At 58.8% G+C, this 57,671-nt stretch carries 47 protein-coding genes and 5 tRNA genes (2 of these 52 only partly in view); 35 read left to right on the top strand and 17 right to left on the bottom strand.

The window, feature by feature from the left end; translation table 11 throughout:
• Positions 1-344, bottom strand: the 5' portion of a protein-coding gene (gene rnd / locus JJ917_06485; GenBank protein ID MBO6698455.1) for a ribonuclease D. The gene continues 817 nt to the left of window position 1, outside the view; only the first 344 of its 1,161 coding nucleotides appear in the window; its start codon is at positions 342-344; its stop codon lies beyond the left edge, outside the window.
• A 160-nt stretch (positions 345-504) separates the two neighbouring features.
• On the opposite strand from rnd, the gene aspS reads away from it, so the two are divergent.
• A complete protein-coding gene (gene aspS, locus JJ917_06480; GenBank protein MBO6698454.1) occupies positions 505-2,310 on the top strand; it encodes an aspartate--tRNA ligase in 1,806 nt (601 codons plus the stop codon).
• 10 nt (positions 2,311-2,320) lie between these two features.
• Here the strand turns inward: aspS and JJ917_06475 are convergent, their stop codons facing one another.
• Complete coding sequence (locus JJ917_06475) at positions 2,321-3,217, bottom strand: sugar kinase (protein ID MBO6698453.1); 897 nt, start codon at positions 3,215-3,217, stop codon at positions 2,321-2,323.
• Positions 3,218-3,526: 309 nt separating this feature from the next.
• On the opposite strand from JJ917_06475, the gene JJ917_06470 reads away from it, so the two are divergent.
• From JJ917_06470 to JJ917_06460, 3 genes are all read left to right on the top strand, one after another.
• A complete protein-coding gene (locus JJ917_06470) occupies positions 3,527-5,131 on the top strand; it encodes an EAL domain-containing protein (GenBank protein ID MBO6698452.1) in 1,605 nt (534 codons plus the stop codon).
• A gap of 78 nt (positions 5,132-5,209) precedes the next feature.
• The gene (locus JJ917_06465; protein MBO6698451.1) at positions 5,210-5,578 is read left to right on the top strand and encodes a CidA/LrgA family protein; all 369 of its coding nucleotides are present in this window, start codon (positions 5,210-5,212) and stop codon (positions 5,576-5,578) included.
• Positions 5,579-6,307 carry an LrgB family protein gene (locus JJ917_06460; GenBank protein MBO6698450.1) on the top strand — a complete coding sequence of 243 codons (729 nt, stop codon included), beginning with the start codon at positions 5,579-5,581 and terminating at the stop codon, positions 6,305-6,307.
• Here JJ917_06460 and JJ917_06455 read toward each other — a convergent pair.
• On the bottom strand, positions 6,304-8,628 hold the full coding sequence (locus JJ917_06455) for an NADP-dependent malic enzyme (protein MBO6698449.1): 2,325 nt from the start codon (positions 8,626-8,628) through the stop codon (positions 6,304-6,306). The genes JJ917_06460 and JJ917_06455 overlap by 4 nt on opposite strands.
• A gap of 253 nt (positions 8,629-8,881) precedes the next feature.
• Here JJ917_06455 and JJ917_06450 point away from each other — a divergent pair, with 253 nt between their 5' ends.
• The 3 genes from JJ917_06450 to JJ917_06440 all read left to right on the top strand — a co-directional run bounded on the left by JJ917_06450 (position 8,882) and on the right by JJ917_06440 (position 11,191).
• Complete coding sequence (locus JJ917_06450) at positions 8,882-9,187, top strand: PepSY domain-containing protein (GenBank protein ID MBO6698448.1); 306 nt, start codon at positions 8,882-8,884, stop codon at positions 9,185-9,187.
• Between the two features lie 64 nt (positions 9,188-9,251).
• Positions 9,252-9,806, top strand: coding sequence for a hypothetical protein (locus tag JJ917_06445; protein MBO6698447.1), 555 nt, complete (start codon positions 9,252-9,254; stop codon positions 9,804-9,806).
• Between the two features lie 41 nt (positions 9,807-9,847).
• Positions 9,848-11,191, top strand: a complete 1,344-nt coding sequence (locus JJ917_06440) for a ferredoxin reductase family protein (GenBank protein MBO6698446.1) — start codon at positions 9,848-9,850, stop codon at positions 11,189-11,191.
• On the opposite strand, the gene JJ917_06435 is transcribed toward JJ917_06440, so the two are convergent.
• Positions 11,160-11,822, bottom strand: coding sequence for a ceramidase domain-containing protein (locus JJ917_06435; protein ID MBO6698445.1), 663 nt, complete (start codon positions 11,820-11,822; stop codon positions 11,160-11,162). The genes JJ917_06440 and JJ917_06435 overlap by 32 nt on opposite strands.
• Before the next feature lie 105 nt (positions 11,823-11,927).
• On the opposite strand from JJ917_06435, the gene JJ917_06430 reads away from it, so the two are divergent.
• The 4 genes from JJ917_06430 to JJ917_06415 all read left to right on the top strand — a co-directional run bounded on the left by JJ917_06430 (position 11,928) and on the right by JJ917_06415 (position 19,047).
• Positions 11,928-13,349: a threonine synthase gene (locus JJ917_06430; protein ID MBO6698444.1), complete on the top strand. Its 1,422-nt coding sequence runs from the start codon at positions 11,928-11,930 to the stop codon at positions 13,347-13,349.
• A complete protein-coding gene (locus tag JJ917_06425) occupies positions 13,346-14,614 on the top strand; it encodes an insulinase family protein (protein MBO6698443.1) in 1,269 nt (422 codons plus the stop codon). The genes JJ917_06430 and JJ917_06425 overlap by 4 nt, the downstream gene beginning before the upstream one ends.
• Positions 14,615-14,665: 51 nt before the next feature.
• Positions 14,666-15,241, top strand: a complete 576-nt coding sequence (locus tag JJ917_06420; GenBank protein ID MBO6698442.1) for a GNAT family N-acetyltransferase — start codon at positions 14,666-14,668, stop codon at positions 15,239-15,241.
• Positions 15,242-15,447: 206 nt separating this feature from the next.
• On the top strand, positions 15,448-19,047 hold the full coding sequence (locus JJ917_06415) for an EAL domain-containing protein (GenBank protein ID MBO6698441.1): 3,600 nt from the start codon (positions 15,448-15,450) through the stop codon (positions 19,045-19,047).
• A 60-nt stretch (positions 19,048-19,107) separates the two neighbouring features.
• On the opposite strand, the gene phaC is transcribed toward JJ917_06415, so the two are convergent.
• Positions 19,108-21,468, bottom strand: coding sequence for a class I poly(R)-hydroxyalkanoic acid synthase (phaC, locus tag JJ917_06410; protein ID MBO6698440.1), 2,361 nt, complete (start codon positions 21,466-21,468; stop codon positions 19,108-19,110).
• Between the two features lie 344 nt (positions 21,469-21,812).
• Between phaC and JJ917_06405 the strand changes: the two genes are divergently transcribed.
• From JJ917_06405 to JJ917_06380, 6 genes are all read left to right on the top strand, one after another.
• A complete protein-coding gene (locus tag JJ917_06405; protein MBO6698439.1) occupies positions 21,813-23,030 on the top strand; it encodes an LL-diaminopimelate aminotransferase in 1,218 nt (405 codons plus the stop codon).
• 71 nt (positions 23,031-23,101) lie between these two features.
• Complete coding sequence (locus JJ917_06400; protein ID MBO6698438.1) at positions 23,102-24,418, top strand: homoserine dehydrogenase; 1,317 nt, start codon at positions 23,102-23,104, stop codon at positions 24,416-24,418.
• 27 nt (positions 24,419-24,445) lie between these two features.
• Positions 24,446-25,444, top strand: coding sequence for a class II fructose-bisphosphatase (gene glpX / locus JJ917_06395; protein ID MBO6698437.1), 999 nt, complete (start codon positions 24,446-24,448; stop codon positions 25,442-25,444).
• The gene (gene recJ / locus JJ917_06390; protein MBO6698436.1) at positions 25,434-27,215 is read left to right on the top strand and encodes a single-stranded-DNA-specific exonuclease RecJ; all 1,782 of its coding nucleotides are present in this window, start codon (positions 25,434-25,436) and stop codon (positions 27,213-27,215) included. Before glpX ends, recJ begins: the two co-directional genes overlap by 11 nt.
• 32 nt (positions 27,216-27,247) lie before the next feature.
• Entirely contained in the window at positions 27,248-27,850 is a 603-nt protein-coding gene (locus JJ917_06385) for a pyridoxamine 5'-phosphate oxidase family protein (GenBank protein MBO6698435.1), read from the top strand.
• A gap of 63 nt (positions 27,851-27,913) precedes the next feature.
• Positions 27,914-28,336 carry an Rrf2 family transcriptional regulator gene (locus tag JJ917_06380; GenBank protein MBO6698434.1) on the top strand — a complete coding sequence of 141 codons (423 nt, stop codon included), beginning with the start codon at positions 27,914-27,916 and terminating at the stop codon, positions 28,334-28,336.
• A gap of 74 nt (positions 28,337-28,410) precedes the next feature.
• Here the strand turns inward: JJ917_06380 and JJ917_06375 are convergent.
• Positions 28,411-28,486: transfer RNA gene (locus JJ917_06375), tRNA-Glu, on the bottom strand.
• Between the two features lie 376 nt (positions 28,487-28,862).
• On the opposite strand from JJ917_06375, the gene JJ917_06370 reads away from it, so the two are divergent.
• The 8 genes from JJ917_06370 (at position 28,863) to JJ917_06335 (ending at position 34,028) form a co-directional block, all read left to right on the top strand.
• Positions 28,863-29,441 (top strand): CspA family cold shock protein, encoded by a 579-nt coding sequence (locus JJ917_06370; GenBank protein MBO6698433.1) that lies wholly within the window; start codon positions 28,863-28,865, stop codon positions 29,439-29,441.
• A gap of 11 nt (positions 29,442-29,452) precedes the next feature.
• On the top strand, positions 29,453-29,920 hold the full coding sequence (locus JJ917_06365; protein MBO6698432.1) for a DUF192 domain-containing protein: 468 nt from the start codon (positions 29,453-29,455) through the stop codon (positions 29,918-29,920).
• A 120-nt stretch (positions 29,921-30,040) separates the two neighbouring features.
• A tRNA-Pro gene (locus JJ917_06360) sits at positions 30,041-30,117 on the top strand.
• 59 nt (positions 30,118-30,176) lie between these two features.
• Positions 30,177-30,482 (top strand): ETC complex I subunit, encoded by a 306-nt coding sequence (locus JJ917_06355; GenBank protein ID MBO6698431.1) that lies wholly within the window; start codon positions 30,177-30,179, stop codon positions 30,480-30,482.
• 71 nt (positions 30,483-30,553) lie between these two features.
• Positions 30,554-30,630, top strand: a tRNA-Arg gene (locus JJ917_06350).
• A gap of 242 nt (positions 30,631-30,872) precedes the next feature.
• Entirely contained in the window at positions 30,873-32,795 is a 1,923-nt protein-coding gene (locus tag JJ917_06345) for a glycosyltransferase family 39 protein (protein ID MBO6698430.1), read from the top strand.
• Positions 32,796-32,907: 112 nt separating this feature from the next.
• A complete protein-coding gene (locus tag JJ917_06340; GenBank protein ID MBO6698429.1) occupies positions 32,908-33,696 on the top strand; it encodes a glycosyltransferase family 2 protein in 789 nt (262 codons plus the stop codon).
• Positions 33,693-34,028 carry a lipid-A-disaccharide synthase N-terminal domain-containing protein gene (locus tag JJ917_06335; GenBank protein MBO6698428.1) on the top strand — a complete coding sequence of 112 codons (336 nt, stop codon included), beginning with the start codon at positions 33,693-33,695 and terminating at the stop codon, positions 34,026-34,028. Before JJ917_06340 ends, JJ917_06335 begins: the two co-directional genes overlap by 4 nt.
• Before the next feature lie 9 nt (positions 34,029-34,037).
• Here JJ917_06335 and metC read toward each other — a convergent pair whose 3' ends face one another.
• A complete protein-coding gene (gene metC / locus JJ917_06330) occupies positions 34,038-35,453 on the bottom strand; it encodes a cystathionine beta-lyase (GenBank protein ID MBO6698427.1) in 1,416 nt (471 codons plus the stop codon).
• Here metC and JJ917_06325 point away from each other — a divergent pair.
• A complete protein-coding gene (locus JJ917_06325; protein ID MBO6698426.1) occupies positions 35,421-36,464 on the top strand; it encodes an amino acid ABC transporter substrate-binding protein in 1,044 nt (347 codons plus the stop codon). The genes metC and JJ917_06325 overlap by 33 nt on opposite strands.
• Here the strand turns inward: JJ917_06325 and sseA are convergent.
• The gene (gene sseA, locus JJ917_06320; GenBank protein MBO6698425.1) at positions 36,461-37,333 is read right to left on the bottom strand and encodes a 3-mercaptopyruvate sulfurtransferase; all 873 of its coding nucleotides are present in this window, start codon (positions 37,331-37,333) and stop codon (positions 36,461-36,463) included. The two genes, JJ917_06325 and sseA, sit on opposite strands and share 4 nt — an antisense overlap.
• A 17-nt stretch (positions 37,334-37,350) precedes the next feature.
• A complete protein-coding gene (locus JJ917_06315; GenBank protein MBO6698424.1) occupies positions 37,351-38,094 on the bottom strand; it encodes an alanyl-tRNA editing protein in 744 nt (247 codons plus the stop codon).
• A 517-nt stretch (positions 38,095-38,611) separates the two neighbouring features.
• Between JJ917_06315 and JJ917_06310 the strand changes: the two genes are divergently transcribed.
• On the top strand, positions 38,612-39,292 hold the full coding sequence (locus JJ917_06310; GenBank protein ID MBO6698423.1) for a cupin domain-containing protein: 681 nt from the start codon (positions 38,612-38,614) through the stop codon (positions 39,290-39,292).
• Between the two features lie 115 nt (positions 39,293-39,407).
• Positions 39,408-40,202: an SDR family NAD(P)-dependent oxidoreductase gene (locus tag JJ917_06305; GenBank protein ID MBO6698422.1), complete on the top strand. Its 795-nt coding sequence runs from the start codon at positions 39,408-39,410 to the stop codon at positions 40,200-40,202.
• Here the strand turns inward: JJ917_06305 and JJ917_06300 are convergent.
• The 6 genes from JJ917_06300 to JJ917_06275 all read right to left on the bottom strand — a co-directional run bounded on the left by JJ917_06300 (position 40,199) and on the right by JJ917_06275 (position 45,659).
• Complete coding sequence (locus JJ917_06300; protein MBO6698421.1) at positions 40,199-41,467, bottom strand: class I SAM-dependent methyltransferase; 1,269 nt, start codon at positions 41,465-41,467, stop codon at positions 40,199-40,201. The genes JJ917_06305 and JJ917_06300 overlap by 4 nt on opposite strands.
• Positions 41,468-41,525: 58 nt before the next feature.
• The gene (locus tag JJ917_06295) at positions 41,526-42,428 is read right to left on the bottom strand and encodes a DUF1365 domain-containing protein (protein ID MBO6698420.1); all 903 of its coding nucleotides are present in this window, start codon (positions 42,426-42,428) and stop codon (positions 41,526-41,528) included.
• 53 nt (positions 42,429-42,481) lie between these two features.
• Positions 42,482-43,810: an FAD-dependent oxidoreductase gene (locus tag JJ917_06290; protein MBO6698419.1), complete on the bottom strand. Its 1,329-nt coding sequence runs from the start codon at positions 43,808-43,810 to the stop codon at positions 42,482-42,484.
• Between the two features lie 33 nt (positions 43,811-43,843).
• Positions 43,844-45,322: a deoxyribodipyrimidine photo-lyase gene (locus JJ917_06285; protein MBO6698418.1), complete on the bottom strand. Its 1,479-nt coding sequence runs from the start codon at positions 45,320-45,322 to the stop codon at positions 43,844-43,846.
• A 108-nt stretch (positions 45,323-45,430) separates the two neighbouring features.
• Positions 45,431-45,506, bottom strand: a tRNA-Asn gene (locus JJ917_06280).
• A gap of 79 nt (positions 45,507-45,585) precedes the next feature.
• Positions 45,586-45,659, bottom strand: a tRNA-Cys gene (locus JJ917_06275).
• 248 nt (positions 45,660-45,907) lie between these two features.
• Here JJ917_06275 and JJ917_06270 point away from each other — a divergent pair.
• From JJ917_06270 to JJ917_06255, 4 genes are all read left to right on the top strand, one after another.
• Positions 45,908-46,582, top strand: a complete 675-nt coding sequence (locus tag JJ917_06270) for a protein-L-isoaspartate O-methyltransferase (GenBank protein ID MBO6698417.1) — start codon at positions 45,908-45,910, stop codon at positions 46,580-46,582.
• A gap of 246 nt (positions 46,583-46,828) precedes the next feature.
• On the top strand, positions 46,829-48,217 hold the full coding sequence (locus JJ917_06265) for a TolC family outer membrane protein (GenBank protein ID MBO6698416.1): 1,389 nt from the start codon (positions 46,829-46,831) through the stop codon (positions 48,215-48,217).
• Between the two features lie 252 nt (positions 48,218-48,469).
• A complete protein-coding gene (locus JJ917_06260) occupies positions 48,470-49,201 on the top strand; it encodes a DUF2497 domain-containing protein (GenBank protein MBO6698415.1) in 732 nt (243 codons plus the stop codon).
• A gap of 174 nt (positions 49,202-49,375) precedes the next feature.
• Positions 49,376-52,255: a valine--tRNA ligase gene (locus JJ917_06255; GenBank protein ID MBO6698414.1), complete on the top strand. Its 2,880-nt coding sequence runs from the start codon at positions 49,376-49,378 to the stop codon at positions 52,253-52,255.
• Positions 52,256-52,321: 66 nt separating this feature from the next.
• Here the strand turns inward: JJ917_06255 and ppk2 are convergent, their stop codons facing one another.
• A complete protein-coding gene (gene ppk2 / locus JJ917_06250; protein MBO6698413.1) occupies positions 52,322-53,293 on the bottom strand; it encodes a polyphosphate kinase 2 in 972 nt (323 codons plus the stop codon).
• A gap of 338 nt (positions 53,294-53,631) precedes the next feature.
• Here ppk2 and ilvD point away from each other — a divergent pair, with 338 nt between their 5' ends.
• The 3 genes from ilvD to JJ917_06235 all read left to right on the top strand — a co-directional run bounded on the left by ilvD (position 53,632) and on the right by JJ917_06235 (position 57,496).
• Positions 53,632-55,356, top strand: coding sequence for a dihydroxy-acid dehydratase (gene ilvD, locus JJ917_06245; protein MBO6698412.1), 1,725 nt, complete (start codon positions 53,632-53,634; stop codon positions 55,354-55,356).
• An 88-nt stretch (positions 55,357-55,444) separates the two neighbouring features.
• A complete protein-coding gene (locus tag JJ917_06240; GenBank protein MBO6698411.1) occupies positions 55,445-56,257 on the top strand; it encodes a sel1 repeat family protein in 813 nt (270 codons plus the stop codon).
• Positions 56,258-56,413: 156 nt separating this feature from the next.
• Positions 56,414-57,496, top strand: coding sequence for an HD domain-containing protein (locus JJ917_06235; GenBank protein MBO6698410.1), 1,083 nt, complete (start codon positions 56,414-56,416; stop codon positions 57,494-57,496).
• On the opposite strand, the gene xth is transcribed toward JJ917_06235, so the two are convergent.
• On the bottom strand, positions 57,493-57,671 hold the final stretch of the coding sequence (gene xth, locus JJ917_06230; GenBank protein MBO6698409.1) for an exodeoxyribonuclease III. It continues 613 nt past the right edge of the window; the window shows 179 of its 792 coding nt (coding positions 614-792); its start codon lies off the right edge, out of view — the gene reads right to left on this strand; its stop codon occupies positions 57,493-57,495. The two genes, JJ917_06235 and xth, sit on opposite strands and share 4 nt — an antisense overlap.

The raw sequence follows: 57,671 nt of genomic DNA, 5'->3' as shown, positions 1-57,671 counted from the left end.
ACCTGATCGCCATACCCGCAGACCATCGCCGCGATCTGCGTGTCGAACACGTTCTGCGGGATCGATCCGGTCAAATAATGAAAAATTTCAATATCCTGACGGCCGGCGTGGAAGACCTTCAAGACCGAGTCATCGGCCAGCAGGTCGAACAGCGGCGCAAGGTCGAGCCCATCGGCCAGCGGATCGATCAGCGCATACTCTTCGGCGCCCGCCACTTGGACCAAGCACAGCTGCGGCCAGAAGGTCGTTTCGCGAAGAAACTCCGTGTCGATGGTGATGTAGGGCTCGTTCGCAAGGCGGGCGCAAAGCTGCGCCAGGGAATCGGTATCGTTTAACAGTTTCATGGTGGCCGTCATAAACGCTTTGCCGGCGGTTGGCGATCCACCAGCGCAGCCATGGTTGACGTGCCCGCGCGAAGGGCGTTAAGCCGCTGCGCAACCGCGCAAACGGCTCGTTTGCGCTTTTCTTTTTGCCTTGAGGAACCCTTTCATGTCGGACACCGGTCTGCATCGCTATCGCTCGCACACTTGTGGCGCCCTGCGCCGCGAAGATGTGGGCAACACCGCTCGACTTTCCGGCTGGGTGCATCGCGTGCGTGACCATGGTGGCGTGCTGTTTATCGATTTGCGCGACCATTACGGCATGACCCAGATCGTCATAGATCCGGACTCACCGGCGTTTTCGCTGGCCGAAACGGTGCGCTCCGAATGGTGCCTGCGTATCGATGGCAAGGTGAAAGAGCGCACGGCCGAAACCGTCAACGACGCCTTACCGACCGGCGGGATCGAAGTGTTTGCCACGGAGATCGAGGTGCTCGGCGCGTCGGCCGAACTGCCTTTGCAGGTTTTTGGCGAGCCCGAATTTCCGGAAGATACGCGCCTGCGCTACCGCTTTCTCGATCTGCGCCGTGAAACACTGCACGCCAACATCATGACCCGCACCAAGGTCATCCGGGACATGCGACGCCGCATGGAGGATGCCGGGTTCAGTGAGTTCCAGACGCCGATCCTGACCGCGTCATCTCCGGAAGGCGCACGCGATTTTCTTGTGCCCAGCCGCATTCATCACGGTCAGTTCTATGCGTTGCCCCAGGCGCCGCAGCAGTACAAACAGCTGCTGATGGTGGCGGGTTTTGACCGCTACTTCCAGATCGCACCCTGCTTTCGTGACGAGGACCCGCGCGCCGACCGCTTGCCCGGCGAGTTCTACCAGCTCGATTTGGAGATGAGCTTCGTTACCCAGGAAGAAGTCTGGGACACGATGGAGCCCATTCTGCGCTATGTGTTTGAAGCGTTTGCGGACGGCAAACCGGTCTCGCAAACCTTCCGGCGTATCCCTTACGCCGATGCGATCCGCCTTTACGGAACGGACAAGCCTGATCTGCGCAACCCGATTGAAATGCAGGATGCGTCTGAGCATTTCCGTGGCTCAGGCTTCAAGGTTTTTGCCCGCATGCTGGAGGATGATACCAACGCGGTGTGGGCCATCCCGGCCAAGACCGGTGGCAGCCGTGCTTTCTGCGATCGCATGAACAGCTGGGCGCAGGGCGAGGGCCAGCCTGGGTTGGGCTACATTTTCTGGCGCGAGGAAGAGGGCGTGGTTGCTGGCGCTGGCCCGCTTGCCAAGAACATTGGGCCCGAGCGCACCGAAGCAATCCGTCTGCAGCTTGGCCTTGAGGCGGGCGATGCTGCATTTTTCGTTGCTGGCAACCCGAAAGCCTTCGCGACCTTTGCCGGCAATGCCCGCACGCAGGTCGGCACTGAGCTCGACCTGGTGGATGAGGATCGGTTTGAACTGTGCTGGATCGTCGATTTCCCGTTCTACGAATGGGACGAAGAGAACAAGCGTGTCGACTTCTCCCACAACCCCTTCTCCATGCCGCAGGGTGGACTGGAAGCATTGGAAGCTGCCCAAGCCGCTGGCGATGAAGCGCTTATCAACCTCAAAGCCTACCAATATGATTTGGTGTGCAACGGCTATGAGATCGCGTCCGGGTCCATCCGGAACCAGCTGCCTGATTTGATGGTCAAGGCGTTCGAAGTGACCGGCAAAACGCGCGAGGAAGTCGAAGAGCAGTTTGGCGGGCTCTATCGAGCTTTTCAGTATGGCGCCCCACCGCATGGGGGCATGGCTGCTGGTGTCGACCGTATTGTCATGCTGCTTTGCGGTGCGAAATCGGTGCGCGAGGTTGCTCTGTTCCCGATGAACCAGCAGGCGGTCGATTTGATGATGGGCTCACCTTCGGCGCCGTCGGCTTCACAGCTGCGGGAGCTCAACATTCGCGTCAACCCGCCACCGTCAACAAGCTAAGCATTTCAGTTTAAACGGAAATCCGTTCGAACTCTTTGCGCGTGACTTCGATGTTTTCGTGCGTCGGTACGCTTTCTTCATTGCCGAGATGCTGGATCGCATAGGCCGACGCGGCACGCGCAAAGCGGAAATGCTCCGTCCAGGTTCGGCTTGGGAATTGCAGCATCGAGACGATGTAGGCGCCGTGGAAAATGTCGCCGGCGCCGTTGGTGTCGACAATCCGATTCATCGGCACAGGAAGCGCTTTCACATGCTGATGCTCGCCGTTCTGCGCGTAGAAAATCACGCCATCTGAGCCCATCGTCACGGCGCCGACGCGGCAGCCATAGGTTTTCAGTTTTTCCAGCGCATCTTTCGGCTCAAGACCCCAGGTCTCGCAAAAAAGCTCCGAAACCACCGCGACATCGATGTATTTCAACAGCTCATCGGTGTTCTCGCGCACCGCGCCACCATCGAGCGACGTCGCGATGCCACGTTCACGGCACGCCTTGGCGTAGTGCAGGGCCGCGTCGCCCTGATGCCCATCGACATGCAGAACTTTGCAGCCATCAAGGTTGAGGTTCGGAAATGGATGCAGATAGTCGTCGTCACGACAACGCACGATGGCGCGCTTGCCATCCTTCGGCATAATGAAGGAGAGGGAAGCTTCGGAAACTTTGCGCTCATGGATGCGCACACCAGCTGAGCGCGCCATCTCGCGGAACATCAAGGAAAGCCAATCATCGCCGGACGTGCAAAGCAAATCAGGGCGCACGCCAAGCTTGGCGGCTGCGAACGCTGCGGTTACCGCGTTGCCGCCATAGGAGACCGCATAATCATCGGCAATTGTCTTGTCATCGCCCGTCGGAAGCGTATCCGTAATGAAGGTAACGTCGATATAGGCGTGGCCGATGAACAGCGCTTCCATGAACGGCTCCAAAGCTAGGATTTTTATCGACGCGTTGCATGGCACTTAAAAAGGCCCAGAGCAACTGGGTTTAGGGGCTTCGGTGGTCGGCTCTCATCGCTTCAAATGCGACAAGCGGCACGCGCATCGCAATCTCGGCGGATTGTTTACCAGATAGCAAGTGCCGCGATGCGACTTTAGGTTGGCCCGCGCCGCGCAGGCACTACTTTCTTCAAAACCGCGTGATAGAGCGAAAAAGGCCCAAGGTTCCCCGTGAAATTAAACGTTCGGCAGCTTTGGTTCTTTGCGTTCGGGTGCGTCCTTGCGCTCATGCCTGTTTTCGGAGCGCATTGGCTCATCGGGCACTATGCCGCCACCAAGGCTGATGAACATCTTGAACATCAAGCGATCCTGGCGAGCGAAGGAGTGGATACCCAGCTTCGTAACTTGACTGAGGAACTGGCAAGGCTTGCCGATGCAGCCGGGGTTGGGTGCGGTTCGACCGATATCGAACGGATGCGGACACTGGCGCTCCAATCACCCGATATTTCCATTCTTGCGATGCAGTCTCTCGACGGCGAGCTGATCTGCATGGAACCGGATTTGGGGGAAGGCGCGTTCCAATTGTTTCGCGAGCCCACGCCCATTTTCGATGGCGATTTCCGCCTCGCGCAGGCACGGATTTTTGAAACGCGGATCACTGGTCTGATCCTGGATTTTGCATCGGACCATGGGATCCATTCCGCCTTCCTACCTCGCCAGACGCTGCCGCATTTCTTCGACATGGTCGATTTGACCACGGGCGTTGCGCTGTCCCTGGGCGATGCAGTGCTGTTCGCCCGTGATCCAGAAACCTATGGCGGTCAGGAGCGTGCCCACATCGAGGTAAAATCGTTGCCTTTGGTCGATGGTGCAATGCGAGTCCAAGTATCCGTCGATCGCAACCTCATAGAAGCCAATTTCAACGCCATCCGCTTATGGGCGATGGTTGGCTCAATCGTGATCGGCGCGCTGATCGTGCTCTTGACCACGCGTCTCATCCACTACACGCCAGCGCAGGTCAATGAGATCGAGCGCGCCATCAATCACGATGAGTTTGTGCCGTTCTATCAGCCAGTCATTGATGTCGAGACCGGCAAGCTGGTGGGCTGTGAAGTGCTTGTGCGATGGATCAAGCCGGACGGAAGTACAGTCTCACCTGGCGCATTTATCGGCCTGGCCGAACAGACCGGTCTGGCCATTCCGATGACCCGCAGACTGATGCAAGCCGTCGTCCGCGACTTGCAGCGCGACTACAAAAGCCGCCCCGGGCTGAAGGTTGCCATCAACCTCTTCAACCAGCATTTCACCAATCTTGACATCATCGAGGACGTGGAGTCGATCTTCGGTCCATCCAACATCGCCTACGGTCAAGTGGTCTTGGAAATCACAGAGCGCGCACCGCTTGAAAGCTTGTCGCAGGCCAAAGTGATTATGCGCAAACTTCAGCGGCTTGGCTGTCGCTTGGCTCTTGATGATGCGGGCACCGGCCATGGTGGCCTTGCCTACCTGCAAGAGCTTGGCCTCGACATAGTGAAGATCGACAAAATGTTCATCGACCAGTTGGGTGTGAGCCGGATCGGCGAATCGATCACCCATACGCTGACGGATCTGGCCGAACAGCTCGACATGGATGTGGTTGCCGAAGGTGTGGAACGTATCGAGCAAGTGGCGCATTTGAAGCGCTACGGCATCCGACAAGCTCAGGGTTATCTGTTTGCGCCGGCGCTTCCCGCCAAGCAGTATCTTGCGCTGGTCAAAAAGCTCGGTGTTGCCGATACGCAGAAACGCAAAAGCGACCGCTCAGTCGAAGCGAAACGCAAAGCAGCGACGATCCGCGCAGCCGCCCGCCAGATTGAAGAGGCCAAGGCCGACATAGATGCCGATGCTGCGTAACGACGTGTCTTGGTGTCTGCGTACCCGGCAAGAGCGCCCGGCTGATCAGCCCGCCTGCATTTCCCCTGGCAAACGCTCATGATTCAAGCGATCGCTCTTGTTCTGAGCATGCAATTGGCGGGCGAGGGGGTGGCGCGCCTCGCTGGCTTCGGCATCCCGGGGCCTGTGATCGGCCTTATTCTGCTGGCGGCATTGCTAGCGCTCGTTCCGAGCCTGCGGGCCATCGTTGAGCCGCTCGCCAACACGTTGTTGGGGCATCTATCCTTATTGTTCGTGCCCGCTGCGGTCGGCTTGATCCAGCATCTCGGCGTGTTTGCCAACGATTTTTGGCCGCTCATTCTCGCGCTCAGCCTGTCCACGCTTTTGACCCTGATCGTCACCGCAACCGTGTTCGTCCTTGTCGATCGCTGGATTGGCACGCAGACGCCGCCGGACGAGGCATCCTAGATGGACGGGTTCCCGGTCGAAGAGTTTTTGGATCTCTGGGTCTTTCTTGAGGCCACGCCCTTGTTGTGGCTCACGGTGACCGTGGTCGCCTACGCCATTGGTGATGGCCTGTCGAAGCATGCCAACCGCCACCCGTTGGCCAATCCGGTTGTGGTTTCAGCCGGTCTCGTCGCTGCCGTTTTGCTGCTCACCTCGACAAGCTACACGACGTATTTCTCCGGCGCCCAATTTGTGCATTTTCTGCTTGGGCCGGCGACGGTTTCCTTGGCTGTGCCACTGGTTGCCAACTGGCCAGAAGTGAAACGCCATGTCGCCGCGATCATAGCTGCCTTGCTGGCCGGTGCGGTGACGGCAGTTGCCAGTGTTTATGGATTGGCCGTCCTGTTTGGCATTGAAGGTGCGGTCCTTTGGTCACTTGTCCCCAAATCGGTGACCACACCAATCGCCATGGGCATCTCGGTCGAGTTTGGCGGGATCGCGTCTTTGACAGCGGTTTTTGTCATTATGACCGGCATACTCGGCGCGATCATGGTCACGCCCGTGATGAACGCGCTGCGTATCAAGGATCCTGCCGCCCGAGGTTTTGCAGCCGGCGTTGCCGCCCACGGCATTGGGGCCGCGCGCGCCTTTCAGGTCAATCCTGTGGCCGGATTGTTCGCCGGAATCGCCATGGCGTTTAACGGCTTGGCGACGGCCATGCTTGTGCCAGTGATTGCCCGCTTTCTTTAAACAGGTACGACGCTTCCGGCCTGCGCATCGACGCTGGCAAGCGCGGTCATATTCACCACACCACGGCTGGTGACTGATGGGGTCAAGACGTGAGCGGGCTTGGACGGTCCGATCAGGATCGGCCCGACATGGAGCGCTTCGCCGAGCACCTTGGTCATGTTGAGGGCAATGTTGGCGGCATCAAGATTGGGAAGAACCAAAAGGTTCGCTTCGCCGGTCAGATGGCTCTCCGGCATGACACGGTCGCGCAAGACTTGTGACAAAGCCACATCGGCGTGCATTTCGCCGTCGCACTCAAAGTCGATGCCCTGATCCTGCAGAATCTGAAACGCTTTGCGCATCTTCAACGCAGATGGCGTCGGGCGTGATCCGAAGTTGGAATGCGAAACCAAGGCTGCTTTCGGCTCGATCCCGAACCGGCGAATATGGTGGGCGGCACGGATCGTCGTCTCGGCGATTTCCCGAGCCGGTGGATCGTAGCTGACATAGGTGTCGGTCATGAAGTACCCACCCTTGTCCATGATCAGTAGCGACAAGGTCGAATAGTCGGCGACATCCGAACTGGTTCCAAGAATATCGCGCACATGGCCAACATGACCGGAAAACCCGCCTTGTAGACCACAGAGCAGTGCATCGGCATCGCCGAGTTTGACCGCGATTGCGCCGATCACCGTCGTATTGGTTCGCACCACAGTGCGCGCGGCATCGGGCGTTACGCCGGATCGGCCAACGCTCTCGAAATAGGCGTCCACATAGTCGCGGTAGCGCGGATCATCCTCCGGATTGATGATCTCGCAATCTTCGCCGGGTCGCAGTTTAAGGCCAAAGCGTTTGGCCCGATCGAGCATGACGGTCGGGCGCCCGATAAGGATCGGAACGGCGATGCCGTCCTCCATGGCGATCTGCGCTGCACGCAGGCAGCGCTCATCTTCACCTTCGGCATAGATGACCCGTTTGGGGTTGGCCTTCGCCTGCGCGATCACCGGCTTCATGATCAACCCGGAGCGGAACACGAACCGGTTGAGCCGGTCCATATAGGCGTCCAAATCTTCGATCGGCTGGTTGGCGACACCTGAGTCCATGGCTGCTTTGGCGACGGCTGGTGCGATCCGCAGGATAAGCCGATTGTCGAACGGGGAGGGGATCAGGAAATCCGGCCCAAAAGTGGAGGATTGTCCACCATAGGCTCGCGCCGCAACTTCGGACGGTTCTTCCCGGGCAAGCGCCGCAATCGCTTCCACGGCGGCCAGCTTCATTTCGCTGTTGATCGTGCGTGCGCCAACATCGAGCGCGCCACGGAAGATGTAGGGAAAACACAGAACATTATTGACTTGATTGGGATAGTCCGAACGCCCGGTGCAGATGATGGCATCCGGGCGGACGTCCCGCGCGGTCGCTGGATCGATTTCCGGGTTCGGGTTGGCGAGCGCCATGATTAGCGGCGAGCTGGCCATCTTTTCCAGCATCTGCGGTTTCAAAACGCCGCCTGCCGACAGGCCGAGGAAAACATCGGCGCCTTCGATGACCTCACCGAGCGTGCGCAGATCGGTCGCTTGCGCATAACGGTCCTTGTAGGGGTCCATCAGTTCCTTGCGGCCCTCATAGACACAGCCTTCAAGATCAGTGATCCAGATGTTTTCGCGCGGCAGGCCGGCCTCTTCAAGCAAGCCAAGACAGGCAAGCGCCGCGGCACCCGCGCCGGCTGTCACCAGCTTAATTTGCTTGATGTCCTTGCCGGTCAACTCCAGCGCGTTGCGCACGGCCGCTGAGACGATAATCGCGGTGCCGTGCTGATCGTCATGGAACACCGGAATGTCCATACGCTCTTTCAGTGCTTCTTCGATAATGAAGCATTCCGGAGCCTTGATGTCCTCAAGGTTGATGCCGCCAAAGGTTGGCTCCAGCGCGGCGACGGTATCGATGAACTTTTGTGGATTAAGTTCGTCCACTTCGATGTCGAAGACGTCGATGCCGGCGAATTTTTTGAACAGGACCGCCTTACCTTCCATGACCGGCTTGGAGGCAAGCGCGCCGATCGCGCCAAGACCGAGGACGGCTGTTCCGTTGGAAATCACGCCCACAAGGTTCGAGCGAGCTGTATACTTCGCCGCCGTCAGGGGGTCTTTTTCGATTTCCAAGCACGGCGCAGCGACGCCCGGCGAATAGGCCAGCGCCAAGTCACGCTGGTTGCCAAGCGGTTTGGTGGCCGTAATCTGCAGCTTACCGGGGCGCGGATACTCATGGTAAAACAGGGCCGCTTGACTGAGCTGGTCTTTATCGCTCGCGTTGCTGTCAGCCTTTACCGGCGTATCTTCGTCCATCACGTGCTCCCCAAAGCCAAATCATTTTGAAACGAGGCGTATCACACTCTTAAGCTGCGTCACGGGGCAGGCACGGAAAAACAGCCTTGCCGCAGCACCTTCCGCGCCAAAAGTCAGGTAATCCCGCGCATAAACCCTAGTTTATTGCGCCGCAGATCAACCTCAGCGCAATGGGATCAACGCTCGCCATCTCCCACCTCATCGACAGCGACGGGCACCCCCGCCCGGCGTGTTGATGAAAGGATCCCCTGAAATGACCATGCTGAAGAAAGCACTGCTTGCCGGTTCTGCCGGCCTTCTTGTCGCTCCCGCCGTCGCCCTCGCCGCCCCAACGGTTGGCGACACGGTCGGCACCAATTTGGAAGAGGTGATGAATACTCTCACCAGCGCTGGCTATGAGGTGCGCGATATCGAAGCCGAAGACGATGAATTGGAAGCAGTTGTCCTAACCGATGGCCAGCTGCTCGAGTTGGAGATTTCGCCCGAAACCGGCATGATTGTCTCGGTCGAACTCGAAGAGGAGGACGATGACGATGATGACGACGATATGGGGAACTAACCCCTGACGAACCGGCTGTGCATCGCTGCGCAGCCGGTTCTCTCGCTTTGACGGACAAAATAAGATGACCAGCCCCACCAGGCCCAACACGCTCGCAACCAGCCTGCCGACGCTCATTCGCCTCAATCCGGCGCTTTCGACGGTGTTCTTCCTCCAGGCGTTCTGCGCGCTTTTTTTTGCGCTGGATGCTCTTGGTGACCTGACCGGCAATCAGAGTCTGGCGCATTGGGGCGAGTCCGACTTGATGGAATATGTCATCACGGGCGTTTTGATCGTCAGTCTCCTCTTCACCGGTCGTCAGCTGTGGGCGTTGCTCGATCGGCAAAAACGATTGGAACAGCAAATGCAGATCGCATCTGGCGCATTTGCCGAACTTCTGGACGCGCATTTCGACGATTGGGGCCTGACGCCCTCCGAACGCGATGTCGCGTTGATGGCTATCAAGGGCCTTTCGATCGCCGACATGGCAAGGCTGCGCGAAACCAAGGACGGCACCATCAAGGCACAGTGCAACGCGGTTTATCGCAAGGCTGGCGTCACCGGTCGCCCGCAATTGCTCAGCGTATTCATCGAAGAGCTCATGGCTGACGGACTGAACACACAACCCGCCGCTAGCTAGCCGGTTCACCCAAGCAACAGACCAAATGAAGGATCAAGTCCATGCGCCCTCTTGGCCTGGTGATCATCGCTCTTGCACTGCTTTCGCCGCTGATCGGCTACGTCCCGCTGGCTGCGCGTTACGACATTATCCCGCTCATCAGCCAGTATATTGGCATCGTTGCGTTGGTCGCGATGGCGCTTGCGCAAATCCTCGCGACCAGGCTGGCCGGGCTAGAAACGCTGTTTGGCGGGCTCGACAGGATCTATGTGCTGCACAAATGGCTCGGCATTGGTGGGCTGGCCGCGGTGTTGGTGCATGATACAATCGACGCCGACCTGCCTGCATTGGGCCGGGAGACCAGATTGCACGATTTCGCCGAAACCCTTGGCGAGATCAGCCTTTACGGTTTGGTTGCGCTCGTCATCATCACCATCGTTACTTTCATCCCCTACAATCTGTGGCGTTGGACGCACAAACTGATGGGTGGTTTCTTCGTTGCGTCGGTGGCCCACTTTGCCCTGATCATGAAGCCGATTGCCAACACTGACCCCCTCGGTGTCAGCATCTTGATCCTCTGCCTGCTTGGTGTTCTCTCGTGGATCTACACCTTGCTGCCCTATGGGCTGTTCCAGGGCCGGCAGAGCTACACAATTGCTGACATCGACAAAGAGGGGTCCACACTTGCGATCAGTCTTGAGCCAAAAGGCAAAGGTATTGCCCACCAAGCGGGCCAGTTCGCGTTTGTTCGGTTTGGTCATGAAGGTGTTGCAGAGACCCATCCGTTCACGATCTCCAAGGCGCCGTCAGAGGATCGCGCGCTGCGTTTCACAGTGAAAGCGCTTGGTGACGACACGCGCAACTTTGCCCGGCGGCTTGCGGTTGGGCAGAGCGCGAAGGTTTCCCACGCCTATGGCCACTTCCGTGCCTACAAAGGCGACAGGCCGTCTGTCTGGATTGCGGCTGGCGTCGGGATTACGCCGTTTGCCGCTTTTGCCGGTGAGTTGGAAAAGCACAAAGGACCAGTGCACTTGGCTTATGGCGTGCGCGAGGCCTCTGATGCGGCACACCTTGAGGAATTGCGCGAGGCTGAAGCGCGCCATCCAAACTTCACGCTGCACCTGTTTGAAAGCGGCAAAGGGGAGCGATTGACGGCCGATAGCCTTGCCGAACGTGTCAACGTTGATTGGCGCCAAACCCGCGTTGCCTATTGCGGACCGGAAGGCTTGCGGGAGGTGCTGCGCAAAGGGTTGATCGCCAAAGGACTGAAACGGCGCTATTTTGCCTTTGAGGCTTTTGAAATCCGATCAGGCATTGGCGTGCGCAAATTTGTCGGCTGGTTGCTGAGGCGTTTTGGCGTGTCCAGCGGCCCGCTTACGAGCGCTCTTCAGTTCGCGCGTCGATAGTGCCGTGGCGTACCAACCCCCAGGTCACCAGATAGAGTGTGACAGCATTGAGAACGTGCCAGGCGAAATGCGTGCCCGAGGGAACGAGGTCACACAGTGGCGCGTCCAGAGTGCGCAGGAACAGCGAGAGCGCAAAGACCGGTGTCGCGAGGATAAAGAAGACGGCGAACTCGCTGCTCTTCAGTGAGAGCGAAATGGCAAACAGCGCTAAAACGATGAGCGCCGGCAGGTAGGCAACCGAACCGCTTGGCAGGAAAGCCATGAACGGGCTGAACATGATCAAGGCTGTGCCAAACACAAAAATGACAGCGCCGAGAGCCGCAGCCTGGGTCGGTAAGCCAAAACGCCTTTTCAGCCCAATGCCGATGGCGGTCATCATATAGGCGACGATTGGCAAGACATCGGCCAGTGATGCCCAGACCGTGGCGTAGGTGTGAAACAGGAACGATCCGATGCCGATCAAGGCGATCAGCAGTGTCAGTGCCAAGGCGGGTATGTCGCCGCTTCCACGCAAACGCTGGTAGAGCAGATAGGCCGCCACCAGGAACGCCAAGTTGGTCAGCGCGTTGGTTGGCTCTGCCCAGAACCCAGCGCCGAGCCGTTCGCAATAGGCGTCGATGAAATCGTTCATGAACGGCCACTCCTCGGCTTGCCGCTGGACGATGGGTTGCCACTGGCGTAACAGATGCGCGCACCTTCACGAAGCCCTTCTGTTTGAGCCTGATAGAGCAACGCTTTGCTGTACTATTCCACGCGCGGCGGTTCGCAGCGCCTTTCCTTTGCCGATGCCTTGCTGGCCGGTCTTGCGCCCGATGCCGGCCTATATGTGCCCGAAAGCTTTCCAACGCTTTCGGCGGACCAAATCCGCGCCATGCGCGGCAAGCCCTATGCAACGGTCGCGTTTGAGGTCATCCAGCCCTTTGTCGGCGGAACAATCGATGATGATACGCTGAAAACCATCATCGACGGTGCCTACGGGACGTTCCGGCATTCGGCGGTTACGCCATTGGTGCAGCTCAATGAGCGGCACATGGTCTTGGAGCTTTTCCGCGGTCGTACACTCGCCTTCAAAGACGTTGCGATGCAGTTTCTTGCCCGCGCCATGGACCATGTGCTGGCCGAGCGCGATCAACGCGCCACGATCGTCGGTGCGACGTCAGGCGATACAGGCGGCGCGGCCATCGATGCCTTTTTGGGCCGCGAGCGAACCGACATGTTTATCCTGTTCCCCGATGGGCGTGTGTCGGATGTCCAGCGTCGGCAGATGACGACAAGCGCCGATGGAAACGTGCATGCACTGGCCATCGATGGCACGTTCGATGATTGCCAGCGCATTGTGAAAACCATGTTCACCCATGAGGCGTTTCGTGAGCAGGTCGCGCTGTCGGGCGTGAACTCGATCAATTGGGCGCGCATTGTTGCGCAGATCGTCTACTATTTCACGTCTGCGGTCGCGCTCGGCGCACCTGATCGCAAAGTATCCTTCTGCGTACCGACCGGTAACTTCGGCGACATCCTTGCTGGCTGGGTGGCCAAGCAGATAGGGCTACCAATCGATCGGTTGATCATCGCCACCAACACCAACGACATTCTGGCGCGCACGTTGGAAACCGGACGCTATGAAGCCGACGGCGTCGTTCAAACGACATCGCCGTCCATGGACATCCAGGTGTCGTCCAACTTCGAGCGCCTGCTTTTCGCCGCGATGGGCAAGGACAGCGAAGCTGTGAACAGCTTGATGAACAGCCTGAAGCAGTCCGGCTCCTTCACCATCCCTGAGGACGCCCTAGCCGCCATTCGGGCTGATTTTTCTGCCGCCCGCGCAGGCGAAGACGCAGTTGCAACGACCATGAAGCGGGTTCTCGGCGAGCAGGACTATCTGCTCGACCCGCATACGGCGGTCGGCGTCGCCGTTGCGCATCATGTCGCCGATGAGGAACATTTGGATCCAGCTGTTCCTATCGTCACGCTTGCGACCGCCCATCCTGCCAAGTTTCCAGCCGCCGTTGAAACGGCCACTGGTGTGACACCATCCCTGCCGCCGCATTTGGCCGATTTGATGGGCCGCGATGAGCACATGGACAAATTGCCGAACGACCAAGAGGCCGTTGAGGCATTCGTTGTTTCCAAAGCCCGGATTGCCGCGGAGGCCGTTTGACCGAGATTTCGCGGTTGCCGTCCGAACTGACGGTCGTCACCGAGACGCGTACGGACGTTGAGACCGTGGCGCTCGGCGTATTCGTCAACGCCGGAACGCGCGATGAACAGCCACATGAGCATGGCTTGGCGCACTTTTTGGAGCATATGGCTTTCAAAGGAACGAAGCGTCGCTCGGCTTACCAGACGGTGGCTGACATTGAAGCGCTTGGCGGCGATATCAATGCCGAAACCAGCCCCGAGGCGACGAGCTACACGGTCCGCATGCTGGCAGAGGATTGGCGCGCCGGGCTTGATGTCCTTCTCGACATCGTCTGCGCCCCGAATTTTCGCGATGCCGACATTGCACTGGAAAAAGATGTCGTTGTCCAGGAGATTGCCGGCGCGATGGATGTTCCCGACGATCGCCTGGTCGATGGCATTGGGTTGGCGGCTTTCGACGCCCATCCCATCGGCCAACCTATTCTCGGAACGGATTCCACCGTTCGCTCTCTCGGTGCGGACGCATTACGAGCTTTTCGTGCACGGACCTACGCCCCGCAGAGTATCGTCGTGTCAGCCGCCGGCGCGATCACACACGATGATCTGGTTCGAGCCTTGGAGGATACTGAGCCACCTCTTCCCTCATCTGCACCTGCAATCCGTTCTGCCCCAGAGTTTGGCGCCGGGCGTTTTTTCGAGACACGCCAAACTTTCGACACCCATCTTGCGCTGGCCTGGGAAGCACCGGCGTTTGGTAGGCCCGGTGCCATGCCGCATGCCTTCGCCGTGCATATGCTTGGCGGAGGGATGACCTCTCGGCTCTTCCAGGCGATCCGCGAAGAGGCGGGTCTCGCCTATGCTGCCGATGCCTACCAGATGATCTACAGCGACACGGGCCTGGGCGTCATTCAAACGGCAACCTCCGCCGATACGGTCGCTCCCATGATCGAGCGTCTGGAAAACGAGCTGTTGCGGTTCGCCGACACCATGCGTGCCGATGAGCTGTTGGCAGCGAAGCGCCAATTTCGTGCCTCTCTGGCGATGGCGACGGAAAACCTGCCTGCCATCGCCGGCCGGAACGCTCGGCAGGTCGCCATATTGGGTGACGTTCGAACCCGCGCGCGGCTCGAAAGCGAAATTGAGGCCACAAGTTTGGAGGATGTTCAGACCTGTTGGCATGACATTTTACAGCACGGCGCCTTCGCCAAAGCCGCTGTCGGCGATGCCAAAGCTCTTGACCTTTGGTCCGATTGGTCGATGGTAAGAGCCACGTCGCACATCTAAGATGTTGCCCCACATGCCTACGTTTGTTTGAACCCAACGCCCCCAGCGCCTGTGACTTTTTTCCGGTCCCTTTCTCATCCTGCGCCGCCGATCTTTGAGAGCGAACGCTGCCTCGTCCGTGCGCCCGAAGATGCTGATTTTTCGCGCTGGGCAGCGCTGCGGTCGGATAGCCAGGCCTTCCTGCAACCTTTTGAACCGCGCTGGCCGGTGGGTGAACTCACCCGCCCGGCCTTTCGCCGACGACTGCGCCGCTACGCGCAAGATGCGCGCGACAAACAGGGCTATGCGTTTTTCATTTTCGATCGCGCGGGCGAGGAGCTGCTGGGTGGATTGACGATCTCCAATATCCGCTATGGTGTCAGCCAGTCTTGCAGTCTTGGCTACTGGATGGGCGAGCCGCACGCCGGCAAGGGCTATATGGGCGAGGTTTTGCCCGCCATGTTCCCATTTTTGTTCGGTGAACTTGGCATGCATCGCATTGAGGCGGCCTGCCTGCCTGACAATCAGGCGTCCATTCGTTTGCTCAAAAGCGTTGGCTTTCATGAGGAGGGCCTGGCCAAAGCCTATTTGAAGATCGATGGTCGCTGGCAGGATCATCGTCTGTTTGCCAAAATCTCTCCGCTTTGAGCGTTCACCCTGCGGCGAAAGGCCAGTTCCTGGGCGGCACACACAACTTGTGCACAAAGCCTTGAAACGATAGGGAACCAAGCCTTGGTGCGGACGCCTTTTCGCGCCATGATGACTCGCGCCGGTCCGCGCCCACCAATGGCAAGCCGACCGCCACCTGGAGACGTCGCTCTTTGCGCCTGCTGCACGCCTTCTTATTGAGCTTGATGTGTCTGGTTACGGCCCCTGCCGCCGCCTTGGACGCCATCAATGTGCCATTGGATGTCGAAGCACTAGATTTGACCCGCGCCGTCGACCGCTTTGTCGAAGTTGGCGATCGCATCCAAGTGTCCACGGCGCCTGGACTGGACGGCATCGTTCGGCGCATCGAGGTGCGCGCGCGCGAGGCCGACGGCACGGGCAGTTGGGTGGTTTTCGCGCTCACCAACACCTCGAACGAGCAAATCGACCGACTGCTGGTTGCCCCGCACTTTCGTCTCGCCAACAGCCAGATCATTTGGCCCGACCTTGGCGCCTCGCGCCTTGTCGCGATTTCACCCAGCCAAGGCTTGGCGCCGGAGCGCCTGGAAAGCCAGGAAGCCGACGTGTTTCGGATCACGCTCGATCCTGGCGCCGTGGTTACCTACGTCGTTGAACTGCGCACCCCAGGCCTGCCTCAGCTCGTTTTGTGGGACGATGACGCCTATCGCGACAGCGTCAATGCAACCACGCTCTATAAGGGCATCGTGCTCGGTATATCCGGGCTTCTGGCCCTCTTTCTGACGATCCTGTTCATCGTCAAACGGTCGGCCATGTTTCCTGCCGTGGCGGGTGTCGCCTGGGCTGTGCTTGCCTATTTGGCGATCGAGTTCGGTTTCTGGAACCAGATTTTCGATCTGCAACCGGGCGAGGAACAGGTCAGTCGGGCGATCGCCGAGGTGGTGCTCGCCGCCTCGCTAGTCTTGCTGCTTTACGCCTATTTGAGCCTTGGTGCGGTCCATAGCGCCTTTTTCCGCATCGGCCTTATCTGGGCGGCGTTCTTCTCCTCGCTCATTGGCCTTGCGGTTTTCGATCCGCAGATCGCTGCCGGTATCGCCCGTATGGGCCTGGGCGTCATTGGCATTGGCGGCCTGTTGGTCATAGTTCCGATGTCGCTCCAAGGCTATGATCGCGCGGTCCATTTGATCCCCAGTTGGACTGTTTTCATGGCCTGGTTGCTTGCGGCGTGGCTGGCAGTGTCCGGAAACATCGTCAACGATCTGGTTTCACCCGCGCTGGCCGGCGGCTTGGTCCTGCTCGTCTTGCTTTTGGGCTTTACGGTCATGCAGCACGCCTTTGCTGGCGGCACGCTTGCCGAAGGCTTGGTGTCAGATTCTGAACGCAAAGTGCTGGCGCTGAGCGGTTCTGGCGACCTGGTCTGGGATTGGGACCTCGCTAAAGACCGTGTCTATTCCTCCCCAGCAACCGAGGACATTCTTGGCCTGAAACGTGGCTCGCTTGCAGGACCGTTCCAGGATTGGATCAGCGCCATCCATCCAGGCGAGCGTGATCACTTTCGTCACGTGGTTGAAATGGTCGTCGAAACTGGCCGGGGACGCATCGATCAAACGCTGCGCATGCGCGCCGAAGACGGGCATTTTAAATGGTTTCGCTTGCGCGCGCGTCCTGTTGTTGCCGATGAAGGCGTCTTCCGCCTGATTGGTACGATGCTCGATGTCACCGAGATGAAGACGACGCAGGAACGTCTGCTGCGTGATGCCATCCATGACAGCTTGACCGGCCTACCCAATCGCGAACTCTTTCTTGACCGCACCCAGACGGCGCTAGAACGCGCGCGCGCCGAGGATGTCGCTCGTCCGACCCTCGTCGTGGTCAATATCGACCATTTTTCGCAGCACAATGAAGCGGTCGGCACCAGCGCAGCCGATTCGCTGCTCACGATGGTCGCCCGGCGCATCGACCGTTTGCTGAAGCCCAACGACACGCTTGCTCGCTTCAGCGGCGACCAGTTCGGCATTCTGTTGCTGTCGGAACAGAAGCCTGCATCTGTTGCGCGGCTCACCGAGCAAATCCGCCGCGCGCTGAAGACACCCGTCGTGTTTGGCGAAGACGAAGTCAATCTGACCGTCTCGATTGGCGTTGCGACCTACGACCCGAATTCCGATGGCGCTGAGGACTGTTTGCGCGATGCTGAGATCGCCATGGCCCACGCCAAGCGTCTCGGCGGCGACCGCTGCGAAGCCTTCCGCCCGTCCCTGCGCGAGCATGGGCGCTCGATTGCTGCCGTCGAAGCTGATTTGCGCAAGGCACTCGACAATGACGAGCTGACGGTCTTCTACCAGCCCATCATTCGCCTGGAAGATCGCCGATTGGCGGGTTTCGAAGCCTTGCTGCGTTGGGACCATCCACGCCACGGGCGCATGGCGCCGGCGGAGTTTGTGCCAATTGCCGAACGGTCCGGCCTCATAATTCCAGTTGGCTTGTTTGTGTTGGAACGCGCGGCACGCGACCTTAATCGCTGGATGCGCAACGATCCCAACGCGGCTGGTCTGTTCACCAGCGTCAACATTTCGTCGCGCCAGTTGCTGCGCCATGACCTTCTGAATGATCTGCGCGCTATCCTCGCGCGTGCGGACCTGCCAGGCTCGGCGCTCAAGCTTGAGCTCACCGAATCCTTGGTCATGGAGAACCCGGAATACGCTTCTCAGGTTCTGGCGCGCTGCCGTGAACTGGGCATTGGCCTGTCGCTGGACGATTTCGGTACCGGCTATTCTTCGCTCGCCTATCTGCAACGGTTCCCGTTCGACACGATCAAGATCGATCAATCGTTCGTGGCGGAGATGGAGCCAGGCGAGCCCGCCGTGGTTCTCGCGGCCATTGTCGCCCTTGGTCACGACTTGGAAATGGATATTGTTGCTGAGGGAATCGAGAGCGAGGAGGTGGCTGTCGAACTTGCCAAGCTCGGTTGCGAGTACGGCCAGGGTTTCCAGTTCGGCCACCCAATCCCAGCCTCTGGCGTGCCGACTTTCCTTCGCTCATTTGGCCAGGAAATCGCGCTTCAGAAACAGGCAGAAAGCCAGCCAACGCCCAAAGCCATTGCACAGACTGCGCCGCAACCCTCCCAGCCTGCCGTGACGCCCTCTTCCACAGATCGCCCCGCACGTGTTGCCAATGCTACGCCAGCACCGAGCCGGTCGGAGCATAGACAGGCGCAACAGCGGCCGGAACCAAGGCGAACGGCGGCGCCGAAAGATCAAACTACCTCGCCAGCAGCCACACGCGTCGAAAAGCCGGAAATCAAGCCAGCCGAGCCGTTGCGATCCAAGAAATCTTCCAAGGACTTGGATGAAGCAGACGCCATTGTCATTGAGCATGATGCCAATGAGCCTGCTGCCGAACAGCCTATCCGGTCATCGAAGGCATCAAAAGACAAGGCCGCGACTAAGATCCAAGAACCTGCAGACCCCAAGACGGACGAGCAGGACGCCAAGCATAAAGGGTCTAATGGCGTCGGGAGCCACCAGAATCCTGAGCTTGCTGATGACGATCTTTTGGTGGCTTCCTCGGACTCCGGGCCTGCCAAAGTCAGCAAGCCCAAACCACCGACACGCCCCCGTTCCAGCGAGCTTGATCGCTATCGCGAAAGCAGCGTGCGCAGCGGCACCAATGGTACGCCCAAGCCGCTACTGCCGGTTTGGAACCCCACCGGCACAAACGGCGCTGCCACAGCTGATGAAGGTGCCGATGACGGGAAGAACGACGACACGTCGCCTGCCGAGGCATCGGCTGGCAAGACTGCCGTCGAGCGCCAGGCCGGTGTCAAGTAGCGGCCACGTTGCAAGGGCCGAACTCAGCTGACCCTGTCTGACAACCTGACGATTTAAAGGCTATGCTTTTATCAGAACGTACGATCCTGGCGCATCCATGATCGGCTTATTGGCTCGAGACCCCATCTTGGGCGGCTTTACGCGCTCGCCTTCCAGGTTTTCAGTCCAGGCCTGCCAATCCGGCCACCATGAACCTGGCGTCTCATTGGCCTTTTCCACCCAGTCCTCATAGCGACCGCGAGGCTCATCGCCCGTCCAATACTGATACTTGTTTTTGTCCGGTGGATTGATCACGCCGGCAATATGGCCCGAACCGGAGAGCACAAACCGCACATCGCCGCCAAAGAACTGCGAGCCCAAAAAGACCGATTGTGGCGGGGCGATGTGGTCCTCGCGCGTCGCCAAATTGTAGACTGGCACTTTGACATCCGCCAGATCGAGTTTGACGCCATCAAGCACCATCTTGCCGCGCGAAAGCGTATTTTCCAGGTAGCAATTTCGCAGATAAAACAGATGGTTGGCAGCCGGCATGCGGGTGGAATCGGAGTTCCAGTAGAGCAGGTCGAAGGGCAGGGGGTCCTTGCCCTTCAGATAATTGTTGATGACATAGGGCCAGATCAAATCGTTGGCGCGCAGCATGTTGAAGGCCGACGACATCTTCTTGCCGTCCAGATAGCCTTTGCGGGCCATTTGCTCTTCCATGACCTTCAACTGCTCTTCATCCACGAAGACTTTCAAGTCGCCCGCATGGGTGAAATCCACTTGCGTGGTGAAAAGCGTGGCAGAGGCAATACGATCATCATCGGTCGCAGCCATATAGGCGAGCGTGACCGAAAGCAGTGTCCCACCGACGCAATATCCGGCGGCATTGACCTGACGTTCGCCGGTGATGTCCTCGATGGCAGTGAGGGATTCCATGATTCCCTCGCGCATATAGTGCTCAAAACCTTTTTGCGCCTGCTTCTCATTGGGATTGATCCAAGAGATCACGAACACGCTGTGACCTTGGGCGACAGCCCATTTGATGAAGCTTTTCTGCGGATTGAGGTCGAGAATGTAGAACTTGTTGATCCAGGGCGGGACCATCAAAAGCGGGCGCTTCAGCACGGTGTCAGTCGTGGGCGAGTATTGAATCAGCTCGCAAACGTCGTTGCGCATGACGACCTTGCCGGGTGTCATGGCCATGTTCTCGCCAACCTTGAACTTGCGCGTGTCGGTCATGCGCACTTTCAGATCGCCCTGACCCTCTTGGAGATCCTCGGCCAGCATCGACAGGCCGCGCACTAAATTTTCGCCGTTGCTCGACAGCGTCTCTTTGATCAACTCTGGGTTGGTTCCGACGAAGTTCGTCGGCGCCAGCGCGCTGGCGATCTGTTTGACGTAAAACTGAGCCTTGTGGCGTGTATGAGGATCAAGATCGCTGGCTTCATCGACAAGCTCGTCGGCCCAACTGGAAAGAAGCAGATAGGCCTGCTTCAGCGTGTCGAAGAACTGATTGCGCGACCATTCAGGGTCCTTGAAACGACGGTCGCGCGCATCGGGTTCGATCACAGGCTTGGGATTTTCCCCCGAAACCCGCGCCATCGAGCCGGTCCAAAGATCGAAAAACCCCGTCCAAAGCCGCGTTTGTGCTTCCAAAAGTCGTTTTGGATCAGAAAGCCAATATTCTGAAACCTGACTCAAGGTTTTTACGACCTCGCCCATCTCGTCAGCCTGGACGGCGCGAGCTTCGCCCTCTTCGCGTGGCTTCAGATAGGCGGCCCATACGCGACCGGATTGTTCGACGAACTTGCCTAGATTTTCCGCAAACGCCTCAGGATCATTGATTGTGTAGTCTTCCAGCGGGCGCGAATCCGGCTCGGCCGGCGCGCGTTTCACATGCTCTGCCGGTTTTGGTGTCGGCGGCGTGGCCGGCTTGTCCGGCGTCACAACGGCCTGCATCGGTTTGGAGGAAGCAGACGCTGCGCCTTTGACGGACTGCGTGGCGGCCTTGGTGGCCGTCTTCGCCCTGCTGGAAGCTCTCGCAGCTGCCGAGGAGCGCGTGGGCGTCTTGGCCGCGCTTGTCTTGCGGGCAGTGGTGGTTTTTGCAGGCGCTTTCGCCGAGCTTTTGGCAGGTGATTTGGCGGTCGTCTTGGTTGCAGACTTTGCCGTTGCCGCCTTGGCGCCGGCAGTTTTGGCCGTTGCGGCTTTGGCGGCGCCTGTTTTGGCTGCACCGGTTGTCGCCTTGCTCTTGGTTGCGCCACTCGCGCTTGCAGGCGTACTGGCGGTTTTGCGGGTAGCCTTGGCCGTGGTCTGGCGCGCTCGAGGCTTTGCCGCCGGTTTGGCGTCAGATTTGGTCGCCGAGGCGCCTGCGCTGCGCTTGCTGCGCGACGTTTTTGCCCGTGTTCCTTTGGAAGGTGTGCTGTCGCCAGTCTGAGCCATCGCCAGATCGTTTCCTCATTATCCCAGCAATCAAGGAGGCGACTGCCGCCAATCGGGGTTATTCCCTTGTGCCCTTAACGCTTCGTTCACCATGCTCCACCAGCCTGTCTTATGACAAGATCGCATCTTGCATAGGTGATGCGCCTTGGTGGCAAAGCCTTGATAAGGCCGCGTTGGACGTTCCAATCAATTGCCGCCGCCGCCCCTTTGTGAGACACAACGCCCGCTTGGCAATTGATGCGCCGCAAAGCGGCCACGCTTTTGACTGCAGATCGCTTTAATGGTCGCCCATGACGGGCACCTTGTTTAACCGCACCCTAAGGGTGCCCAACCCAGAGGTCGAGATGAACGAATTTCACCATGTTCGCCGCCTGCCGCCCTATGTATTTGAGCAGGTCAATCAGCTCAAGGCGAAGGCGCGCGCGAACGGTGCGGACATCGTCGATCTTGGCATGGGCAACCCCGACCTGCCAACGCCAGAGCATATCAACGAAAAACTGATCGAGACGGTCGGCAAGCCGCGCACCAATCGGTATTCGGCCTCGCGCGGGATCAATGGACTGCGCCGCGCCCAAGCTGGTTACTACGAGCGTCGGTTCGGCGTAAAACTGAACCCGGATACCGAAGTGGTCGCCACTCTCGGCTCCAAGGAAGGTTTTGCCAACATGGCGCAGGCCATCACCGCTCCAGGTGACGTGATTCTGGTACCCAACCCTAGCTATCCTATCCACGCTTTCGGGTTCCTTATGGCCGGCGCCGCCGTCCGCTCGGTTCCTTGTGAGCCTGGCCCGGAGTTCTTTCATGCTTTGGAACGTGCCGTTCAGCATTCCATTCCCAAGCCATTGGCTTTGGTGCTGTGCTACCCGTCCAATCCGACCGCGCATGTGGCTGATCTCGAGTTTTACCGCGACGTTGTCTCGTTTGCGCGCAAGAACGATCTGATTGTCTTGTCCGACCTTGCCTATTCGGAAGTTTACTTCGACGGCAATCCACCACCATCAATCCTTCAGGTTCGCGGCGCAAAAGATGTGGCGGTCGAGTTCAACTCCATGTCGAAGACTTACTCCATGGCCGGATGGCGGATGGGATTTGCCGTCGGCAATGAGCGTCTGATCGCGGCGCTGGCTCGGGTGAAGTCTTATCTAGACTACGGCGCGTTCACACCGATCCAGGTGGCGGCGACGGCGGCGCTCAATGGGCCCCAGGATTGCGTGGATGAAATGCGCGCCACCTATCAAGGTCGCCGCGATGTGTTGGTCGACAGCTTTGCGCGAGCCGGCTGGGATATTCCCACACCAGCAGCGTCGATGTTTGCTTGGGCGCCGATCCCCGACAAATTCAAGCATCTTGGCAGCCTGGAATTCTCCAAACTGCTCATCGAGAAGGCCGACTTTGCGGTCGCTCCCGGCGTTGGCTTTGGCGAACATGGCGATGATTACGTTCGCATCGCGCTTGTGGAGAACAAGGACCGCATCCGCCAGGCGGCCCGCAATTTGCGCCGGTTCCTTGAAACAGCCGACGAGACTTTGCATAACGTGGTCGCCCTCAGCGCTCGCGGCTAGTCCAACCGGCAGTCTCATGCGCTGAACACCCCTTTGTAGGCGGATTGACCGCCAGCTTGGACGTACCGCGCATGACTTCACCCTCCAGCGACAGCCCACTGCGTGTGGGCGTTGCCGGGCTCGGCACCGTTGGTGCCGCGCTCGCCCGTCTTCTGTTGACCCGCGCTCAGGAACTCAGCGCCGAGGGCGCGCGGCCTTTGCGGCTCACTGCAGTGTCTGCGCGTGATAAGTCCAAGGATCGCGGGTTTGATGCATCCGGCCTTACGTTTCACGCCAATGCCGCCGACTTGGCGCACGATCCCGAGGTCGATTTGGTCGTGGAGTTGATCGGCGGTGAAGATGGTGCCGCCAAATCCGTGGTTGAAGCGGCACTGGAAGCCGGCAAGCCGGTGATCACGGCCAACAAAGCGCTGCTCGCCGCGCACGGCCTTCAACTGGCCGCTTTGGCGGAAAAATCGTCGGTGCCGTTGTTGTTCGAAGCTGCCGTTGCTGGCGGTATTCCGGCCATCCGTGCGTTGCGCGACGCTGTGCCCGGCCAGAACGTCACCCGCGTTTCGGGCATCTTGAATGGCACGTGCAATTACATCCTGACCCGCATGGAACGCGAAGGCATCGCCTTCGACGACGTACTCGCGGATGCCCAACGGCTGGGCTATGCCGAAGCCGATCCGACCTTTGATGTCGACGGCTTCGATACGGCACACAAGCTGGCGATCCTCACCTCGCTTGCCTTCGGCACCGAGATCGAAGCCGCCGACATGTACGTGGAAGGCATCCGCGCCATCACACCAGACGACATGGCCGCAGCTGCTGAACTTGGTTACCGCATCAAGCTACTTGGCGTTGCGCAAATGACCGACAGCGGGATCGAGCAGCGCGTTCATCCCACCATGCTGCCACTGGATTCAACGTTGGCGCAGATCAACGGTGTCTTGAACGCGGTTGCCATCGATACCGACTTGCTTGGTGAGATCGTGCTGTCTGGTCCGGGGGCGGGGGGCGATGCCACCGCCGCGTCGGTTCTGGCGGACCTGCAGGACCTGGCGCGCGGCTTGGAGCCCAAGCCGCTGCGGTTGCCGCGTGGGACGCTGCGTCCATACCAAAGGGCCCGCATGCGGGCCCATGAAGGCGGCTACTATGTGCGCTTGTCGGTCGTTGACAAGCCCGGCGCCTTTGCCGCCATTGCCCAGCGTATGGCCGAGCATGGCATCTCGTTGCAATCCATCGTCCAGCGCCGCAAACCAACTGACACAGGGCCACATTCGCACCAGCCGGTGATCATCATCACCCATGAGACGATGGAACTATCGGTGCGTGAAGCCATGGACGCCATCGTTGCAGACGGGCATGTGAATGCTGCACCGCAAATTATTCGAATCGAGCGGTAACTGATTGCCGCAAGGGGGCCGACTTCCATGACCAATTCCATTCTGACGCCGGGCGAACTCGTCCTTGAGCGCATTTTGACGCTGGAATTGGTGCGGGTAACCGAGCGCGCCGCTGTATCCGCGGCGCGTTGGCGGGGCCGCGGCAATGAAACTGAGGCCGACCAAGCGGCCGTTGATGCCATGCGTCGCGAACTCAACAAACTCCCCATCACCGGCGAAGTGGTGATCGGTGAGGGCGAGCGCGACGAAGCACCCATGCTCTATATCGGCGAAAAGGTTGGCACCGGTGATGGGCCGGAGGTCGACATCGCTCTCGACCCGCTAGAATGCACGACAGTGTGCGCCAAAAACCTGCCGAATTCGCTGGCTGTGGTCGCGTTGGCGGAGAAGGGCAGCTTGCTCAACGCCCCCGATGTCTACATGGACAAGGTTGCGATCGGACCGGGATTTCCCGACGAGTTGGTGAGCCTCGACAAGTCGCCGACCGACAACATTAAGGCTGTTGCTGACGCCAAGGGCGTTCCGGTTGAACAGGTGTCGGCCTGCGTGCTCGATCGACCGCGTCACGCCGCACTGATCGCCGAAATCCGCCAGCTCGGCGCCTCGCTGCGTCTCATACCAGACGGTGACATTGCTGGCATCATCCATTGCACCACGCCTGAAGAGACGGGCATCGACATTTATCTCGGCATTGGCGGCGCGCCCGAAGGCGTGTTGGCGGCTGCGGCGCTGCGCTGTGTTGGCGGCCAGATGCAGGGTCGGCTCATTCTCGACACCAAAGACAAGCGGGACCGAGCGCTGCGCATGGGCGTGACAGATCCCAATAAGGTCTACCGAGTTGAGGAGTTAGCCGGCGGTGATGTGATCTTGTCGGCGACGGGCGTCACCGAAGGCAATTTGCTCAACGGCGTGCATTTCGGCCCGCACGTGATCACCACAGATACTGTGGTGATGCGTTCCGCGTCAAAAACCGTGCGGTGGATCAGAGGCAAGCACACACTGCTTGAAAAGTTCCATCTCGACTGAGGGCGCTGCACTGGTCCTAAAGGTTGCGCGTTCGCTGAACGGGCAATGCTGGCTGCGCCGACTGGAAGCCGACGACCCACGCCCATTTGCTATTCAAGAGGCGACAGACGTCAACGCAACGCTCGCTAAGGTGCTGGCTGGTCGTGGTGCCGATGCCGGCACGGTATCAGATATCTTGCACCCAGCATTGCGAACCCTGATGCCTGATCCGTCCTGCCTCAAAGCGATGGACGAGGCGGCCTCCCTCCTTGCTGACGCCGTCGAAGCAAGTGCAACGGTTGGTCTGTTTGGCGATTATGACGTGGATGGTGCAGCCTCTTCGGCACTCATGGCGCGCTGGCTCAAGGCCATCGACGCCAACCCGGTCATCCACATTCCTGACCGCATCACCGAAGGCTATGGCCCCAACATCCAGGCCATCGACTCACTGGTTGACCAGGGCATCGATCTCCTCATTACGCTGGATTGCGGCGCCACAAGCCAGGACGCGCTTGCTCATGCCAAGGCGCGCGGCCTTTCGGTGTTGGTGCTTGACCACCACCAGATGCACGATTTGGGGCCGGCGGTGGATGCATTGGTCAATCCCAATCGCCCCGACGATACCTCTGGCCTTGGGCATCTCTGCGCCGCCGGGGTAACCTTCATGGCGCTTGTCGCAGCCAATCGAGAGCTGCGCACGCGTGGCATGAGCCCAGAATCGCTGCCAGACCTCCTCAAGCTGCTTGACCTGGTCGCCTTGGCAACGGTGGCCGACGTCGTGCCGCTTACCGGGTTGAACCGGGCGTTCGTCGTTAAAGGGCTGCAGGTTGCGCAGGCGCGTAGCAATCCAGGGCTGGCGGCCCTTGTTGAGGTGTCCAGGCTCTCTGGGCCGCTGCGCCCCTACCATTTCGGTTTTGTGCTTGGGCCACGCATCAATGCGGGCGGTCGGATTGGTGATGCCGGCATGGGCGCGCGCCTGCTTTCAAGCGATGATGCCGATGAGGCGCGCCATCTGGCGGCAGAACTCGATACGCTGAATGCGCAACGCCAGGCGATTGAGGCCGAAGCGGTGGAAAGCGCGATCGCCATAGTCGAACGAGATGGCGAAATCCCGCCTGTAATCGTGGTGCGCGACGATAGCTGGCATCAGGGCATTGTCGGATTGATAGCCGGTAGGCTGAAGGAACGCTTTCATCGACCGGCCCTGGCTTTCACGCTAACGCCCGAGGGCGTTTGGACCGGCTCGGCGCGGTCCGTTCCTGGTCTCGACATTGGCGAGGCTGTCCACCGCCTGGTTGCGGCTGGGCATGCCACCAAGGGCGGCGGTCACGCCATGGCCGCCGGCCTCACTGTTGACGAAGAGGCTTGGGTGAGCATGCGCGACGCGCTTCTGGCCGATCTCACCGAGGCCTCGGTCTCATCGACCTCATCGCAGAGTCTAAAAATTGATTCTGTTCTGACTGCCAGCGGCGCCTCGTTGGATCTTGCCCATGCGATCGAAAAAGTTGCGCCCTATGGCACCGGGTTTCCTGAGCCGGTGTTTGCGTTTGCCAGCCACCGCATCACCTTTGCCGGCCCGGTCGGCACCAATCACATCAAAGCAACTCTCTCGGACGGGCAGGGGCCAAGACTACCAGCGATTGCCTTTCGCGCCGCAGGATCGCCGCTTGGCGAGGCGCTGATGGCCGCCCGCAATGGTGCACCTATGCATGTGGCTGGAACCATATCCATCAACAGCTGGCAAGGACGAGACAGCGTGCAACTGCGCATCCTCGATGCGGCCAAACCTTGACGTTACTGCCGGAAAAGGCCACCAGCCGTGCCATGACTGAGCAGCAACTGCCGCCTTACTATGATGATCTGGACGCAACGCGCGAGCATGCTTTGGCGCTGCTTGTTCGCGGCGTGAAAGATCGGCGCTCCGGCATGCACACTTTCACGGTCGCCACCATTGGCGCCGATGGGGCGCCTAGTTTACGCACTGTTGTCAATCGCGGCTTCGACGCTGTGACGCGGGAATTGCGCTTCCACACCGACGCGCGTTCGCCCAAGCTTCAAGAGATGGCCGACGATCAGCGCGCCGCCATTCACGTCTATGACCCTCGCGCCAAGACTCAGTTGCGCATGGAGGCATTGGCAACAATCCATCGTGACGACGATCTGCGTCAGCGCGCCTGGGACAAGACACGGGATTTCTCGCGCGAGTGCTACCGCGTCGTTCGCGCACCCGGCGATGCGGTTGAAGCACCGTCGGACGTGACCTTTACCGAGGGTCATCATCCCGACGAGGGTGAGGAGAACTTTGTGGCCGTCACGCTGCGCATTCATACGCTGGAATGGCTCTATCTGGCCCATCAGGGCCATCGCCGGGCCAAGTTCTCCTGGGACGGGGCTGACAGGCTGACGCAGACCTGGCTTGTGCCCTAGCCACAATTTTTGCTTGCCGCGCTCAAAAAGGGCATACTTATCAGTCTTCGAAGTGAGAATCTGATGCGCCTTTCAAAACAAACTTCCTATGCGATCCGCATCCTGCTCGATTGTGCCCACGCCATGCCTCAGGCGGTGCGCTCCAGCGAGATCGCCGAGCGGCAAAAGATCAGCGAATACAACATTCAAAAGCTGGTCGCGCAGTTGGCAGGTGAGGGTATCTTAGAGACCGCACGCGGTCGAGGTGGCGGCATCAAGCTTGGCCTTGACCCCAAAGACATCAATTTGGGTCGCGTTCTTCGCATCACCGAGCCAACGCGAATCGTGGTTGACTGTTTCGGTGAGCCGGTGGATTGCGCTGTCCGTCAGGTGACACCGGTCAATCGCATTTTTGCGGCCGCTTATGATGGATTTGTCGACGTGCTCGACCGGTACACGCTGGAAGACCTGCTCAAGGGCCACCAAATGGCGCCCGCCGTCGCTTAGACGGGCAAGGGTTCGCGGTCCAACGCTAGATAACCGGTGATTTACAGCGAGAAGCGTCTTGCATCTTGAATAAATGGCACGCCCAACGGGACTCGAACCCGTGTTTCCGCCGTGAAAGGGCGGCGTCCTAGACCACTAGACGATGGGCGCTCACTCTGCGTTGCAGATGTGCTCGACAGGCGGCCCTTATAGGCGGCGTCTGTGTGGGGTTCAAGCCGCTGATTCCAAAAAGTTGTGGCACGTAAAGATTCGTTTTTTGGCGGACAGAACGCGCTGGCAGGTGGGCGTCCAGGACGCTGTAAGCGCCGCAACCGTTTTCGGTGACTCGCTATCCCCTACGGCAAGGCTCTTCTGCGACCTTTTATCGTAAACAATTGATGAAGGGGCTTGCCCGCTCGCGCCTGTCGGGGGCATCCTTTGCTATGGAATCAAAGTGCTTCGCTGGACGTTTGAGTTTCGGGCGCGGTGAATTCACAATGATTTCGGCGCGTAGATGTGGCGGAATGCGTGGGCAAGGCTGGCTAGAATGACGGGTAAACCCCCTCTTGATCCCGACCTCATTGCTGAGCTGGGCGATGACGCCGGCCTCGATGTGTTCGAGGTCGCCGGGCAAATCAAATGGTTTGACGTCGGCAAGGGCTTCGGCTTCATCGTGCCTGATAACGGCATGAAAGACATTTTGCTGCACGTCACCTGCTTGCGGCGGGATGGCTATCAGACGGCCTATGAGGGCGCGCGCATTGTCGTCGAAGTCCTCGATAGGCCACGCGGCCTGCAGGCCCTGCGCATCTTGTCAATGGACGAATCGACAGCGCTCCACCCTTCTCAATTGCCACCCTCGCGCACACATGTGCAGATCACGCCGACCTCCGGCTTGGAGAAAGCAACCGTGAAGTGGTTCAACCGGATTCGCGGTTTTGGTTTTCTGACCCAGGGCGAGGGGACCGAAGACATTTTCGTCCACATGGAAACTCTGCGGCGCTATGGCCTAACCGAGCTTCGACCGGGTCAGGATGTGATGGTGCGCTTTGGTGATGGTCCTAAGGGGCGCATGGCATCCGAAGTGCGGCCGGTGAACGGCAGTTCCATACCCGCGTCACATTAATCGCTGACACCATGACGATGGTCCGCGCCGCTGCTCCCGTTTTGCGTTTTTTTCTCCTGATCGCTGCCGTGCTGTGGGCAACGTCTGTGCTGGCTTTTGAGGAGTCATCGCTCAGCGTTGAAACCGCCACCGGCACGCATGAGTTCACGATCGAGATCGCCCGTTCGCCACAGGAGCAAGGTCTCGGCCTGATGCACCGCCGAGAGCTCGCACCCGATTACGCGATGCTGTTCCCGTTTGTTGAGGCGCGCGAAGCATCCTTTTGGATGCGCGACACCTATGTCTCGCTGGACATGGTGTTCATCGCCGAGGATGGGATCGTGCATCGCATCGAACGCGATACCGAACCCTTGTCCTTGCGGTCGGTCCATTCGCGCGGTCCCGTGATCGCCGTGCTGGAATTTGTGGCGGGCACCGCCGATCGAATTGGGCTGGAGCCAGGTGATCGGGTTGTTCACCCGGACCTACAACGTGACTAGTGCCTGCAATGCGTCTTGCCAGATGATGGACGGTTTTTGCAGCGCTCATCGTGCCATAGATCACGTCGAGGCTTGACGCCCGCCCAAATGTGAGACAGGTCGTGGCGGACACTTTCGTATCGGGGCATAGCGCAGCCTGGTAGCGCACCTGTTTTGGGAACAGGGGGTCGCAGGTTCAAATCCTGCTGCCCCGACCACGAGAGTTTCACGGCCGAGCGGCGCGCTCCGATCGGCGCATTGGTGGAGAAGAACGACCATGGTTGCCCGCATTTTTCGGCCCGCCAAAACCGCCATGCAGTCTGGTCTTGGCAAGACCAAAGACTGGGTTCTGGAATATGATCGGTCCGAGCCGCGCTCGGTCGAGCCGCTGATGGGCTGGACGTCGTCCTCCGATATGAAGGCGCAGATCAGCCTAAAATTCGATACCCAGGACGAAGCCGTCGCTTATTGCAGACGCAACGGGATTGCGTTCCGCGTGGAAGAGCCCAAAGAGCGCATTCGCCGCCGTGTCGCCTATGCTGATAACTTTAAGTACGACCGGCGCGTGCCGTGGACCCACTAGAGCATTGGGGCATTCGGTACCGCGTGACAATCTGCCGTCGCCAGCATCGTAAATTCCAGCGACCCAAAGTTGGCCTCGTAGCTCAGCTGGATAGAGCACCGGACTTCTAATCCGACGGTCGCAGGTTCGAATCCTGCCGAGGTCGCCACCAGCCCTCTTAAGCGTTCAACGAAGAGCATTTTTGCGGCGATGGCCAAACCACCCAAAGACACCGAGACATCGCTGGGTCCTGCCGAAAAAAAGCCCGTTCGAAAACGCTCGGTAAAATCGGCGAGTGAGAAAAAAACCTCCAAAGACGCGCCTGCCGCTGCTGCAGCGTCCAAAAACACGGCTGTTAACAAATCGCGAGCACGGCCGAAAGCCGCCGCGTCCCGACGCGCCAAAGAGAGCGTGACAAAGCGTGACTTCGATCCCGCGATCACCCAGGATGCCGCAGCGAACGCTGGTCTGTGGGTATCTCCGCCCGACATGTCAGACGAGACGCCACTTTCTGGCGGGCCGGAGGCTATCCAGAGCGCGGAAGCCGATGCTCCAAGCCAAGCAGCCGCTACACCGGCTCCCGTGGTGGCGCCAGGTCAGCCAGCCAGTTGGAGTAAATGGATTCCGCGCTGGAGCTGGGTTGATCGATGGGCCGATGGTCTGACGCCAATCTTCGATGGCTTGGCGCGCCTGCGCATTGTAGCTGCGGTTTGCATCGCGCTTGTGGCTGTCGCTGCCTTCACGCCTGGCTTCACCACGATCCCACCCATCGATCGCGATGAGTCGCGGTTTTCGCAGGCGACTCGCCAGATGGTGGCAACTGGCGATTATGTCGAGATTCGTTTTCAAAACGATGCGCGCTACCAAAAGCCCATCGGCATCTATTGGCTTCAATCGGCAGCGGTTCATCTCTATGGCGCCGAGGACGGCCAGGCACCGATCTGGGTTTATCGCACGGTGTCGTTCGTGGGTGCCGTGTCCGCAGCTGTGCTGGTTTATTGGTTGGCGCTTGGATTCGGCGCGCCTCCTGTGGCCTTTGCCGCCGGTCTCTTGGTGGCGATCACGGTCTTGCTCGGCGCCGAAGCGCGGCTCGCCAAGACCGATGCGATGCTGTTTGCTACGATCCTGGTCGCCCAAGGAATCTTGGCGCGTGCCTTTCTCGGGCGCCGCGACAGCTCTGTGAAACTCTGGCACGCTGGGCTGTTTTGGACAGCCGCCGCCGCTGGTATCCTTATCAAAGGACCGATTTTGCCGATGGTTGTCGGCAGCACGGCCCTGGTCGCCGCGCTCTTTGAGCGCCGTATAGCTTGGCTCCGTCGATTGCGTCCCGGGCTAGGCATCATGTGGATGCTGATCCTGACCCTGCCTTGGTTCATTGCCATCGGGATCACGTCGGGCGGAGAGTTCTACGCCCAGTCTATTGGTCGTGATCTTTTCGAGAAAATCGGCCAAAGCCGCGAGCGGCCGTTTGTGCCACCCGGTGCCTATACCTTTGGGTTTTTTCCATCGTTGGGCTGGCCGTTGGCGCCACTGGCCTTTCTCGCCATACCGTTTGCCATTGCTAGTTGGCGTGACAAGAGCACACGCTTTCTTGTCGCTTGGATTGTGCCGACTTGGGCGATCTTCGAACTCTCAGCCACCAAGCTGCCGCACTACATTCTGCCAATCTATCCAGCGTTGGCGATCCTTGCCGCGCGGATGATGGTTTATGAAAAAGTGCCCGAAGGATGGCTCGCTGGTGTCGCGAAAGGGTTGTTCCTGCTCATCCCGATCGCCGGCACGATCGGTATGCCCATTGTCCTTTATGTCTATGGTGACAGCATCAGTCCGGTTGGTGTGGCATTGATGATCATCGGACTGATCCTGTTGATCGGCGCTTTCCTGCTGATCATTCGCCAACATGCGCGGGCCAGTCTTGTGTTGATTGTCGCCGGCACCTTGGTTCTCTACTCCGGCGCCTTCGGCATTCATGTTCCAGCGGCGCGGACAATTTGGGTCACGCCTCAGCTGGTCACGGCGCTAGATGCGGTGCGTTGCGACGAACCGGAGTTGGCAACGCTTGGCTACAATGAACCGAGCCTGGTTTTGATGACCCGCACAGATCTTCGCACCTTGGTATCGGCCGAAGCGGCTGCCGACTTCCTGGCGCAGGGCGGCTGTCGCGCCGCCTTTGTCGATGCGCCTTTTGTCGAGGACCTGTTCGAAGCGTTGGCGCGGCTGACGCCGGAAGAGAGCACAAGCGCGGCGACCGTTCGCCTTCTGGCCCGCGTTGAGGGCATCAACATCAATGGGGGTGATGAGCTCAACATGCATGTTTTTGCTGCCGGCGAGTAACCTACTCCGCCAAGCACCAGCCGCGACCCTCTTTCGCTTTCCCCAACAAAACGGTAGGGAACCGGCCAGCCGGTGCTAAGCGCCGTACCCTTTCCCGACCGATGGACCCCTCGTGCCAACGCCCTCTTCCTCTTCGCCTGCACAAGACCCGCAGCTATCTGTTGTCATTCCCTGCAAGAATGAGGCTGAAAATCTGCCGATTTTGATCGGTGAGATCGCTTCCGCGCTAGCCGGGCGGAAATTGGAAATTCTGGTCATCGATGATGGCTCAACCGACGGAACGGCTGAGGCCGCGCAGCGTGCTGGCGAAACCACCGGTGCGACAGTCCGAGTTCTTAAGCACGATCGTTCCTCTGGCCAGAGCGCAGCGGTGCGTACCGGTGTGCTCCATGCGGGAGGTGACATCATCGTTTGCACCGATGGCGATGGGCAAAACAATCCGGCGTTCATGCCGGCACTTGTTGACCGGTTGCTGGAACTTGGCCCAAGCTTTGGCATGGTGGGTGGGCAGCGCGTTGGCCGAAAAGACACTGCCATCAAGCGCTTTGCGTCCCGCTTTGCCAATAAGCTACGCGGCGCCATGCTTGCCGACAAAACGCGCGATTCCGGCTGCGGGCTCAAAGCGGTGCGCGCCGACCTTTTCCGCCGCTTGCCCTATTTTGACGGCTGGCACCGTTTTATGGCCGCGCTTGTCTTGCGTGAGGGTTATGACGTTGATTTTGTTGATGTCATTGACCGTCCAAGACAGTTTGGCGTCTCGAAGTATGGTGTCTTTGACCGCGCGCTGATTGGGTCCATCGACCTGTTTGGCGTTTGGTGGCTGAAACGCCGCCTCAAAAAACGCCCGGTGGTCAGCGAGACGACTGCCCCACAAACCCGTGAAGGAACTACCTCATCATGATCAACGAGCTTTTCAGCTGGTTTCAGGTCGTCTTTGTTGATCAGTTCGACTGGTGGGTCGTGTGGGGCCTTGCCGCGCAGTTCATGTTTATGATGCGCTTTGTGGTCCAGTGGGTGGCATCGGAACGCGCCAAACGATCCATTGTGCCCATCCCGTTTTGGTTCTTTTCCATCGGTGGCGGGCTGATGCTGCTCACCTATGCCATTGAGCAGCAGGACCCGGTTTTCATCCTCGGCCAGTCGCTCGGCCTCGTTATCTATTCGCGAAACCTTTGGCTCATCTTTGCCGAGCGCCGCGCGGCCGCCCGCCCAGAGGGCGACGCAGCCGCTTAAGGAATGCGGTCAGCCGGTTGGCAGGTCGGCCGCTCTTGCCGCCGCCAAAAGATCGTCTTTGAGATCATCGACCGTTTCTAAGCCGATCTGTAGACGGACAACTGGCCCGCCAGGCCATGGCCGCGTGGTACGGCAGTGCCCCAACTCGGCCAGTACGGCCAGGCTTTCATAGCCTCCCCATGAATAGCCGAGCCCGAAGAGCTCCAGTGCATTGAGCATTGCGCGGCCTTGGTCGCGTGTGCCGTTGAGCTCAAAGCCGAACAGGCCGCTGGCCCGGCCGTTGAAGAGGTCAAGCCACAACTGATGGCCGGGATCTGACGGAAGGGCAGGGTGCATCACCTTGGTCACAAACTGTTGATCTTCCAACCATTCTGCGATCGCCAGCGCGGACTTTTCATGCTGATCCAGTCGAACCCGAAGCGATCGCATGCCACGAAGGGTGAGGAATATCTCCTCCGTTCCCGCCTGCACACCAAGGTTTTCACGGGTGCGATGTAGGGCCGGCCAACAACGCTCGCTTGCCGAGATGGAGCCGATCAAGAGGTCGGAATGGCCGGCAAAATACTTCGTCCCGGCTTGGATCGAGTAATCAAAGCCTGCCGGGATAGGCTTGTAGATAAGGGGTGTTGCCCAGGTGTTGTCGATCATCGTCACCGCATCATGGGCTTTGGCCGCTGCCAAGAAGGCGGTTAGATCCGGCATTTCGAAGGTGTTGGAACCGGGCGCTTCGGTGAACAAAACCGTCCCGCCATCCGGGCGCATGAGGTCGGCGATGCTCGAACCAATCAAGGGATCATAATAGATGGTCTCTACGCCAAGCTGTCTGAGAGACTGATCGCAGAAGCGCCGGGTCGGCCAGTAGACATTGTCCGGAATCAGCACTTGTAGCCCGGGTCTTGCAACGGCGAGCAGCGGGACCGTCACAGCCGCCAAACCTGATGGCACAAGAACCGTTCCTGCCGCCTCTTCCAGCGCGTTGATCGTATCCACCAGGGCGTCAATCGTCGGCGTGCCATTGAGGCCATAGGTGTATTTGGGCTTAAGCGGAGAATCCTCGCCACGTGCTTCCATGGCCTCCACGCTGTCGAAGAGCACAGTGGAGGCACGCACGACAGGCGGGTTCACAAAGCCGTGGAAGTTGTGCGAATCGCGACCGAGATGGGAAAGCTGGGTATCGACCCCCTTGGTCGATAAATCCGTCTTGGTTTTGCGCCTCTTTTCGCCGTCAGCCACTACTTGGTCCTTTGTTTTTGTTTCATTTTGCTGGGTATGGGCCGTTTTTTGGCCTATCTTGATCTCCACTGTCTGAAAGCTTTTGACAGGGGAGTGGAACGTGGCACAAGGGCGGTTGTGCGCGGTCAGCTTCTTTTCCTTTTGATGTACGAGTTGGTTATGCCCTTTCCGCCCAAATCCATCGCCCGTCATCTTGGCAGTCTGGCGCTCGCCTGCGCCGTAGTGAGCCTGCCCGCTGGCGTCGCTCATGCGAGTTCTACGCTCGATGATGTGTTGGCCAAGGGTTTCGTTCAATGCGGCGTGTCAGAAGGCCAACCGGGCTTTTCCAGTCAGGGCGAGAATGGCGATTGGGAAGGTTTTGACGTCGAATATTGCCGCGCGATCGCAGCTGCCGTGCTCGGTGATGCCGATGCTGTCGAGTACACTTCTCTGCCAGCCTCGCAGCGTTTTGACGCGCTGATCGACGGCGACATTGACATTTTGTCGCGCAACTCGACTTGGACCATGGGGCGCGAAGTTAGCCTACCCATCAGCTTCGTCGGTGTGACCTATTATGATGGTCAGGCCTTCATGGTCCGCCAGGCAATGGGCATCACCTCGGCGCTGGAACTTTCTAACACAACGATTTGCGCCAATGCAGGCACGACAACGGTGCTCAATGTCACCGACTTTTTCGACTCGCGTGGCATGCCATTCGAGCTTGTGACGTTTGAGAACGTCGAGGAGGTTGTGGCGGCCTACGATTCCCAGCGCTGTGATGCATACGCCCACGACACCTCAGGCCTGTTCGCTCAGCGGCTCAACCTAGTCGAGCCGGACGAGCACATCGTGTTACCGGAAGTCATCTCCAAAGAACCGCTCAGCCCGGTCGTGCGCGCCGGAGATGTCCAGTGGTTTAACGTTGCTCGGTGGGTTCTTTTTGCGATGATCAACGCTGAGGAACTTGGGCTCACAGCGCAAAATGTCGAAAGCTTCCGTGACACCGAAAACCCGGCGATCGCACGCCTGGTCGGTCAATCAGGAGACTTTGGCGCGGCGCTGGGTGTACGCCCCGACTGGGCATTCCAGGTGATTGCGCAGGTGGGCAATTATGGCGAGGTGTTTGAGCGCACGATCGGCCTGCAATCCGATCTTGGCATCGGCCGAGGCCTCAATGAGCTGTGGTCCGAAGGCGGGCTGATCTACGCGCCGCCTATCCGCTAGGAGCGTTTTTCTGGGCCGGTCTCGACAGGTAGGTCATCTTGGCCGCCCCATTCGGCCCACGAACCATCATAGACTCGCACATCTTTTGCACCGCTGAGTTCTAGCGCGATCTTCAGCGTCACGGCTGAAACGCCGGACCCGCAGGACGTGATGATTGGGGCGTCGAGATCGATGTCTTGGTCGGCAAACATCGCAGCCAAGGCTTCAGCCGATTTCAACCGGCCCTCTTCTATGAGATCAGTGAACGGTACCGAGCGCGCGCCAGGCATGTGACCGGCACGCAGACCGGGCCTGGGCTCAGGCATCGAACCGTCAAAGCGCTCCGACGGCCGCGCATCGATGATGCTGGTGTCTTTGTCATTCATCGCATCAGAAACGCCCTGCAAATCAGCCAAGGCTGAGCCGTCCATGCGGGCCGTGAAATGGCGGGGCGAGCGGTTCACAGGTTCGTCCGAGACCGGGAAACCTGCAGCTTCCCAAGCGGGAAAACCGCCATCGAGGATCATCACCGAGGTGACGCCCATCACCTTGAACATCCACCAGACACGCGGCGCCGAAAACAAACCGGCACCATCATAAATCACTAGGGTCATGCCATCGCCGATGCCAAGCTTACGCATGGCAGAGGAAAACCTGATCGGATCGGGCATCATATGCGGCAGGTCGCTCGCCTGGTCGGATTGCGCATCAAGGTCAAAGAAGACCGCGCCTGGAATATGCGCCGCCTCATACTCCGATCGACCATCACGCGGTGCACCGTCGCGCATCATCGTTGGCAGATACCAGCTTGCATCGACGGGCAAGATGTCAGGATGATCGAGCCGCTCGTTCAACCATTGTGGGCTCACAAATACATCCTCACGGCGCATGGGTAGTCGTCCTCTTGCTAAACGGCATCGATATCGGACAGGCGAATGCGCACGCGGCGGTTCTGCTTGCCCTTTTTCTCAATTTTGCGAATTTCGACCTTGCCGATCTCAAGGGTCGATTGAACATGGGTGCCACCGCAAGGCTGGAGGTCGACATCACCAATGCGGATCAGGCGAACCTTGCCGGAACCGCGTGGCGGTTTCACGCTCATTGTTTTGACCAGATCAGGCTGGGCGTCTAGCTCAGCGTCGGTAATCCACTCCTGGCCGACAGCATGGTCGCCATCGACAAGGGCCTGCAGCTCGGCACCGAGTGCCTCTTTGTCGAGACCTGCATCTTCAATGTCAAAGTCCAAGCGGCCTTCTCCATCGCCGATCTGCCCGCCGGCGACGGGAAACGGCAAAACCACTGACAACAGATGCAGCGCGGTGTGAACGCGCATATAGCGGTAGCGCTGCGCCCAGTCCAAATGGCCGGTGACGACGTCATCTGCCGACAGCGAACGTAACGCTTCTGGCAAGGGTTCATCATCCGATCGCATGACCAGGAGCACGCTTTGACGGTCCGGCCCAAAACGCGTCGTGTGAACGGGCAGCATCGTGCCGTCGGAAAGCTCCAAATGACCCTTGTCACCCGGCTGACCACCACCCTGCGGGTAGAAATGGCTGCGTTGGATGAGGATGCCGTCCTCGTGGAGACCGGCGATAGGGAGATCCGCCGTCCGGAGATAGGCGTCGGCTTGATAGAGGGCGTCGATCATTTTTGTTTCGCTGCGTTGAAGTTCACGCTTGGTTTGATCAGACCGCATCGAAATTGGCAACGAAGGCCTGTTTTCCCTAGCGCTCTAATTGCTATCTCGTGGGAAATTCTTTCCGATTATGGTCGTTGCGCGCTGTTCTTCCGAACGCAAAAAGCTGGCAAACCTACGTTTAATTTGCAGTGGTCCAAAACCGGTTTTGTCTCCGCCATTGATCCGATCCTTGTAACGCTGCGTAACCGGGAAGAGTAAGAATTGGCGTTGGCGAAACAATTTGCTGTGTGGACGTCAAAACCGGTTCGATCCTGGCGTCTTATAGCGTTGTCTAACGCTTCGGTTTTGGGTCGAGCACTGTTGCCTGAGGTTGATTGCCGGGTTGGCATTTTATGCGGCCGGTTTCTTTGGCGGCTAATAGAAGGGGCGAAAAAATCGGCCCGTGAAAGCATGAAAAGGTTCGGCGCGAGACTGAACCTCGTTGAAGTGAAAAAGTCCCCGGGTGACCGGGATTGAGAGATTGAGTGTGAACATTAACGCAACCCGTCAAAGCGACATGGTGTCAGGCCTCCTCGCCGAGTATGCACTCGGTGGCCTTTCAACCCCTGCCCGGGTGCTTGTGGAAAGCCACTTGGAGCTTTCACCAAACGCCGAACGATGGCTCGACGACATTCACGCCGTCGGAGAAACGCTCGCCCGCGATAGCGGCAAAAAGGCGATTTCTTTTGAGCCGCACGTGTTTGATCAGGTCGAGCCGGTAGGTTTTGAAGATGGTGCAGCAGCGCTGCAGGCTGTTTTCGCAAAAATCGATGCGCATGAAGCGTCAAAGCCGGCTTCGCCCAGGGCTTTGGAGCTGTTTCTTGGCATGCCGGTTTCTGATGTGCCTTGGAAAAAAGTCATCCCTGGCTTGGCAGAATACAAGCTTCCTGATGTCGATGGCGCCGAAGTCAGTCTTCTGCGCATTGATGGCGGCAAGGGAATGCCGGTCCACACTCACCATGGCTCCGAAGTGACGCTTGTGCTGCAGGGCGGGTTCTCCGATGGCAATGGCCATTACGGTGTTGGCGACATCGCCTATGCCGATGACGATGTGAATCACAAGCCCGTGGCCGATCCTGGCGAAGTCTGCATCTGTTTTGCCGTTGTCGACGCGCCGGTGGAGCTTACCGGACCGATTGGGCGCTTGATGAACTCGTTCATCCGCTAAAACAGGCCACAAAGTTCAAAGAAAAGGCGGTGCCGATTGAACCCGGTGCCGCCTTTTTGCGTAGAGTTTTACGACAAAGCTCATCCCCCTTTTCCAAAATACAGGACATCGTCTCATGGCCAGCCCGCTCGTCTGGATCACAGGTGCAAGTTCAGGACTTGGCCATGCCTTGGCCCTTGAAATGGCAGGCCGCGGCTACCGATTGGTGCTCACCGCGCGCAAACGCGATGCGCTGGAAGAACTGAAAACGGAAATCACGTCCAAACACACAGGCGCGGATGTGCACGTCGCTGAGGGCGACATCGTTGATGCTGAGCGCATGCAGGCGATCATCGAGGGGATGGAAGGCGAGGGCGGGATCGACATCGCGGTGCTCAACGCCGGCATCTACATTCCCGTTGATGCAACCAATCCGGACTTGGATGCATTCCACAAAACGTTTGATGTCAATCTGAAGGGCACCGCCAACTGCGTCGTGCCGCTGATTGAGATGATGAAGCCAAAGGGCAAAGGCCAGATCGCGCTCGTGGCATCGGTTGCCGGTTACTCGGGCCTTCCCATGTCGTCTGCTTACGGCGCCACCAAGGCAGGTTTGATTAATATGGCCGAGGCACTGCGTTTTGACACTGACCGCATGGGCATCACTTTGCAGGTGATCAATCCAGGTTTTGTTGAAACGCCCGCGACGGACGACAACCCGTTTGAGATGCCTTTTGTCCTAAAGGTCGATGATGCAGCGCGCCGCATGGCCGATGGTCTGGAATCAAGGCGCTTCGAGGTGACCTTCCCCAAGCGCTTCACCTACCAGCTGAAATTTCTTCGGTTGCTGCCTTTCGACATCTACCATTGGCTTGTGTCTCGAGCGACCGGCTGGAAGGGCAAGCCGCTCGAAGGGGATGTGCAATCCTAGCGCGCGTGTTCGTAAACGACCTGCCGCACATCGATGTTGCCGGCCTTAAAGCCGGCCTCACAATAGTGCAGGTAATAGCGCCATAGACGCTGGAAACGATCATCAAAGCCAAGCGGCGCAATGGTGTCCCACTTGTCCATAAACGTCACGCGCCACTCCCTGAGCGTGCGGGCATAATCGCGACCGAAAATCAGTTCGTCGCAAAGGTCGAGCCCGGCCGTCTTACCCAGACTGCGCAAATGAGACGGTGTCGGCAGCATCCCGCCAGGGAACACGTACTGCTGGATGAAATCCGTCGCGCGCCGATAGTGCTCAAAATAGCGGTCCTGGATGGTGATGATCTGCAAGCCGGCTTTGCCGCCAGGTTTGAGGCGCTTTTTCAACGTCTCGAAATAGGTCGGCCAATAGGCCTCGCCGACCGCTTCAAACATTTCCACAGACACGATCCGATCAAAAGTGCCTTTCTCGTCGCGGTAGTCCTGAAAAACGATATCAACATGGTCTGAGAGATCTTGACGCTTCATGCGATCGGTCGCGAAGGCATGCTGTTCGTGGCTGATCGTCAGGCCGCGCACATAGGCGCCACGTTCCTTGGCCAGGTATTCAGCGAAACCGCCCCAGCCGCACCCAATCTCCAAAACATGATCGCCAGCCATGATGCCCGTCGCGTCAGCAAGCGCCTTGTATTTGGCACGCTGCGCACTTTCCAAATCGTTGGCCCCGGTTTGATAGAGCGCCGATGAATAGGTCATCGATGGGTCGAGCCACTGCTCATAGAAGTTGTTGCCGAGATCGTAATGGGCGGAAATGTTGCGCTGCGCTTGACGCTTGGTGTTCCGGTGCAGCCAGTGCTTCACCCGCATCAAGAACCGCGCAATCGGGTTACCGTCGATGCGTTCGTGGATGATCCGCTCATTGTAACAGAAAAGCTCTAGGAAACGCGTGACGTCGGTTGACGACCAGTGGCCTTCAAAGAAGCTCTCGGCCACACCAATATCGCCGTGGCGGATGACATCGCCGATGAAATTGTAGGAGTGGATTTCCAGATCAGCGATCGGCTCTTTGCTTTGTCCTTCGATCCGGAAGCGTTCACCCGATGGCAGCGTGATCGCCAAAGTTCCGTGCTCTAAGCCGATGACGAAGCCCAGCGCCCGGCGCACAGCGCGCGGCAGGGAGCGCGTCATTTCGGCAAAATTGTCTTCCGTCAGAGGCGTGTAGTCGATCAGCCGAAAAGGTTTGGCACTGCGTTCGCGGCGTTCCGGCATCGTGCGATCAGCCATCATGTCGGTGCTCATACTCACATCCTCCTCGACTGCTTCCCCGTTAAACCGGGCCCGGTGTTGGCTGCCGATCGTTCTTTTTGGGCGCGGATTGAGCCTCCGCTGTTTGGCCATCGACAACACTGAAGCGCGCAGGTGCAGGTGGCCGGTCTCTCAGTTTGATGCCCTTCAACCAAAGGCGCAAGGCTTCGTAGTGTATCGCGCCAACTACCTTGGCGGTCAGAAACGGAACCCGCAGGGCTTCGGCCAAAAGCGATCGCGTTGAAACGGCTGACGCCTCACCATGAAACGTGGCAGCCAAGATTGGCCCTTTCGTGTCATGCTCCAGGATGCGGATCGTCACACTGTCGCCCGGTGGTTTGAGGTTGAAATGGTAGCGCATCTCCATGTCCATCAACGGTGAAACAAAGAAAAGCTTCGCCCGCGTCTGACGCAGTCCGGCAGGTCCAAGCTGGCCTGGTTCGACCTTGGCGACATAGGCGTGACGCTCACCGAACGTGTTGCGTACCTCATAAATGACGCCGACCAATTGATGGGCGTCATCGTAAGCGTAGTAGACCGACAGTGGATTGAAGACCGCGCCGAGGATGCGCGGATAGCAAAGAAGCATGATCTTCGCCGCCCGCTGGGTCAGCCCGCCTTTGGACAACATATCATCGGCCCAAGGGCGCAGCGACGATCCATCCGCTGGGCCGTGATCTTTGTTGTGCACTGAGAACAGGTTCCAGCGATTGTGGGACAGAACCGGACTTAAGCTCCCGATCTCTTCTTGGCGATCAAGGTCCATAAGAACAGAGTAGACGCGGTAGCTGAAACGGTGCGATTTGGGCCGCATGCGTTGATGCATCACCAGCCCCGAATAAAGCGTCAGCGGTGCATTCGGCGGCAGCGTAACTGGCGGCAGCGGTATCGCGGTTTCGTCATGAATGGGCGCGACGCTATTCATGACCAAAGGCTGGGGCGCAGCCGGGCTTTCGTCAAGCAAAACCGCTGTCCAGCTTATTCCGCCGCCTGAACGGCGATGTCGTCGGCGGTTTGCAGCGGATCAATGATGCCTTGGCGCCATGGCACGAAGGCGCCCAATCCTTCAGCCGCATTGAGACCTGAGCGAAGCCCGTCTTCATGGAAGCCGTAGCCTGTCCAAGCGCCGGCAAACCAAATCCGTCCGGAGCCTTGAACATCGGGCAAACGTTTCTGCGCGGCCAACGCTTTGGCATCGAATTGCGGGTGGTCGTAGCTGGTACGCAAAAAGGTCTTTTCCGGGTCCGGTGCTTGGGCCGGGTTCAGCGTGATGAACAAGGGATAGTCCTGGTCGATGTTCTGAAGCTTGTTCATCCAATAGGACACCGAGACGCCCGCGCGCGTTTCTGCCGTGCGTCCGCTCGACATGTAATTCCAGGCCGCCCAAACCTTTTTCCGTTTGGGCATCAGCGCCTCGTCGCGATGCAGATAGACGTCATTGGGTCGGTAACGCACATCGGCCAGGAGTGAACCTTCCGCATCCGAGGCATCTTTGAGCATCTCCAGCGACTGGTCGGAATGCGAGGCCATGATGGCATAGTCAAAACTGCGCGTTTCGCCGGTGCTGTCAGTCACTTGCACGGTTTCGCCGTGCCGACGGACCTCGGTAACGTGGCGACCGAGAAGCACCCTGTCGCCAAGCGGTTCGACGAGTTTCTTCACATAATTGCGGCTGCCGCCGGTGACCGTGCGCCACTCCGGCGGACGCACTTCAAGCAGGCGGTGATTGGCGAAAAAGCGCACAAAGCTCGACGCTGGAAAATCCATGATGTCGGCATCGGGAGTCGACCAAATGGCTGCACCCATGGGCACCAGATAGTCTTCGATGAAACCGGTAGGAAACCGCCTGGCCTTCAGATAGTGGCCCAGCGACATTCCTTCCAGCGCGCCGCGCTCTAAGTCGGCCAGAGCGCATGTGTTGAAGCGGAAGATCGAGCGCAGCATCCAAAGAAAACGCGGGGAAATAAGGTTTTTGCGCTGTGCAAACACCGCGCCAAGACTGTCGCCCGACCACTCCAGAGCGCCGTCGCCAACCGAGATGCCAAGGCTCATATCGCTCCATTCGGTCGCAACGCCGAGGTGCGCAAACAGGGCCGTCAGATCAGGATAATTGCGCCCATTGTAGACAATGAAGCCGGTATCGACAGCGATTTCCCGATCGCCATGGTGCACGTCAACGGTTGCAGAATGCCCGCCCGGACGCAGCCGTTTTTCATAAAGCGTGACCTGGTGTCCGGCGAAGGTTTGCAGTGCCCAAGCAGCAGCGTTGCCGGAAATGCCCGAGCCAATAACGGCGATAGTTGTCATGAAGTCTCTCGAATTGTGGAGGGAAGGCGCATTCTAGGCGGCGCTCGCCGTGTCTTTGAGGGATTTGAATGCAGAAAGCGCGCGCTCGCGAGCGCTCTTATGATCAACGATGGGCCGTCGATAGGTCGAACCGAGTTCCATGCCAGCATCACGTAGGACAGAGGTCGGCGCTTCCCAGGGCTTGTGCAGGAATTTCTTCGGTAGCTTGGCAACTTCCGGCACCCACTTGCGCGTATAGGCGCCGTCGCCGTCGAATTTTTCGCCCTGAAGAACGGGATTGAAGATCCGGAAATAGGGTGCTGCATCAGCACCTGACCCGGCAATCCATTGCCAGCTGGCCGTGTTGTTGGCCGGGTCGGCATCAATCAGCGTGTCCCAGAACCAAGCCTCGCCAGCGCGCCAGTCGATCAAAAGGTGTTTGACTAGAAACGAGCCGACGATCATGCGAACGCGATTGTGCATCCAGCCCGTGTGCCAAAGCTCGCGCATGCCCGCATCGACAATTGGATAGCCCGTCCGCCCTTGTTGCCACGCTTTCAAATAGTCGGCGCCCTTGCCAGACGTGTGATCGATCCATGGAAAGTCATCGAACTTCGGTTGATGATTTTCCGTTCCAAGGTTCGGGTAATGGAACAGCAGATGGTAGGAAAACTCGCGCCAAAGCAGTTCTTGGTGGAATTTGAAAATTGAACCGCGCGGCGCATCGGCGATCTCCGCAGCGTGCCAGACTTCGCGCGGCGAGATTTCGCCAAATTTCAGATGTGGCGACAAACGCGTGGTGGCTTCCTTGCCCGGCACGTTGCGATCATTTGGGTACCCGGCGAGCTTCTCGTCCAAGAAGGAGGAGAGATTGGCCCGTGCGCCTTTGGTGCCTGGCTCCCAGGTTTCACGCAGGCCACCAGCCCAGTCAGGCTTTGTTGGCAGAAGTCTCAGGTCATCAAGCGTCAGAGAATCCACCGAACCGTTCCAACCCGCGATAGATTTCGGCGCAGGTTTGGGTTTGGCCGGCGTGCCTGAATTCCGCGCGGCCCGCGAAAACGGTGTGAAGACGCGGTAAGGACCACCCGACCCAGTTTCCACTGTCCAAGGCTCGTGCAGCAGATGCGCATTGAAGCTTTGAACGTCGAGGTCGTCAGACTTCAGTTCGGCTTTGATCGCTGTGTCTTGCTCGATACCAGCAGCGGCGTAACGCCTGTTCCAGACCACAAGCGTCGCTTTGGTTTCGTCGACCAGCGCTTTGATTTCGGATCGGGCATCGCCAATGCGCAGGACAAGCGGCACTCCAAGGTCGGCCAAATGATCGTGCAGCGCCGCCAACGCATGGTGAAGCCACCAGAGCGATGCCCCGCCCAGCGGGCGTTGGGACTGCTGATCAAGAACGTACACCGCCAAAACCGGTGCGCCCGAAGCAGCCGCAGCCGCTAGTGCTGGATTGTCGTCGATCCGAAGATCGTCTCGAAACCAAACAAGGGCGGGTCGATCAGTGGAGGAAGAAGAATGTTTAGTGGTCAAGGACCGCAACCGTCGCAGCGTTGTGGTAAGTCCCTGACATTACGCATGACAAAGCTGCCTGGATCACCAGGCAAGCGTCAATAAGCATATGATAATTAAAAGGAAAAATGGCTCCCCGAGTAGGACTCGAACCTACGACCCAGCGATTAACAGTCGCTTGCTCTACCAACTGAGCTATCGGGGATCACCCAAGAGACCGGCGCTATACCAAAGGGTATTGGGATAGGCTAGCCCTTTATCACACTTAACCAAAAGTGCGGGGATGGAGGCCTCGCCCGGAATCGAACCGGGGTGCAAGGATTTGCAATCCTCTGCGTAACCACTCCGCCACGAGGCCTTCTAAGCGTCGGTTAGCAAGGCGCCTACGCGCATGCAAGAGCTAACAACGTTGATCGTGACCAATAGATGACCATGCCCGAAACGGGTTTCAACCTTGCGTGGTGAATGCGGCGGTTTGCCAGCCGAAAGATGAAGAGGTAGAGGCGCTCAACCGCCTTGCTTTGCTTGGGCGCGGCTTGCATAAGGTCAGCACCAAATGATCCCATGAGCCGGGCGGGAACGTCTTGCTTTGGAGAGGACTAAGCCATGCCTACCACAGCCGCATCTATGACCGACCAACGCGTAAAGATGGTTGATAATCAACTGCGCACGTTTGATGTCTTTCAATATGATGTGCTGGCCGCATTTCTTGAGATTCCCCGCGAACTTTTCGTCCCGCAGAGTAAGCGGCCATTGGCCTATAGCGATGCTGAGATTGAGATCGCCGATGGTGACGCGTTGCGCCGCATGATCCGCCCGATGCATCTGGCGCGGATGATTCAATCGGCGGGCCTGACGCGCGACAGCGTTGTCCTCGATGTGGGATGTCTGACGGGGTATTCCTCGGCCATTCTTTCACGGCTCTGCGGCTCCGTCGTTGCTCTTGAAACGACAGATGCGATGGTCCGGCGGGCAACGGACGCCCTTTCCGACGCAAACATCGACACGGTCGCCGTTCTGGAAGGCCCGCTCGCAGAAGGCTATGCCTCCGAAGGGCCGTTCGATGCGATTCTTCTTGGCGGAGCTGTCGAAGAGGTGCCGATCAACTTGGTTTCGCAATTGCGCGAAGATGGCATGATCGTTGGACCGCTTGGCACCGGTGGCGCAGGACGCGCTGTTTCGATCAAGCGGGATGGCGATGGCCATACGGTCTTGCCACTTTTCAACTGCTCCGCGCCACCGCTGCCCGGTTTTACGCGCGAAGAGACGTTCACCTTCTAGGGTTCAATCAACAGTCTGCTTGGAAGCTGAACCGTTGCTCATTTGCAGCAACGGTTGGCCAAATGCTGCGCGTGTCAGGATACGGCATCACAATATGTAAGTGTCACTTGCATCGGCGAATTGAGAACCTTAACAAATCGTAAAGATTGCCGATCAGAGCCCATGCTAGGGCCTGGTCCGACAATTCCTCAGTGATAATCAAGTGTGTGGGCGAGCGTACCGATCATGAAAAAAACATGGCAAACCATGGCGTTGGCAGGTGTTGCGAGCGTGGTCATGGCGGTATCTGGCCCGCTTGCCACGGCGCAAGCTGAAACGCTGGCTGGCGCACTTGCTAGGGCCTACCAACACAACCCGGAACTCAACGCTGCACGCGCCGGCCTCCGCGCCACAGACGAAGGCGTTCCCCAGGCACTTTCCGGTTACCGGCCGACGGTTTCTGGCAGCGCAACCACCGGCCTGAGCACCACACAGAGCCGGCCTAACGGACGGCCAAACACATCCACCGATTTGAACCCGACAACGCTTGGGATCACGATTACGCAACCGCTTTTCCGCGGGTTCCGCACCCAAAACTCGGTGGCGCAAGCTGAGGCTGGCGTGGCGGCGGCGCGTGCCGGTTTGCAGAACACTGAACAGAACATTTTCGTCTCGGCGACGCAGGCCTACATGGATGTCCTTGCCGACCGCGCCATCCTGTCACTTCGTCAACAGAATGTTGGCTTCCTTGAAGAGCAGGTTCGCGCCGCCCAGGCACGATTTGATGTCGGCGAGGGCACGCGCACGGACATAGCCCAAGCCAACGCTCGCCGCGCGTTTGCCTTGGCGCAGGTCAGCGCTGCCCAAGCTGCTCTGACGGCTTCCAATGCCGTCTATCGGCAGGTCATCGGCATTGATCCTCGCCAACTGGTAACGCCAAGCCCGTTCACCAATGGCATACCAAGTACGCTGCAAGGCGCGCTGGACAATGCGCTGGCAACACATCCTGCGATCGTCGCTGCCCGCGCCAACATCGATGTTGCTCAAAGCGCCGTGGCGATTGCTGAAGGCGAGCTTTTGCCGTCAGTTGACTTGGAAGGGTCGGCGCAGCGCTCCTGGGACGTCGGGACAGCTGGCGGACCCAATGATACATTTGCGGCGACGCTGCGCCTGAGCGTGCCAATCTATCAGGGCGGTCGCGCAACATCGGCGATCCGCCAGTCGATCGAGACGCTTGGACAACGGCGCCTCGAGCTCGACGTGACGCGTGAGCAGGTGCGCGCTGCCATCTATTCGGCCTTTGGCGGGCTTGAAGCAGCACGCGCGCAGATTGAAGCCTCGAACGCCCAGGTGTCGGCCGCGCAGGTCGCGCTCGCTGGCACGATTGAGGAACAACGCGTCGGTCAGCGCACCACTCTGGATGTTCTCAACACGCAGGATGAATTGATCACCGCCCGGATCGCCGAGATCAACGCCCGTCGCGATCTGGTTGTGGCGTCTTATTCATTGGCATCAGCGCTGGGTCGCTTGTCGGCCGAGACACTGGGTCTGCAGGTGGCGCGCTACAATCCGGTGGAGCATTACGATGCCGTTCGCGACCGTTGGTATGGCTTGCGCACGCCCGATGGTCGTGGCGGTGTCATCTTTGGCGATTGATCGCGCCCTCCGTTGCCGCCAATAGGCGGTTAACGGCCCGTTTCCGGTCATGGTTAAGGGTTCGTTAAGCGCTTTCCCCCAGAAAATGCATGTATGATTGGCGTTTGACTCGCATGGCTGTACGCCGCGCTGTGTCATAATGCCTTCGAATCAAGTTGGTTTGCAGCTGGCGCTGCCGTCGGGAACTCAATTGAATGAGAGCTTTGACGGCGAGCACAGCCGGGAACCTTGGGTAGCGGGAAGCGGTGCGCAATGTCCAAGTCTAGCGCGAATGCCGAACCTTCGATGGAAGAGATTTTGGCGTCCATTCGCCAAATCATTTCCGATGATGAGCCGGAGCAGCCGGCCGACGAAGAACCACCTGCGGACGAATCCGCCGAAGCCGAGGCGTCCAGCGAAGAGCCGGAGCTGGAGAGCGCTGCCGACGAGGACATCTCCGAAGCCGATCTCGACGCCCTGTTCGCCGATCCGGCGCCCGCCGAGCCCGAACCCGCTGAAGAACCAGCCGGGGATGAAGACGACGGATTTGCTGCCGTTGAGGCAGAGCCGGAACCTGAGCCCGAACGAGAACCAGAATTGGACGAGGATGACGATGTCCTCGACCTAGGCGCGTTGCAGGCCGATGCCGATGACATGGCCGATGAATTGTTCGACGCGCCGGAAGATCTCGATTTTGCCGAGCCGGAACCTGAGCCGGAGCCAGAACCGGTAGCAGCCGAACCTGAGCCAGAACCGGTTGTCCATGAGCCGCTTCCTGCATCGGCGCGTCTGATATCGAAGGAAACCGATGGCGCGGTTTCAGCAGCGTTTGCCGATCTGGCTTCGACCATGCTTTCCGGTAACGCACGCACACTTGAGGATTTGGTGCAGGATATGCTGCGCCCGATGCTTAAAAGCTGGCTCGATGAGAATCTGCCAACCATGGTCGAAAAGATGGTGCGCGAAGAGATCGAGCGAGTCGCCCGCCGCGGACCTCGCTCTTAAATCAATCCCTCTGCCTGGCCGTTCCCACCCTAGACCGTGTGGTTGACAGCACCGTTGCTGAACGCCTTTAACGGGCGCGAGAAAACGCGCGTTCCATGTTGGCCAATGTTACCTCACGGCCCATGGCAGCGATGGAGCCCCACCATACCTTTGAAAAACGTGACCGTTATGACGATGGAAAAAACCTTTGCGCCTGCCGATATCGAGCAGCGCATCGCCAACACTTGGGATGAGGCAAAAGCGTTCGCTGCCGGTGCCGGCAGCAAAGAGGGCGCTGACAGTTTCACCATCGTCATTCCGCCGCCCAACGTCACCGGCTCGCTACACATGGGCCACGCGCTCAACAACACGCTGCAGGACATTCTGGTGCGTCAAAAACGCATGCAGGGCCATGATGTGCTTTGGCAGCCGGGCACGGATCATGCCGGCATTGCCACACAGATGGTGGTGGAGCGTGATCTCGCGCTGCGACAAATTCAGCGCCGCGATCTGACGCGCGAGGAGTTCCTGAACCACGTTTGGTCCTGGAAGAACGAGTCCGGTGGCACGATCATCAATCAGCTCAAACGCCTTGGCGCATCCTGTGACTGGTCGCGTGAGCGCTTCACGATGGATGAGGGCCTCTCCAAGGCGGTGCTGAAGGTCTTTGTTCAGTTGCATCGCGAAGGGCTGATTTACAAAGACAAGCGCCTGGTCAACTGGGACCCGCAGTTCGAGACGGCAATCTCCGACCTTGAAGTGGAAAACATCGAGGTCGACGGTCATATGTGGCACTTCAAGTACCCGCTGGCCGGCGGCGAGACCTATGACTATGTCGAGAAAGATGAGGATGGGAATGTCACGCTGCGCGAGACGCGCGACTATATTTCCATCGCTACCACGCGGCCAGAAACCATGCTTGGCGACGGCGCAGTGGCTGTTCATCCGTCTGACGAGCGCTATGCGCCGATCCTTGGCAAGCTATGTGAGATCCCGGTGGGTCCCAAAGAGCATCGCCGCTTGATCCCGATCATCACCGATGAGTATCCGGACCCTGACTTTGGTTCCGGTGCGGTGAAGATCACGGGCGCACACGACTTCAACGACTATCAGGTAGCGAGGCGCAATCAGATACCGCTCTACCGCCTGATGGATTCCAAGGGAGAGATGCGCGCTGATGGCGAGCCCTATGCCCGCGAGGCTGCCAAGGCCAAAGCAATTCTGGAAGCCGGGGGTGAGCCGGACAAGAACGAGGTCGATCTCATCAATTTGGTGCCCGATGAGTATCGCGGCTTGGACCGCTTCGACGCGCGCAAAAAGGTCATTGCCGACATCGACGCCGAACGCTTGATGATCGAGGTCGAAGACAAGCGGATCATGCAGCCATTTGGTGATCGCTCGAAGGTGGTCATCGAACCGATGCTGACCGACCAATGGTATGTGGACGCCAAAACCCTTGCTGAACCGGCGCTGGCCTCAGTGAAAGAGGGGCGCACCAACTTCGTCCCGAAGAACTGGGAAAAGACCTACTTCGAGTGGATGGAGAATATCGAGCCATGGTGCATCTCGCGCCAGCTATGGTGGGGTCATCAAATCCCGGCCTGGTATGGGCCGGACGACCATATCTTCGTGGCCGAGGACGAAGAGGTCGCACTCGACATGGCGGTCCAGCACTACCTCGCTCACGAAGGGCCATGGAAGGCCTGGGTTGAGGAAAAAATGAATGATTTCAAGCCTGGTGAGATCCTGACACGTGATCCCGACGTGCTTGACACCTGGTTTTCCTCCGCGCTCTGGCCATTCTCCACCCTTGGCTGGCCAGAAGACACGCCGGAGCTGAAGCGCTATTACCAGACCGATGTCCTGGTGACGGGTTTCGACATCATCTTCTTTTGGGTTGCCCGAATGATGATGATGGGCCTGCACTTCATGAAGGATGAGCATGGGCAGCCGGTCGAGCCGTTCCACACCATCTACATCCACGCCCTTGTGCGCGACGAGCACGGGGCCAAGATGTCGAAATCGAAGGGCAATGTGCTCGACCCGCTGGTGCTGATAGATGAGTTTGGCGCCGACGCTGTGCGCTTCACCTTGGCGGCCATGGCGGCGCAGGGCCGTGACATCAGGCTCTCCACCCAACGTATTGGTGGTTATCGCAACTTTGCGACCAAGCTTTGGAACGCGGTGCGTTTTGCGCAGTTGAACGGCGCCGAGCACCAGGCCGACTTCGATCCATCGGCGGTCAAGGAACCGGTGAACCAGTGGGTGCTGACGGAAGCAAGCCGCGCGATCGCCGAGATCGACGACGCCCTGGAGGGTTACCGTTTTAACGATGCCGCAGGTGCAGCCTACAAGTTCACCTGGAACCTGTTCTGCGACTGGTATCTGGAGTTGTTGAAGCCAACACTTAATGGCGACGACGGCCCTGCAAAAGACGAGGCACGGGCCACTATGGCCTATGTCATCGACACAATTCTCGCTCTGCTGCATCCCTTCATGCCATTCATCACTGAAGAGCTTTGGTCCGAAACCGAAGGCGCTCATGGGCGCGAGAACGTTCTTGCGCTGTCGCCTTGGCCAACGCTTTCCTATGAGAACGAGGAGGCCGCGGCCGACCTCAACTGGGTGATCGACCTCATTTCGAAGACTCGGTCCGTGCGCTCGGAAATGAACATTGCGCCAGGGGCAAAGCTTTCGGCTGCCCTGGTCGGAGCGAACGAGGCCACCCAATCACGCCTTGCCGGCCAAAAAGGCGTTCTGGAACGCGTGGGGCGCTTCGAAGCGATCACGCTCGCCGACGCTGCGCCGGAAGGTTCGATCCAGCAGGTGGTAGGTGAGGCGACCTTGTGTTTGCTCGTTGGCGATGTGGTCGATTTGGCGGCTGAAAGGGCTCGTCTTGCCAAAGAGATCGAGCGGCTTGATGGCGAGATTGCCCGGATCGACAAAAAACTCGGCAATGAAAAATTCACAGCCCGTGCGCCGGAAGAAGTTGTTGCGGGCGAGCGTGAAAAGCGCGCCGGTTACGAGGCTGACAAGATGAAGGTCGCCGAGGCGTTTGGCCGCTTGCCAGCCTAGAGACCTTACCGGTCACCGGTCATCCCGGACGGTAAGACCGATCCGGGATGACTTCATCTGCCAGTACTACGCCACACCGTCCGGGTGCAGAGCTTTGCCGAGAATATGATCATCTCGCCGGATGACATGAGCTGAGTGCCCCACAATCAGTGGGTCAGGCCCGCGTGCCACATCCTTGCTCTTGTCCGGATAAGGCAGAGAGGCCAGGAAATGCCGCATACAGTTAAGCCGCGCGCGCTTTTTATCGTTTGATTTTACGACGGTCCAGGGCGCGTCGGCGGTGTCGGTGTAGAAGAACATGGCCTCTTTGGCTTCGGTGTAATCGTCCCACTTATCCAGCGATGCCTTGTCAATCGGTGACAGTTTCCATTGCTTGAGCGGGTCGTGTTCACGCGATTTGAAACGGCGCAGCTGCTCCTCCTGGCTCACCGAAAACCAGTATTTGAACAGGCGAATGCCAGAGCGCGTGAGCATCTGCTCAAACTGCGGCGTCTGGCGCATGAACTCCAGATATTCCGACGGCGAGCAAAAGCCCATCACGCGTTCAACGCCGGCCCTGTTGTACCAGGAGCGGTCGAACATCACGATCTCGCCAGCTGCAGGCAGGTGCTCAATATAGCGCTGATAATACCACTGCGTGCGCTCGCGCTCGGTCGGTTTGGAAAGCGCCACAACGCGCGCCGTCCGGGGATTCATATGCTCCATGTAGCGTTTGATCGTTCCGCCCTTACCGGCGGCATCGCGGCCTTCGAACAACAGAACGATGCGCTCGCCGGTTTCTTCCACCCAGCGCTGGACCTTGAGCAATTCAACCTGAAGCTCCGCCTTGTTGGCCTCATAGGTGTTGCGGCGCATTTTGTGCTTATAGGGATACTCGCCGGTCTCAAATAAGCGACGGATGCTCTCAGGATCATTGCGGTCGGGAGGCGTTGACTCCGACACCACCGTTTCCATGTCCGAGATGGCCGTGCGATCGGCGCCATTGGGTTGACCCAACTCGGTATCCTCGCGTCGTGTTTGGTTCATCCTGTGTCCCATTCTGTCCGGCTGCTTGATGCACTGAAAGGTTGCAGCACTGCACAAGTTCGCGCGCAGCGCCATGATCCTTCTCAAGTCCAGTCATCAATGGCCCGGCGGTAACCATAAGTAATGCGTACAGGGTCAATCGGCTGGCGGCGTGGTGGCAAAGCCGCCAATGTGGCTGAAACGCAACAGCACTGACAATTGCTCTGCCCTAAGAAGAGGGGAGGCGCGCTTGCCCCCTTTTGGCCCAACTTCGCGCGGACAGCCACTGCACAACGAGCGCGGATGGCAATGTCCCGGGCCACAGGGATTTGCCGCATAAACAGAAACTGTCGCTCGTAGGGAAAGAATTTATGGACGCCAAAGTCTTCGACAAATCCAAGTTGCCGAGCCGCTATGTGACTTCCGGGCCACAGCGCGCGCCGCACCGCTCCTATCTTTACGCGATGGGTTTGTCGCAGGACCAGATTGGCCAGCCGCTCGTTGGCGTGGCGTCCTGCTGGAACGAAGCCGCCCCCTGCAACATCGCACTGATGCGCCAGGCCCAGGCTGTGAAAAAAGGTGTGGCCACGGCCAATGGCACGCCGCGTGAGTTCTGCACCATCACCGTGACCGATGGCATTGCGATGGGCCATGAGGGCATGAAGTCCTCGCTGGTTTCGCGCGATGTCATCACCGACTCCGTTGAACTGACGATGCGCGGCCATTGTTACGACGCGCTGGTTGGTCTCGCCGGTTGCGACAAGTCCCTGCCGGGCATGATGATGGCTATGGTTCGCCTCAATGTGCCGTCGGTCTTCCTCTATGGCGGTTCCATTCTTCCGGGCACCTTCAAGGGCCGTCAGGTTACGGTTCAAGACGTGTTTGAGGCGGTCGGCATGCATTCCGTCGGCAAGATGTCGGATGAAGATTTGGAAGAACTGGAACAGGTGGCCTGCCCATCGGCCGGATCCTGTGGCGCGCAGTTCACCGCCAACACGATGGCGACGGTCGCTGAGGCGATCGGTCTGGCACTGCCTTACTCGTGTGGCGCGCCTGCGCCCTATGAAATTCGAGATCGGTTCTGTGCTGCGGCCGGCGAAAAAGTGATGGAGCTTCTGGCTCGCAACATTCGCCCGCGCGATATCGTCACCCGCAAAGCGCTGGAAAATGCGGCCACCGTGGTCGCCGCATCGGGCGGCTCAACCAATGCCGCGCTTCATCTGCCAGCCATCGCCAACGAGATCGGTATCGACTTCGACCTCTTCGATGTCGCGGAAATCTTCAAGAAGACGCCCTATATCGCCGATCTCAAGCCGGGCGGGAAATATGTCGCTAAGGACATGTTCGAGGCCGGCGGCATCCCGCTCTTGATGAAGACACTGCTCGAACACGGCTTCCTGCACGGCGACTGCATGACCGTTACCGGCCGCACCATGGCCGAGAATATGGAAAGCGTGGAATGGAACGCCGAACAGGATGTCGTGTTTCCCGCTGACAACCCGATCACGCCAACCGGTGGTGTCGTGGGCCTTGCGGGAAATCTCGCGCCAGAAGGTGCAATCGTAAAAGTTGCAGGAATGAGCAACCTGAAATTTACCGGTCCTGCGCGATGCTTCGATTCAGAAGAAGAGTGTTTTGAAGCGGTCCGCACCGGCGCCTTTGAAGAAGGCGAGGTTTTGGTTATCCGCTATGAAGGACCAAAGGGGGGACCGGGAATGCGCGAAATGCTGTCCACAACAGCGGCCCTTTATGGTCAGGGCATGGGCGACAAGGTCGCGCTGATCACCGATGGACGCTTCTCCGGTGCGACCCGAGGCTTCTGCATCGGCCATGTTGGACCCGAAGCCGCAGTTGGCGGCCCGATCGGTCTGTTGCGCAATGGCGATGTCATTTCCATCGATGCTGTTGAAGGCACGATTGCGGTCGATCTCTCCGACGAGGAGCTGGCCGAGCGCAAAAAAGCCTGGAAACCGCGCGAAAATCATCACACTTCCGGCGTCCTTTGGAAGTACGCACAGACTGTTGGCCCCGCACGCGATGGTGCTGTCACGCACCCCGGCGGTAAGGCTGAAAAGGTAACCTATGCAGATATCTAGTGCCCTTCGGCGTTTGCGAGCGTATCGCGCAAACGTTCAATCCTTCCGTCTTCCAGCGCTGGCCGCAGGCCTAGCGTTGGGCGTCGGCTTGGCTGGCGCCCTAGCGCCGGAGGCAGCCTTTGCACAAACCTCGCCGACGGACGCGTGGATCGATGATCCGCGCGCCGCTTTTGCCGCTGGAACCTCGGCCTATTACTCAGGCGATGTACAAACAGCCCTACAGGCGCTTGAGGCGGCTGCCGAAGGCGGTCATGCCGTGGCGCGCTGGAAACTGGCGCGTATGTACGCGCAGGGCGATGGCGTGGCCGAAGACGATGCGCGCGCGTTCACCTACTTTTCGCAGATCGCCAATGCGCATGCCGAGGATCGTCCCGATACGCCGCGTGCACGTTTTGTCGCCAACGCCTTTGTTGCGATTGCGGGCTATTACAACAGCGGCATTGGCGGCGTGTTATCGCCCGATCACACGCGCTCGCGTCAGATCTTCTCTTATGCCGCGTCCTATTTCGGTGATCCGGATGCGCAGTATCATCTTGGTATGATGTTGCTGCACGGCGAGGGTGGCGATGTGGACGTGCGCCAAGCTGGCCGTTGGCTTCGACTGTCGGCGCTCAAAGGTCATGTCGATGCACAATTGAGTCTTGGCGAGCTGCTCTATGCCGGCGCCGATGGCATGCGTGCCAGCCCGGCCGACGGGCTAAAATGGCTGCTGATTGCTGGCGAATTTGCCGTGACACCCGATGAAGAACAGCGTGTGCGCAATGTCCAGGAAAGGTATCTGGCCCTTGCCAACACAGACCTGCGTGCCCGCTCGTTGCAGATGGCGGAAGAATGGCTAACAAGCCCAGATGGCCTGGCGGTTCTTCATGCGCGCCGCGCCGAAGAGGTCGCAAGCCAATAAAACCGCCCAATTCCGCAACGGAAAGTTGGTTGTGGCCGGGTTTGCTTACACCAAAAAGGTGAGCCTAACCGGAGGGTTAACCCTTCCATTACCCCGACGAACTATTCCTATCATTTGCGCGAGCCGGTGCGTTCGAGGATTGGGATAGACCTGCGTATGAAGATTTTGGCCCTGACGGACGGCTCGGTTAAGTCGGCGACGGCGCTTGATGCCTTCGATGGCAGAACGCAGGTGGACATGCACGTCCCGCTGGCCCCACTTCCCGAGTTTATGGCCAAGCCTGACATCGTCATCATGTCATTTGTCGACTTTCCCGAATACGGGATGAAGCCGCTGCTTGAATGGCTTGAAAAGCATGAACTATCCAATAAGCCGCGCATTTTGTGCATGCCCAAAAGCGTCGCACGCCAGTTTTCCGCTTCCGTACGCCTGTTCGCAGACAAGCTACTTCCGCTGCCTGTGCGCGCTGATGTGATGCTTGATGCCGTGGAACGGATGGACACGCGACTGCCCGAAATCCGCAAGCAACAGCGCAACGAAACCGCCGCGACCGTGCAGAGCACCGCTCGCAAGTTTCTCAGCGCCTTTTCGGCTGACAATGGCGACTCCGCGACCACGGTCGTTGCACTCAGCGCCGCCACCAAAGATGTCTGCACCGCGCTCGACAAGGATGGGCTTGGTAGCTGGCTGACCGCCGTTGATAGCTACCATTCTTCCACCGCCCGCCATTGTATGGCGGTTGCTGGATTTGCCTCCGTCTGGGCGCGGATGCTGGGCGTCAAAGACAAGGACATGCATCTGTTTACTCGGGGCGCACTGCTTCATGACATTGGCAAGATGCGCATTCCCCTTGCCATCCTCGACAAGGAAGGGCCGCTGACGCCTGAAGAGGAAGCAATCATGCGCACGCACCCAGAGGAGAGCAAACGCATCCTTGAGGCGGGCGACAACATAAATCCCGTGATCATCGATCTGGCTTACTCGCACCATGAGTTGCTGGATGGATCAGGCTATCCGCGCGGCCTGAAAGGCAATCAGATCAACGACATGGTCCATTGCCTGACCATCATCGATATGTACGCGGCACTGATCGACGAGCGCTCCTACAAGGGCGCAATGCATCCCAACGATGCCTACGCGTACCTGCAATCCATTCCTGAAAAGCTCGACAAGGGTTTGGTCAACGCCTTCCGCCCGGTCGTCGATGCGCACATGGAACAGGAAATGGCAGCCGCCTAAGCTGCAAACTGCCCGATGACCGGCACATGGTCGGACGGTTTTTCCCAACCGCGCACATGATCATCCACACGCACGCCTGCCAGGCTATCGGCGAGCTGTGGCGAAACAAGCAGATGATCGATGCGAATGCCGTGATTTTTTTGCCAGGCGCCGGCCTGATAATCCCAAAAGGTGA

This window comes from Hyphomicrobiales bacterium, from assembly GCA_017642935.1.
GTDB lineage: Bacteria > Pseudomonadota > Alphaproteobacteria > Rhizobiales > MH13 > MH13.
The sequence above is the reverse complement of the archived record's forward strand: the minus strand, read 5'-3'. Positions and strand labels throughout refer to the sequence as shown.

Bases quoted from the DNA above. Each gene is read 5' to 3' on its own strand.
- JJ917_06405 (MBO6698439.1), top strand. From the start codon at position 21,813: ATGAACGAATTTCACCATGTTCGCCGCCTGCCGCCCTATGTATTTGAG.
- JJ917_06450 (MBO6698448.1), top strand. From the start codon at position 8,882: ATGACCATGCTGAAGAAAGCACTGCTTGCCGGTTCTGCCGGCCTTCTT.
- JJ917_06465 (MBO6698451.1), top strand. From the start codon at position 5,210: ATGATTCAAGCGATCGCTCTTGTTCTGAGCATGCAATTGGCGGGCGAG.
- glpX (MBO6698437.1), top strand. From the start codon at position 24,446: ATGACCAATTCCATTCTGACGCCGGGCGAACTCGTCCTTGAGCGCATT.
- JJ917_06290 (MBO6698419.1), bottom strand. From the start codon at position 43,810: ATGACAACTATCGCCGTTATTGGCTCGGGCATTTCCGGCAACGCTGCT.
- JJ917_06415 (MBO6698441.1), top strand. From the start codon at position 15,448: ATGTGTCTGGTTACGGCCCCTGCCGCCGCCTTGGACGCCATCAATGTG.
- JJ917_06370 (MBO6698433.1), top strand. From the start codon at position 28,863: ATGACGGGTAAACCCCCTCTTGATCCCGACCTCATTGCTGAGCTGGGC.
- JJ917_06295 (MBO6698420.1), bottom strand. From the start codon at position 42,428: ATGAATAGCGTCGCGCCCATTCATGACGAAACCGCGATACCGCTGCCG.
- JJ917_06440 (MBO6698446.1), top strand. From the start codon at position 9,848: ATGCGCCCTCTTGGCCTGGTGATCATCGCTCTTGCACTGCTTTCGCCG.
- JJ917_06445 (MBO6698447.1), top strand. From the start codon at position 9,252: ATGACCAGCCCCACCAGGCCCAACACGCTCGCAACCAGCCTGCCGACG.
- JJ917_06475 (MBO6698453.1), bottom strand. From the start codon at position 3,217: ATGGAAGCGCTGTTCATCGGCCACGCCTATATCGACGTTACCTTCATT.
- metC (MBO6698427.1), bottom strand. From the start codon at position 35,453: ATGACGGGCGATGGATTTGGGCGGAAAGGGCATAACCAACTCGTACAT.
- JJ917_06335 (MBO6698428.1), top strand. From the start codon at position 33,693: ATGATCAACGAGCTTTTCAGCTGGTTTCAGGTCGTCTTTGTTGATCAG.
- JJ917_06455 (MBO6698449.1), bottom strand. From the start codon at position 8,628: ATGGACGAAGATACGCCGGTAAAGGCTGACAGCAACGCGAGCGATAAA.
- JJ917_06365 (MBO6698432.1), top strand. From the start codon at position 29,453: ATGACGATGGTCCGCGCCGCTGCTCCCGTTTTGCGTTTTTTTCTCCTG.
- JJ917_06470 (MBO6698452.1), top strand. From the start codon at position 3,527: ATGCCTGTTTTCGGAGCGCATTGGCTCATCGGGCACTATGCCGCCACC.
- JJ917_06400 (MBO6698438.1), top strand. From the start codon at position 23,102: ATGACTTCACCCTCCAGCGACAGCCCACTGCGTGTGGGCGTTGCCGGG.
- JJ917_06270 (MBO6698417.1), top strand. From the start codon at position 45,908: ATGCCTACCACAGCCGCATCTATGACCGACCAACGCGTAAAGATGGTT.
- JJ917_06380 (MBO6698434.1), top strand. From the start codon at position 27,914: ATGCGCCTTTCAAAACAAACTTCCTATGCGATCCGCATCCTGCTCGAT.
- JJ917_06385 (MBO6698435.1), top strand. From the start codon at position 27,248: ATGACTGAGCAGCAACTGCCGCCTTACTATGATGATCTGGACGCAACG.
- JJ917_06435 (MBO6698445.1), bottom strand. From the start codon at position 11,822: ATGAACGATTTCATCGACGCCTATTGCGAACGGCTCGGCGCTGGGTTC.
- JJ917_06355 (MBO6698431.1), top strand. From the start codon at position 30,177: ATGGTTGCCCGCATTTTTCGGCCCGCCAAAACCGCCATGCAGTCTGGT.
- ilvD (MBO6698412.1), top strand. From the start codon at position 53,632: ATGGACGCCAAAGTCTTCGACAAATCCAAGTTGCCGAGCCGCTATGTG.
- JJ917_06260 (MBO6698415.1), top strand. From the start codon at position 48,470: ATGTCCAAGTCTAGCGCGAATGCCGAACCTTCGATGGAAGAGATTTTG.
- JJ917_06300 (MBO6698421.1), bottom strand. From the start codon at position 41,467: ATGCCGGAACGCCGCGAACGCAGTGCCAAACCTTTTCGGCTGATCGAC.
- JJ917_06315 (MBO6698424.1), bottom strand. From the start codon at position 38,094: ATGATCGACGCCCTCTATCAAGCCGACGCCTATCTCCGGACGGCGGAT.
- JJ917_06265 (MBO6698416.1), top strand. From the start codon at position 46,829: ATGGCGTTGGCAGGTGTTGCGAGCGTGGTCATGGCGGTATCTGGCCCG.
- JJ917_06325 (MBO6698426.1), top strand. From the start codon at position 35,421: ATGCCCTTTCCGCCCAAATCCATCGCCCGTCATCTTGGCAGTCTGGCG.
- ppk2 (MBO6698413.1), bottom strand. From the start codon at position 53,293: ATGGGACACAGGATGAACCAAACACGACGCGAGGATACCGAGTTGGGT.
- sseA (MBO6698425.1), bottom strand. From the start codon at position 37,333: ATGCGCCGTGAGGATGTATTTGTGAGCCCACAATGGTTGAACGAGCGG.
- JJ917_06460 (MBO6698450.1), top strand. From the start codon at position 5,579: ATGGACGGGTTCCCGGTCGAAGAGTTTTTGGATCTCTGGGTCTTTCTT.
- phaC (MBO6698440.1), bottom strand. From the start codon at position 21,468: ATGGCTCAGACTGGCGACAGCACACCTTCCAAAGGAACACGGGCAAAA.
- JJ917_06235 (MBO6698410.1), top strand. From the start codon at position 56,414: ATGAAGATTTTGGCCCTGACGGACGGCTCGGTTAAGTCGGCGACGGCG.
- JJ917_06255 (MBO6698414.1), top strand. From the start codon at position 49,376: ATGGAAAAAACCTTTGCGCCTGCCGATATCGAGCAGCGCATCGCCAAC.
- JJ917_06305 (MBO6698422.1), top strand. From the start codon at position 39,408: ATGGCCAGCCCGCTCGTCTGGATCACAGGTGCAAGTTCAGGACTTGGC.